This is a genomic window from Edwardsiella hoshinae NBRC 105699 = ATCC 33379 (assembly GCF_000474215.1).
Classification (GTDB): domain Bacteria; phylum Pseudomonadota; class Gammaproteobacteria; order Enterobacterales; family Enterobacteriaceae; genus Edwardsiella; species Edwardsiella hoshinae.
The window spans coordinates 1-42,390 of record NZ_BAUC01000041.1 but is presented as its reverse complement, the minus strand read 5'-3'; the positions used below and the strand labels follow the sequence as shown (position 1 = coordinate 42,390).

Genomic DNA, 42,390 nt, shown 5'->3' with positions numbered 1-42,390 from the left:
TTTCCTGGGACAGATTTGGGACATCTTCTCCCATGATTGAGTCGATTTGGCACGCATGTTCGGTTAAATGGTTAGGCGCTAAATGCGCATAACGTCTCACCATCTCGATAGACTCCCATCCCCCCATCTCCTGTAGAATTGATAACGGAACTCCTGATTGAACCAACCAACTTGCCCAAGTATGTCGTAGGTCATGAAAGCGGAAGTTATCGATCCCCGCTCTTTTTAGAGAGCTATTCCATGCCGAGTTGTCATCAACGCGCATTTTCCTCACCTTTGGCGTCTTGCTCCCATCTGGTCTTGTCGCGGCATTGGTGTGCACAAAAACATACTTGTTGTGGCGCCCCATTTGGGAAAGAAGGACTCTAATCGCCGTTTCATTTAGCGCTACGCCAATAGCTCTCCCTGATTTGCTGTCCTCTGGATTGATCCATGCAACCTTCCTGGACATGTCAATTTGTTGCCACTCCAAGTTGATGATGTTTGATCGACGAAGCCCTGTAGCTAGAGCAAACGTGACAACGGATTTTAGTGGTTCATGGCACTCTTCAATCAAGCGCTTAGCCTCATGGGGTTCAAGCCATCTTACCCGGCGGTTTTTTGGCTGAGGCACTTTAATCAGCGGGGCTTTATCAATCCACTTCCATTCACGTTCTGCTGCGCGCATGATTGATTTCAGCAATGTTAGGTGCGCAGCTTTGGTAGAAACTGACGCAGCCTTTGGTTTGAAAGGGGATGGCTTCTCCCCTTTCTTTTCTGCGGAGGCGGCTGAAATCTTCCAGTTCTCATAATGACGACGGTTTGTCATTTTGTTGACCGCTTTGTAGATCTTAGCTTCATCAATATCTTTGAGGTTGACGCCCTCAAAATGTTGGAGCCAGAAGCCAATCAGGCTCTTATCTGTGTCCAGTGATTTTTTATCGCTCCTCTCCTCAAGCCACCGTAACGCGGCCTCTTCGAACGTAAAGTCAGGCATTTCACCAAGCCGATCAACCCTCCATAATTGAGACTTCAGCTTGTCGTGCAGCTCCTGAGCTTGCCGCTTGTCCGTTGTCCCAAGAGATTCTTTAACTCTTTTCTTGCCTGGTATGCTGATGCTGGCGTACCAGATCTTACCTCTGCGGAAGATGGACATGTTTTCTCCTCTATGTCACCTGCCGCGCTCACCGCTACAGTATGCAGCGGTGAGTTGAGAGCGGCAATACAGGCCTGTCGAGTTGTCAAATACTGTGATTGACGTTTTTCCGGGTTCTTACGGGTCACCATGAGTCGGCCAGATTTGATCCACGCCGTTGCGGTTGGACGAGAGATGCCAAGGAACTCGCACGCTTCCTTTAGTGTTAACGAGTAACTATCCACGGTATTACCTCCAGAGAAGCGCTAACAGAAATGGAAAACAGTGCAATAAAAAGGCTGCCTTAAGCAGCCTTGCGAGAGCGATGTAGTGATCAGGTTTCATGTTCCCTCTCTGGTTAAATATGGATAATTAACATCTGGACTCATGCAAAACCCTCCCAGGGAATCCCATGATCATGACCGGAGCATCGAAGCATGGCCCAGCGACTACGCCCTTATCCATCTGCTTGCGTTTTTGCTTTAGTCTCGCCTGGGTGTGTCGGTTGCTTATCTTGCGGCACTCTATACAAGCCCCATCTACCGTATAGCGGATTGCACCGTGGTTTCGCTTGCAGTTGATACCCATGAAGGTTAAGTGGCCTAGCGCTCTGGCTACCTCTTTGTTTTGCAGCGCCTGTAGTCGTGTCAACATGGGTTTTTCTCCACGAAGATTACGTCACGGCCGTCAGTTCTAAGGTGAGGTGAGCATGGCGCGTCGTCACACCCTTCACAATATTGAAAGTAGCAATCGGTACACATTAGAAAATTGTCATCAATAACCTCAGCCACCAACTCCACCCCATCCTCGGTAACGAGGTTATTCTCGTCGATGATTGTGATCATCACACCCTCCCCAATCCAACATGACCATTACGAACCGTAGCCACATATGAGCTACGACGATTAACGATATCTACCGGGATAACTACGCCACCAAATTTAACTCGATAGATGAATATCTTTTTCTGTACGCCATAGTCTCCGAATGTTTGTTGATGCCTAGACAAAGCGGCCTGTGCGGCCGCTCTCTCTGTGTCTGATTTTGCGTTTCGGATGATGTGCTTCACTACCGCTTAACCTCATGCTGTTGTGCTGCTGGCAACTTGTAAGCAGGGCTTACAGGTTCGGCCTGCTTCTTGGTCGCTCAGCTTCAAACAGCCATGCATCAACAGGATTTAGTGAGTGTTCGATAGGCGAACCGCCTGATTGATACATCAGCGCCTTTGCCCGCAAAAACAAATCATGGACAGAATTTTCGCTTATTGAGTGCTCTGTTGCAGGCACTGGCGGGGCGGCATAGAGCGGAATGTATACGTCTGGATCTTTATCTGCTCCAGGCATCTGTCCTAACTCAAACGAACGACCGGTAAAACGGTTTAAATACGCCACCGGCTCAGCCTCCATCGACGCCAGCGCGATACGTAGCCAGTGAGCTAGGCGTACGTGATCATCAGCACATGGCCCACATAGCGACTTTGCTTTTTCTTCTGCGTGAGCAATGTCAGCCATTAACTGCTCTTTGGTAATCGTGGTCATGGGTTAGTCCTTATCCAGCAGTGGATTCAATAGGGGATGGAAAGGTAATCCTCTCCTCAATATCGGCCCCGACATCACAAACAGCCGTACACCAATCCGAAGACCCCTGGTTGTCTAGGACTTCTGTGACATCATCAATACGACGTAGGTCGTACAGCATGAGAAACCGGTTGCCTGTGGTGTAAAAGCCGATCTTCTTCGGCGACGGACACCTATTTAGGACAGCCTGAAGTTCGTCTATCCATGCTCTTTCTTTCTTGGTCAGCTTAACCATCTCACACCCCCTGATCGAACAATATTCGCGAGTAACCAGCACTGGACGACACCTCCAGCCAGCCATCGCACCGTTCGCCAGTTATGAGGTTTATCACTCTAGAATGCTGGTACTGGGAGCCGCGGATGTCTTCCAGTTCATCCTCTCTGAAGAACATTGGTTTGCCACAGTGAGGGCAGTAGCATCCGTAATCACCGTCAGCTCGACCAATTTTGTTAACGATAAGAATTTCGTTGGTAGCCATCACTCCCCCTTACTTGCGCCAGCACTTTGACGCTGTTCTTTTTTCAATTGGGCAAGGCCGGAAGCTGCTATGCCGTCTGACGTTAATCTGACTCTGTACCACGTCCCTTTCTGCTTTAAGCAATCACTGCAAAAATCGACCAATCCAAGCCTGAATAAAACAGGAAGCGAAGGGCAGTTAATTCTGGAGTTACCGCGTTCTTCTTGTCCGCGCCGGGCATCGTGCTGCATGAAAAACCGCGTCCCAATGCGCATTCTGCGTAAGGTGTACACTTGAGCGTCGGTTAATCTATATTTTTTACACATCAATATCTCCTTACTGCTCAACACGCCGAAATGCGATTACCCACACCCAGGGATTACTACGCCATCCATCACCACCATAGATCTCCCCCCATAGTTGGCTGAATTCGTCTTTGTGCGACATGATTTGCGGATTACTGAGTGTTACCCCCTCAGCTTGCGCATCCTCTTCTGTGATGTCCTGTAGGCGCTCTACGCGGACGTCGGTTATCTCCAGCGTGATACGTGATGCCCAGCGAGGCATGTGGATAGATGGTCTCCACCCATGACGCAGGTTGTCGTCAGCGTCGAAATATTCCGGCTCATGATTACCGTCTGCTCTGTATTCGCAGAATTCTGGATTCTCAAATCTTGAGCTATCTTCCCAATATTCCTGTACCTGATCTTCGTCGAATAAAGGGCCTTGAAATGCCTCGCGCACCCACAGGCGATCACCTACTGCACCGAACGGGCACAATCCGTGTTTAGGCGCATCCATGACGTGAGTGGTTATCCCACTCCGTGTTTTGGTTGGCTTTTTCAACCAAAGGCCATTGTCTGGTATTACGCCTTTCATCGGCCGCCTGGTCATGGTCTTGCGACCGTCGAGGATGGCGCGAATCATCTCGTCGTTGAAAATAATCGGGCGCTCTTTCATGCTTTGGCCTCCAACAGCTTTTGGGCTACAGCAGCGCTGTTATCAACTAGTTGAGTACAGGACACTGACCTGTCATCGTTGACAATGTATTCCCTGTCTTTGTCGAGATATGCCACCTGAACATAGAAATGGTCACCCGGATTAAGATCTAGGTCATTGGCAATGTCTGTGGGGTCTTCATAAGAAGATTCGGTGTTGTCTGCGTCCCAATACAAGGCTTTTGCTTTTAGATTTGCTATTTCCTCCGCCAGCTCTGCCACGCGCTTCTCTAGTGCCTCGTTTTCATCCAGCAGCGCTAGCATGGTGGCGGGGTTAGCTGCGGCGATGAACACGGCATTACGAATATCCTCTAGCCCTGACGTGTCGTAACCAACTACACTAGTCAGCAAGGATGTAGCTATGCCGTCGCGCACAATCAACACATTTCCGCATTCATCCTCTTCCCACGGACCATGAGTTGCATTCATTGCCGCTTTACGCAGTGCCTGTTTGTCTACCTGGCTCATCATCACTCCCTCCATTGCTTATTGATGTAATCAATTGCTTTCTTTGCACCGCCAAACATGATTCTTTGTTTATGCTGAATCTTGTTTGTTGTTGGATAAAAAATAACTTTTCCGTTCGGCGTCTCAAAATGCATAGAGCCAGATGAATCAACTTTATATTTAATTCCAGATGAATTAATTAAATCCTTGTTCTGTTGCAGTCGATCATTTTTATTCTTTTTGTTGCGCTCGCGAATAGCGCTGTAATCTTCACCACAATCACCCATCATCACTCCAAAGGCGGCCATTGCCGCCATGCGTTAATCGTTACTCTTCAACCACAGAGAACTCGGCGCTAATTACCGAGGCGTTTTCTTGATCGATATTGGCTTCGGCTTTCTCGTCGAGAATGACGGCCTTTTGCATTTCGATGCTGACGGGAAGGTATTTGAACAGGCGGCGAATGACCGTTTTCTTTGCCATTTCCTCCCAGTGGGTTTGCCATGGCCCATTGTTTCCGGCCTTGCTTTGCCCGCGAACCTTTTCGATCTGGTTGAACGTCATTACTTCGAACTGCACGCCGCCATCTTTCAGCTTGGCGACTGCGTATACGTGAGTAATGGGGGAGGACTCGTTATCTCCTGGAACGTGCTTTAGCGTTTCATCAAGGCCGTATTCGTAGTGGAATTGATCGCCATCGCGAACGGTGCGGGCTGAAATACTGACGATTTGCCCGGAGCGGCGAGCCAGGTCGATCATGCCGCGATAGCCGATGATAAGCTGGACGTTTGACTGCCCGGACTTAGCCTTGCCATTTCCAAACGGGAGCAGGTAGGCATGCCCCAATGCTCCGCCCGGCTCAAGGCCAAGCTGTGAACACTGAACCACAGCACCGATAAAGCTCTGCATGTCGCAGGTAGCAAGTGCAGGGGTTTTGCGAATCTCCGTGGTGATGATTCGGATCATGCGATCGGGAGCCATGTGGCGGGGAAGCGCCGCAGCAATCTGACCTTTCATGCTTGGCTGGTTGATGAAGTTGATCAGCTTCTGGTCTGGCTTTATCGCTGGCGTTTGCGACTGTGCCTTCTGCAAATCTGCCGTTGCGATCGGAGGCTGTTGGTTATTGGTCATTTCGTAATTCCTTTGCCCAGCGGGGCAGTGATAGGGTTTTAATGCCAGGCCATTCGTTTGAATCCAGGCATTCGCGATAGGTGCGTAGATTTCGCTGATATTCGGCTCGCCCGGCGTCCTTGGCTTGCTGGTCAAGGATGAAGACGTTCACCGGGTATCTGCCGCAGTTGATCGACGTGCTGACAACGAGGAATGCAAAAACAGGCTGTTCGCAAACCTGTCTCTTGTATCCATCGGTGTAGAAGGCGTCCTGAACGTGGTAGCGATAGTCGTAGAATGAGCGGCTAAATTTATCCATGTCTGCCGTCGTCTTGACGTCGATCAGCCAATGGAAGTCGGTGATGATTTTGTCTGGCCTGCACCGGCACAGAACGCCGGTTTCATCGTCCTCCCAATAGATGGAGGATTCACACTGTCCGGATGACTCAAGCATCCACCGCGCGAGAGGATGAGCCATTGCGCTGTCGTACATCATTCGCAGCTTGGCCGCATCTTCTGCCGACAGCGGTTGTATTCCCATAGAGGCGCACTCTGCAATAAACGCCGCCTCTTCCTCCTTTCCCTTGGCGGTGCGTCGATTCACAACAGGCGCCACTGCATATCGTTTATCGAATTCTTCCGGCTCAAGGCACAGGCAGTGAAAGGCGGTGCCGAAGTCTAGCGCCCCTGTTTTTTCTTCATCGACAGGGGCGTTTTTTTGCCAAGGAAGTAGGGCGGGGCACTCGGCGATCAGGTCGAGCTGTGATTTGCTAATCCCGGCGCCGTGGTGGTAATCGTGGTTGGAGATGAACGGGTATATGCCGGGTTGCATCATGCCACCTCGCTATACGGATTCGGATCGTTAATCGCGGTGTCCACCTCGTTGGCTCGTTCCATTTGGGCAATTCGAACGGCCATGTCATAAATCACGTTACTGAAATACTCATCAGCCCAATCTGACTGCGCTACTGCATCCTGCGCTGCCTTATCCCCATTAAGTAGATCAGATGATTTGATTACCGCGAGAAAATCGGTAGCGCGCATGCGTGATGCGATAAATTCAGCGTTGCGAGAGATAATGTCTTCCTCTCCCAGCGCGTTGGCGTAATTTTTTAGGTAGGTATCTAGCATCTTTTCGCTGTTATTCACCGTACCCCTCCATTGGCCTTAGCCATTCCCATAATCACACTCCACAGGACGTTATCTTTTTCTACTAACGCCTTGCGACCTAATGCAGATAGCAATCGCTTCGTGTAAGTGTTCATAGGGGGTTGCCTGGTTGGTTTAAGATGTCGATCAGCTTTTTGATCGCTTTCTTTGCGTTTTCGATAATGTCGGACAGATGTGGTCGTTGAGCAGAACCCATGAAGGTTCCGCCCGCGATGGCATAATTCATCATGGGCTTCTCCGTTTGTTTTTTATGAAAGGCACCGTATGCCCTTTATAAAAAAGGGGGCGAACCCCCAAGTGGTACAAGGCGCTATTGTTTCAGTTAATCTTCACCACCAAACTCAATCATCAACTCACCAATAACATCATCTTCATCAGAGGATGAGCCGGTCGCGTCATTTAACATGTCATAAATTTCTTGGTCAGTAATTCCCAGTTGAGACATTGGAGCTAAAAACTCCATAACAACCTCTGCCGCAGAAACAGTCCCAAGACCATTGACTAACATCGAAGAGATAGAACAACGAATTGCATTAACCATGTCTGACTTGTACGCATGGATTTCACACTCACCAATATCCATATCACCCCCTAGCACTAACATCAGATTGTTTACGATACCCAGCGTAATAAATTGCCACGTCAGGCATGCAGATAGAGCCGGTTTCTTTCGGCTTACGCTTAGGCACCGCGACGGCATTCAGAACCCGGATAGAGCAGCCACCGATGGCCTCTTCCAGCTTGCGACCGGCTGCGGCTTCACTTCCCTTTCGTGCGTTAAACTCGGCCATGCGGCGAGCGTTATAGCGCTGTCGTGCGTTCATGATCATTCCCCTTAGCAGACTTTGGTGATTGGGTGTCCGGTGCTGAACTCCGGATTGCAACGTTCGCAGCTGTTTCTACGTTGCCTTTGTTGTATGTGCCGATTTTCACGGCATCATTGGCTGCCTCAACATGGGTGCGCATCAGCCTGCGCATTCACCCAATCCCAAAGCCTGCTTACGCTTTGGCTCTTCTGTCTTCAGAAGAGAACCTCATTGTTAAAGAGCGGGAGACTGTGTTCCGTCTCGATGGGGTAAATATACCCGTGGGTAATCTCTTTATCAATACCCAAAGGTAAACTTTTTTGGCGTGACTTTGGATTTGTTTGATATCAAAGGATTTTTATTTTTTTGTGGGGCTAGTACTGCGGTTAGGTAGTGGGATTTTGGTCACAAAAAACCGGCGCGTGGCCGGTTGGGGAAAAGGGATTGGCGGGCAAAGAAAAACCGGCGAGGTGGTGGTCAGGTATAATTATTTGATTATTTCTTTTATAAAGACTTCTTTTGGTTGGTATTTTTTATCTGAGGATTTGAGCTGATACGTTATTGTTATATCAGCACGTACAGCAAATTTACCTGCAAAATCTGATGGTTTTACGTTGGGGCCAAGAACCATATTTACTCTTCGATCTATCAATCCAGGGATAACAGCAGCCCAACCTTTCTCTGGATTGTCGAGGTCTAATGCACGGATTTCAACATCCACATCAAAATGATCCTGAGTATATGATTCTGGCGTGAACACAACTTCAGTTGGGGCCTTTTTAATGGTTTCAGCGGGAATGGTCACTGTGCCGCCCCCTGTACCTATGACCATCGTAGCTCCTTCGTCTGCCCTAGCTGGGGCAAGCGTCTTAATGGAACTTTTGGCAAGAGTCTTCTTATTGGTAACCGTACTTTCTATGATTGCCTGAAGGCGATCAGGTGAAATATTAGCCTCACCGGCACCAATATTGATGATCGTATTGTTATTCGCTTCAAAGTGGGAGGTGTTGTTTGGAGCCATAGCCTTAGTTGCTAGAACTAAGCCATATCCAAGCAGACCAACAACAACAGCGCCAACGAGAGCGTTTCTCATTTTCCCATTTCCGAGCTTTGCATGAGCGCTAACAAGAAACTTGTCCATTTCCTCTTGGCTACCAAAGAGGAATTTAATAACAATATCTTCATAGAGGCTTCCTGCTTCTAATCGCGCAACATGCACCGATATATCAAGAATATTAGCCCCTGTCAGCTCCTGCAAAACACCTTCTGATTGTTTTGCGATGGCTTCCCACCCTTGAAGGGAGGTAATCACATCTTTAATGCTTACAGGTTCTTTGGTTGAATAATATATGTTTTCGGTAAAAGTTAAAGATAATTCTTGGGACATCCGAGCCCTCGTCGTTTCTTTCGATTTGCTGTGTTAGGTTAAAGTTGTACGTCTACAGTGTGTTACTCAGCATCACCCAAACATCTCTTCCGGCCACTGTGACATGATCACCTTGCCGACGAACGTACAGCCATCACCGCATGTTAGAAGCGGGAACTGTGGGTTTAGTGGCTGCAAGTAGTTGACTCCGCCATCGCGGATCAGCTTCTTAAAGGTAAATTCGTTGCCGTTTATGCGAGCGATGCAGAAGTCATTCACCTCAACATCCTGGTCAGGATCAACCAAAATCAGTATTCCTTCGGGGAAGCTGGGGCGATTTCCTGCCGGAGCCGTCATAGATGCGCCTTCCACCTCAAGCCAAAACGCGCGGCGACCAGCTTTCTTGGATGTCTCGATCCACGCTTTGGCATCTTTCTCGGTGTATGACTCCGATGTCGTGGTAAACGCACCGGCCTGAACGGTGGTGAATAGGGGGTACTTATTCACGGCAACAGAACGCTTTTCATCGCTAGAGCATCCTGAAATTCCGTCCATCCATCCACGAGGAAGCCCGAAAGCTGACTCGATAACCTCAACCATGTCATCAGCTATGCGCTTTTTCTGCTTTTTCCCCTCAGGGTAAAGCATTCTTGAAACGTACGACGGCTCCCTGCTGATTCTTCTAGCCAAATCAACAGCCTTTCCAGCACACATTTCATCCCTCAGCTTGATCAGCTGAAGTCTTCTTATCTCATATTTATCCATGCTTAAAGTCTACCCTCAAATACCGCAAGGTAAATAACCCACAGGTATTGACGTATTGTTTACCCACGGGTAAACTGCAATCATCAAAACGGGAGATAGACATGAACGAACTTCGAATTTACTTGAACACGCTATCTCAGGTTGAAAAGGCAAATTTCGCCAGTCGTTGCGGGACATCAATTGGATACCTCCGCAAGGCAATCAGCGCAAACCAGACTCTGGGAGCAGAGCTGTCAGTGCTTATTGAAAAAGAGAGCGGTGGGGCTGTAACCCGCCAGCATCTTCATCCTGAGAAATGGGCCAGCATTTGGCCTGAACTAAACGCCGCCTAAGCAACACCGCTCTTTAACATCCTGGTCGCCAACTGAACACAGATGGCAAACACAACAACCATAACGGCTGTACGGCTGTACTTACTTAACAGGAGAATTATTCCAAATGAAAGTTGCAAGTTATAGCAAAGTCGAAGCGCGTGACGTTGACCGTGCCGAGACGGATTTGCTCATCAATCTCTCTACGCTCACTCAGCGACGCCTAGCGAGCATGATCGGGTGTCATGAGTCGAAGATAAGTAGAACAGATTGGCGCTTCATAGCGTCGATTCTGTGCGCTTTTGGGATGGCATCAGACATCAGTCCGATAAGCAGAGCGTTTCAGTATGCGCTGGAGAGTATCACAAAAGAAAAACCCCCGGTGGCAGCCGAGGGCATTAGTAGTGCGGAGTTCTAAACCAAGAAACGGAGTTAATTATGGCAAAACGTCGTAATAAATACCAGAAAAAAGAAGAGATTCGACACCCTGATTCACCTGAGGGGTTAGTGGTTGCAGCAGCAAATAACAGAGCGTTCGCAGAGCGCCTTGTTGGTGTTTTCCGTCTAGCCAAGGCAGGGGTGAAACATGAGCGTCGTTAAGTTGGCTGATTACAGGAATAACTCTGTACAACAACAGGAGGCATCCGGTATGGGGTATGTCTCTATACACCGCCAGTTCATGGATAGCAGGCTCTATAAGGACTCTCAGGCAGTACATCTCTGGCTTCACTTAATCCTCAAGGCAAACCATGAGTCTACTGTCGTCAATACGGATATCGGGCCGATAACTGTTGATCGCGGTCAGATGATAACTGGACGCCCGTCGCTGGTCAGAGAGACATTCATTCCAGACAACAAAGTTCGCAGTTTACTTCGTACTTTTGAGTCGAAAGGCATGCTCAATATTTGCTCGATGGGGAAGAAGTTTAGCCTGTTTACAATCGTTAAATATGACGATTTTCAGGCAAAAAATTGTCCAACGGTTGTCCAACGGTTGTCCAACGCAAACACCAGTAATGACGCGGCTCTCAGCGGAGATTGTCCAACGGTTGTCCAACGGTTGTCCATAAACAATAATATAAATAATATCTCTAATACTGACGTATTAGAGAGTGGCACAGCAGACCAAAAGTCTGACAAGAAAAAACCTTCCGTGAGCTGTCAGGATGTTGTCGACGCTTACCACGAAATCCTTCCTGAAGCGCCAAGAATCCGCGCGCTGAATGACAAGCGTAAAAACCAGATCCGAACTTTCTGGAGAAAAGCCGGAGTGCTAACCCGCCAGCTTGATGGTCATGGGTTCACGATGCAGGACTGGAGAGATTATTTAACCTACGTTGGAGGGAATTGCCGCTGGATGTTCGAAGAGCGGCAAAACCATCAACGCGGCACCGTCTGGCACAAAAAGGGATTTGATTTCCTGCTTAACGATAATACCTACCTGAAAGTTCGTGAGGGTGAGCACGATGACCGATAATTTTTATGCGCCACCGCATAGTATCGAGGCAGAGCAAGCGGTGATTGGTGGATTGCTCCTGGATGATGACGGCAGTGAGCGAGTGCAGAAGGTTCTGTCTTTGCTTAAACCTGATTCGTTTTACAGTCGGCCGCACAAAACTCTTTTCGAAGAAATCACCAGGATGCACCGAGAGCAAAAGCCGGTGGATGTCCTGACGCTTTTCGATGAACTGGAACGCAAATCACTGACGGAATCAGTTGGTGGTTTTGCGTATATCGCTGAGATCGCAAAGAACACGCCAAGCGCAGCAAACATCGTGGCCTATGCCATGCAGGTTCGCGAAACCGCAATGGAGCGCTACGCGATCAACCGCATGACCGAAGCAACGGAATTGCTCTATTCCCGAAACGGAATGACTGCGACGCAGAAGTACGAAGCCATTCAGGCGATTTTCACGCAACTGACTGACCATGCAAAAACAGGATCGCGTCGCGGCCTTCGCGCATTTGGTGAGGTCATGGAAGATTGGGTTAACGACCTTGAGAAGCGATTTGACCCGTCAGGCGAACAGCGAGGAATGAGCACAGGTATCCCATCGCTGGATAGAATGCTGTCACCTAAAGGACTTGTGAAGGGCTCACTTTTCGTCATTGGCGCTCGACCAAAAATGGGGAAGACTACCCTATACAGCCAGATGGCAATCAACTGCGCAGTGCAGGAGAAAAAACCAGCTTTGATGTTCAGCCTTGAAATGCCCGGCGACCAGATACTGGAAAAGCTGGTCGGGCAGAAGTCAGGTGTTAACCCGAATATTTTTTACGTTCCGGCGACAAATGACACCGATGACGGATATCAGGGGGATTACGATGGTGACTTCAGTAAGGCCATAAAAACAGCCAATCGCTTGAGTGAAATCAACATGCTTTACATCGACGACACGCCGGGGTTATCGCTGGCTCAAATCGTCAGTGAAAGCCGTCGTATCAAGCGAGAAAAAGGATGCGTTGGCATGGTATTGGTTGATTACCTGACGCTCATGACCGCTGAAAAGGCAGATCGCAACGACCTGGCTTACGGCATGATCACCAAGGGGCTAAAGAACCTTGCCAAAGAGCTTGATTGCGTCGTCGTGCTCCTGACGCAGCTTAACCGCGCATTGGAAAGCCGAACCAATAAGCGGCCATTACCAAGCGACTCACGAGATACGGGGCAGATTGAACAGGATTGCGACTATTGGGTTGGTATCCACCGGGAAGGCGCTTTTGATGACAGCGTTCCGCCTGGAGAAACCGAGCTAATCCTCCGCCTAAATCGCCATGGAAAAACCGGAACGGTGTACTGCCTTCAGTCAAATGGCGCTATTTATGACACAGACCAACAATCTGCTGAGATGCGCCGTCGTGAGCGAGAGGAACCGAAGTCCAAGAAGAGGGGCGGATTTTAATGATGTCTAAATTTAATCAAAAGGTGATTTATGGGTAATGAAAAATGCAAGGTTAATGGTATTCACCTCACTCCATGTGAAGTTCTCAGTAAAGCAATTGACGGTTCGTCACCTTCTTCGAAGAAAAAAGGTTTATTCCTTCCAATGAGAATCAATGTGAAAACTGGCCAGCCAGGCCATGACATATTGCAGATACACTCTGGTAAATATGTTGGCAATGGCGTTGCTGCAAACTTCTGTCCGTTCTGTGGTGAGAGTATTGTTACGTGGGGTGAAAAATGAAATTGCTGAAAAAGATATCACTATATGTTGCTGCTTTTCTCTCTCCGTGGTTTGTCTTTTATTGTGGCGGCGGTGAGTTTTTCACTTTCCATTCTGGAGTGGCAGCCTCTATTTCCGTGTTCATGGTTATTGTCGCCTTTGTAATCATTTCTATTGAGGAGATGTAAATGAACATGCGAGAAGAGTTTGAGAAGTGGTTTACCGGCGTTGAATCTGGAGACGATGTGAATTGGAAAGAACCCGATTACGCATCGGATGAATGGAACGATTATATTGCTCGGCGTCAATTAGCGAAAGGCGCGTGGGAGGAAGCATGGCAAGCAGCGCAGCCGAAGTGGATTAAGTGTAGTGAGCCTCCCGAGGAAGAATGCAGCGTCCTTCTTTTAGACAGTAACCAAGTCGTATGGACGGGGATTTATTTTCCGGATGATGGTGGTTTTCAGTTAGACCTGGGTGATGATCGCGATGTAACTTTCACCCATTACATGCTGACGCCCAACCCGCCGGAGGAGTGATTATGGCTATTTGGCTCAATGTTACATTTTTCTTCTGGTTCTTCATTTGGCTTATCACTGTCCATAGATATGGAGGTCCATTTAGGAATGCTCCGTCTGCGTTAATTCTGTGGGCAGTAACTGGCGGCGTTCCTGTGCTGATATTTAAACTAGTGGGGTGATAGTGAATGACATATCCAAAGACGGAATAAAACTCACCAAGCTCAACTTCCAATCTGTAGGCCATCAAATCCAGGAACTGCTAAAACATGGTGAATATCGCCTGATACTCAAGCCGTGGAGAAATAAACGCAGCCTGTCCCAAAACGCACTTTTCACATGTGGTGTGGCGAGATAAGCGACTACCTCAAGCGCAGAGGTAAGGGCTTCGCTACGCCTGAATGGGTTAAGAGCGCAATGAAACACACCTATCTCGGATATGAAGACGTCGAGCGGGTTGATGTTGTCAATGGTGAGCGAGTAACCGTCAAAGAACTACGCCGAACGTCCAACCTAGACACCGGCGCAATGAATTATTTCATGAGTCAGGTTGAATCGTGGTCGGCCAATATCGGCTGCCTGTTAACGATACCTGGCGATTCAGAATATAAGCGAATTAAGGAGAAGCAGGATGAATGACTTAATGGCTATGACTGGTGAGATGACTATGGGGACTCGTGAAATTGCTGAGTTGCTTGGGAAGAATCACAGTGACATCAAGCGAAGTGCGGAAAGGCTGAGATGTGCTGGAGTTTTAACCCAGCCATTGGCTGAGTTAAATTTTGAACATCGAGGAAATACATACACCGAATACCGCCTAAACAAACTGGACTCCATCACCCTTGTCGCACAGAACAGCCCGAAGTTTACGGCTGCGCTGGTAAAGCGCTGGGATGAACTTGAGAGAGGAGTCACCCAGCCCGCCATACCACAAACCCTACCCGAAGCGCTGCGACTGGCCGCTGACCTGGCCGAGAAGAAGGCAGAGCTAGAAAACCAACTCGCTATCGCTGCGCCAAAAGTGGATTTCGCTGATCGCGTCTCTGAGGCTGGCGGTGTCCTTATCGGTAACTACGCTAAAGCGGTAGGGATCGGACAGAACAAGCTGTTTGCTTGGCTGCGTGATAACGGCGTCCTTATGGCGGCAGGCGAGCGCAGAAACGTACCTCGCCAGGAGTATTTAGGCCGTGGCTATTTCACCGTTAAGGAAACAGCCGTCAACACCAGCCACGGCGTGACGATCTCGTTCACATCAAAAATAACCGGAAAGGGGCAGCAATGGTTAACCAGGAAGCTTCTGGATCATGGGTTGCTTAAAGCTATTGGAGAGGATGCTGCATGAATACCTACCGAATCACCTGCACCTGGAACGCCTTTCCGTTCGAGATTGATCTTGTATCGAAAAGCCCGCTATCTGCCCGCGATGTCTTTATGCGCTTCGTCGGCATCAGTGGCGCTATCGTCTGCGACCTGGATATCCAAGAGGTGGCCTAATGTTCACATGGTTTCTGCAACAGGGCATGATCTCAGAGGAAGCCGACCGGCTGGTTGACGAATATCAAAAGCGGGGATTCAAGGCGCACAAAAGCCTGAATGTCAATCCGCGTCTGTGGGATGTGGCCGCCAAGCTACCGGAGAGCGAATACCAACCAAAGACTCCGCGGGGCATGATTAACCCATGCTGGAGGTGATATGCAGTTGAGAAAGAGAAAGTGCGCAATATGCCGCGCATGGTTCATGCCAAAAGCTCCCTATGAGCGATGGTGCTGTCCAGAACACGGAGCCCAGCTCGCCATCAAGCTAAGAGAGAAAGAGCGACAGCGAGCGATACAGGCGGCAGAACGACGACGAAAGAGAAAGGAGTTAGAGAGCAGGAAGAAGCACCAGGAACGGAAACGCGCAATACAACCCCTCAGTTACTTCATCAAGAAAGCCCAGCAGTCCTTCAACGAATACATCCGAGAGCGAGATAAAGACCAGCCGTGCATCAGTTGTGGCCGATACCACACCGGTCAATGGCACGCCGGGCACTATCGAACCACCGGTGCTAACCCTGAGCTTAGGTTCGATGAGGATAACTGCCATCGCCAATGCCAACCCTGTAATAACCACCTCTCCGGGAATATCGAAAACTACACGCCAAACCTGATCGCCAAAATCGGCCGGGAGCGATTCGATGCGCTCATGTCACACCATGAGCCCAGGAAGTGGACGCGGGAGGAGTTGGAAGAAATCGCCGCGAAGTATCGGAGAAAGACCAAAGAGCTAAGACAGGAGAATCTATGCGAAGTCTGATCGCCTACATCCTATCGCTGTTCACCCCGATTCACTCCTCAGTAAAACCAACCACCGGCATTCAGTCATGGGATCACACCCCACGCAAGAAGGAGAAGCGGTGATGACACTCTACGAACTGTACGAAATAAATCGCCTCGATGGCGAGATTGAAGAACTGGAGCGAAAGATAATCCGATTGCAGGAGCAGCGCCGGGAAATCATCAATCGCAGCAACGCCAACAAGGAAAAGCCGAATGAACGTGCATGACATGAAGCTATCTGACGAGCAGTACCAATGGATTGACGGCTGGCTGCAACAGTGGGGTGCCTGGTGCTATTCAGGGAGACTGGAAAAGCGAATGACCAGTGTGATCGCAAAGTACATGGAAGCGGCAGACCCTACTCGGGTAATGCCATCGCGCCCGATGTGTAACGACGACGACGGTATGTTGATTTCTCAGGTCGTAGACCGCGTCCTCGCTATCGACAAAAAGGCGCTTGGCATCATTTATAGCTACTACGAGTTCTGTGCTTCTAAACGAGAGATTGCATCTTACCTTTTCGGAACTGCAAAACCTCGCAAGATAATCGTTGGTAGAGGGGGGAATGGTTGGCGTCGGCCATCTTTCCGAACATGTCAGCGAGAGGTCGATCAGATACTTGATGCAGCGCTATGGATGATTTATCGCGAGTTGTATCCTGCCATGAACGTTCGCAAACGTGACGTTAACGTGAAGCAACGTGCAAAATTATGGGATAAAGTCGCTTTTTCTTGTTGACATAATTGGCACATTGGCACACTATAAAAGGGTACGCTGCACTAGTTGTTCGTAAGGGACGCTAAGGCAGCGTTTTGTAGCAAGTTGAACAGGTCTAATGTGATTGGTTATATTAAGCTCGTCAGTTACTCTTGCGAAAAGAAATACAATGCGGTCATCGTATAATGGCTATTACCTCAGCCTTCCAAGCTGATGATGCGGGTTCGATTCCCGCTGGCCGCTCCAATCCATCCGCCACTAGCTCATCAGGTTAGAGTCAATAACTTTGAGGTTGTAGGTGCGGGGTTCGAGTCCTCGGTGGCGGTCCACTTTATTGAGAATTTGAGATAACGCTCACATTCGCATGGGGCAGCATTGGCTTTATTCTCCTACTCTGTTAGAGCCAATTCAATGGCTGCCCCAGCCGAATGTGGTATAGGGAAGCTGGGAATTCTTCAACGCAGTGTGTTGACCCTGGCTGCTCATTTGCTCAGCTTGGGGCAGCTACCACAATTGCTGATGAAAGCTCCGTTGTATGCATAATTGATGATTTTTGCTTTATATAAGTTAATAAAGCATATATAAGACTTAATAAGTATGTATTTATTAGTGATAAGTCTTGGCTAAATTATAATTAGCAGTAATATGATTAGAAATATAATTGTTGATGCTAAGCATTTTAGCCCTATTAAATAACATGATCTCATAACTTGTTTGTAGTGCGAGCTTTGTGTATTTGGTAGATTATTTTAAGATATATATCCATAAAACCCACAGCTAGAATTGCCGGATTGTGTAAATGATCACAACTTGGTATTTTTGCGGGAATTTTTTGTTTTTTTTACTTGTACATAATATACATCCTTGACTACTCTTATTTTGCCGATGGTGGTGTGGGCAAATCTAGAGTGTTGCGTGCCCTTGTTGCTCATTTCTGTGCTGAGTAACGGCCACAATGTTGAGTAACCTATGATCCTATGTTGTTATCGTGTTTTTGGCCCGCTTATAGCGGGCTTTTTTTATATGACTAATTCTGTCTGTTGGCCGCTTTTGCGGCTTTTTTATTGCCCCTGCCCCGTAGGTGGATGTGGAGATCATGCGCATGTATCTACGTACGGCAGATAACACCCTATTGGCGGGTGGGGCCATGTCTTTTTTGTCATCTGTTATCAATTTCTTCTCGCCATCTGAGTGGATGGTAATTGGCATCATCATTGGGATCTTTTTCTCGGTGTTGGGTTACATCACGGGGTTTATTTTCCGTTGTCGCCGAGAGCGGTTGCTGAGGCAGTGGATTGACTACCGACGTAGCCGCGCGGATGAGCTAGTGACACCGGAAGAAGTCGATCGCATGTGGGAGGACTGATTTGGATGGCGAGTAGAGCGAAGGCAGCAGCACTTAGCGCGGCTATGCTGACGCTGATAGCTGGTGGCGCGTCGGCACCTCAGCTGATGGATCAGTTTTTGACTGAGAAAGAGGGAAATCGCCTGGTAGCCTACCGTGACGGCAGCGGCATTTGGTCAATATGCCGGGGAGTGACTCGCACTGATGGCCGACCAGTTGCTAAGGGGATGCGATTAACGGAGCAGCAGTGCCAGAAGTACAACGCCATAGAACGCGATAAGGCGCTGGCGTGGGTTGCACGTAATGTGCATGTTCCACTGACTGAGCCACAGAAGGTCGGTATCGCCTCATTTTGTCCCTACAACATTGGTCCCGGAAAGTGTTTTACGTCTACGTTCTACCGCAAGCTGAATGCTGGCGACCGTCGTGGAGCGTGTAGGGAGATTCGGCGGTGGATTTACGATCGCGGTCGTGATTGCCGTATTCGTGCAAACAACTGCCTGGGACAGGTGACGCGCCGGGATGAAGAGGCTGCGTTGGCGTGTTGGGGGCTTGATCATGAGTAGGCACGACATATCGGCGCTATGTTTTCTGATGGCGGCGGCTGTAGCGGTCAGTGGTCATGATGGGTGGGGCTGGTTGATATTCGCTGGCATCGTTGCTTTGTAGCATTATCATCTAAAAAGTCTGGTTCGCTCCGATGAGCGGATAAAACAAAATCCTGCAAATACACACTTAACATCGTAAAGCCTCGGTTTATACCGGGGCTTTTGTCATATCTGCGTGTCGCAACGCATATCACCAAGAACCTTTCAGGATGAGCCTTGAGGAACCGGCTGGCTGTCGGAGCCTTCTTGGGGCCGTCTTCCTGTGCGAACAAGACTCATCACTAAAAGGTAAAGCCGATATGAACACATCTGCAGCATCATCGTTGAACGTTTGAGCTCCCCAAAATTGGGTAGCGCAAATGTTGACCAGGTCACCCCAAAACGAGGGGAAGCTTCTGTGGGTGGGTGCCTCGGTGCTGGCAATTAATTTGAGGCTGTATCAATAAGCCACTGACGCTTACCGCGTTGGTGGTTTTTTTATATCTGCGCCATGCCCGGCGCATGTAAATCGCAGAGCCTTACAGAAATGAGCCTTGGAGAACCGTCGTTATAGGTGGCGACCTCTCTGCGGGCGGCGTTTCTGGGCAACGAGGCTCATTTCTATAGGAGTACGCTCAATGAACGAACTGACGTTCAAAAACAATACCGTGATTCCATTTGATAATGGTGATGGGAAGATTTGGTTTACCGCTGAGGCATTGGCAGATCTGCTTGGTTATGCGAATTCAAATAAGGTTTCCAATATCTACAATCGTCATAAAGATGAGTTTACAGATAGCATGACAATTGTGACCAAAGTGAGGAAGTGTAATAAAAACAGCATGATAGATTACACTCAGGTTCGATTGTTTTCTCCTCGAGGGGCGCACCTTATTGGCATGATGTCGCGAACCAAGATAGCTAAAGAGCTTCGTATCTGGCTTCTTGATTTGGCCGAAAGAGAGTCTGGTGTTGAGGTTGGGCATTTGAATCTAGAGACATTGCCGCAGCTTGCGGGGCAAAAAATGCTTGATGCGATAGATGTGTTTGACAAAAAGTCTCTCAAATATCGCGGGAAAAAAGGTAGTGGTTTGATGGCGCAGCGTAAGCGTGACATTAAATTGATCAAGAAAGCTACAGAGATTGCCTTGCAATTGACCCAATTATCAATTCCTGATCTAGGAGACTTTCCTGATGGAGAGCCGGCATGAACCCGATCCAATTCATCCACTGTAATGTGAAAAGCGTCCTAGTGAAACAGGGATATGATCCCAATGTCGCCTTAATGGGTGCCGATATGGCCGTAGAGCATTATCGTCGTTGCTCTCAAGCCAGTAAGAAAGGTGCCATATTCGACGACTGCATGCGGGTTGGAAAATCATGGGCGGACATGCAGGGACGGAAGCCAAAAGGTCGCCAGATAGGTTGAAAAGATGAACATTCAAATACCATGGAAGCCACTGGCGCTAATCGCGTTGGTGGCTTTGTCGTATTGGGGGCTGTCGTCCTGGCGGTACGCCGCTGGCCATGCAGATGGAAAGGATGAGGCTGAGCGAGCGTGGCAGGCTAAATGGTCGCAGCGTGATGCCGGGGAAGCCCAGGCGATTACAGACAACGTGATGCTGACGCTCAACATCATGAATCAGGCGGTGGAGGCTAATCGAAATGCAAAGCGCCAGATCGCACTGGAGTCACAGAGAGCCGCGCGAGATATCGCGGTGGCTATTGCGGGCGATGATTGCGCTCGTCGGTCTGTGCCTGCTGTCGCTGCTCAGCGGCTGCGGCAGTACGCGGACAGTATACGTTCCGGCTCCAGCAGTACCACTGAGCACTGAGTTAACTGCCGACACGCCAGTACCGACAGTACCTGATCCGCTGACCTGGGGGGCCAGCTTGGATCTAAATATGCGCCTGCTGTCTGCCTTGGGCCAGTGTAATGCGGATAAAGCGGGGATTCGAAGTATCGAGATGCGCCGTAACGCTTTGCTGGCAGCAGGCAAATAGTCTGGACAAAGAACAGGAATATATTAATGTCCCCACGAATCCCAAAAGCCTGCCGAGTTCGTGGCTGCCGTAATACCACTACTGATCCGTCAGGCTACTGTGAACAGCATAAAGGTGAAGGCTGGAGACAATACAAGTCAGGCCAATCTCGTCATCAGCGCGGCTATGGTTCGAGGTGGGACTCAATTCGAATTCGTGTGCTGAAGCGTGATAAAGGCCTGTGTCAGATGTGTCTGCGCGCCGGTGTGGTGCGTGAAGCGAAAACCGTTGATCACATCATCCCTAAAGCTCATGGTGGCACTGATTCCGACAGTAATCTACAGAGTCTGTGCTGGCCCTGCCATAAGGCGAAGACGGCCCGTGAACGGCTGAAGTAAGAAACAGTCTCTACTGCCAGAGGGGGGCGGGTTAAATCTCTGTGGCCTATGCCTGTCAGGACTGCCCGCCTCATCGAATTTTTATACCCGCGAAAAATGAAATTTAACCAGGAGTGCCGCATATGGCTGGAACGGCGGGGCGTTCCGGGCGTCGCCCCAAGCCAACGGCGCGCAAGGCGCTGGCTGGAAACCCCGGCAAGCGAGCCCTGAACAAAGATGAACCTGTTTTTACGCCCATCAAAGGTGTTGAGCCACCGGAGTGGTTCACAGAAGAAAATCTCCCTCTCGCCACGATCATGTGGCAACTGACAACCAAAGAACTCTGCGGTCAGGGCCTGTTGTGTGTGACTGACCTTGCGGTGCTTGAGCGGTGGTGCGTGGCCTACGAGTTCTGGCGACGTGCCGTAAAAAATATTGCCAGACAGGGCAACACCATCACCGGTGCAATGGGCGGTATGGTCAAAAATCCGGAGCTGACCGCCAAAAAAGAACAGGAGTCCGAGATGAGCAGTACGGGGGCAATGCTCGGACTTGACCCCAGCAGCCGCCAGCGTCTGATTGGCCTGGCGGGGCAGAAGAAAGCCACTAACCCGTTTCTGAAAATCATCGAATCATGAGCCGGAAATCTTACCCCAACGTAAATGCTGCCAATCAGTATGCCCGTGATGTCGTGCGCGGAAAGATTGTGGCCTGCCAGTTTGTGATTCAGGCCTGCCAGCGCCATCTTGATGACCTGATGGCGGAAAAAAGTAAGTCGTTTCGTTACCGCTTCGACAAGGACCTGGCTGAACGGGCCGCCAAATTTATTCAGCTGTTGCCGCACACCAAGGGTGAGTGGGCATTTAAGAGGATGCCCATCACGCTGGAACCGTGGCAGCTCTTTGTGATCTGCTGCGCGTTTGGCTGGGTCAATAAAGGCTCCCGGCTGCGCCGCTTCCGTGAGGTGTATACCGAAATCCCCCGTAAGAACGGCAAATCGGCAATCTCTGCCGGTGTCGCACTGTATTGTTTTGCCTGTGATAACGAGTTCGGTGCGGAAGTGTATTCCGGTGCCACGACGGAGAAACAGGCATGGGAAGTCTTTCGTCCGGCAAGGCTGATGTGTAAACGCACACCCATGCTGACGGAAGCGTTCGGGATTGAGGTTAACGCCTCAAACATGAATCGTCCGGAGGATGGTGCGCGTTTTGAACCGCTGATCGGTAACCCCGGTGATGGTGCATCACCCCACTGTGCGGTGGTGGATGAATATCACGAGCACGCCACAGATGCGCTTTACACCACGATGCTTACCGGGATGGGGGCGCGACGTCAGCCACTGATGTGGGCTATCACTACCGCCGGGTACAACATTGAGGGGCCGTGCTACGACAAACGGCGGGAAGTCATCGAGATGCTCAACGGTTCGGTACCCAACGATGAACTGTTCGGGATCATCTATACCGTTGATGAAGGTGACGACTGGACCGACCCGCAGGTGCTGGAAAAAGCCAATCCAAATATTGGCGTGTCGGTTTATCGCGAATTTTTGTTAAGTCAGCAGCAGCGTGCGAAAAATAACGCCCGTCTGGCAAACGTCTTTAAAACAAAACACCTCAATATCTGGGTGTCGGCGCGTTCAGCGTATTTCAACCTGGTGAGCTGGCAGAGCTGCGAGGATAAATCACTGACCCTTGAGCAGTTCGAGGGGCAGCCGTGCATTCTGGCCTTTGACTTGGCGCGTAAGCTGGATATGAACAGCATGGCGCGACTTTATACCCGCGAGATTGACGGTAAAACGCATTACTACAGTGTGGCCCCGCGTTTCTGGGTACCGTATGACACGGTGTACAGCGTCGAGAAAAATGAAGATCGACGGACAGCCGAACGCTTTCAGAAATGGGTGGAAATGGGCGTTCTGACCGTTACCGATGGTGCGGAGGTGGATTATCGCTACATCCTCGAGGAGGCCAAAGCGGCGAACAAAATCAGCCCGGTCAGTGAGTCACCCATCGACCCCTTCGGGGCGACCGGGTTGTCACATGACCTTGCTGATGAAGACCTGAACCCCATCACTATCATTCAGAACTACACCAACATGTCCGACCCGATGAAAGAGCTGGAAGCGGCAATTGAATCGGGGCGCTTTCATCATGATGGCAATCCCATCATGACCTGGTGTATCGGCAACGTGGTCGGCAAAACCATTCCGGGTAACGATGATGTGGTGAAGCCCGTCAAAGAGCAGGCGGAAAACAAAATTGACGGTGCAGTTGCGCTGATTATGGCGGTTGGCAGAGCCATGCTGTACGAGAAAGAAGACACGCTGTCTGACCACATTGAGTCCTATGGGATCCGCTCGCTTTAACTGAGGTAATTATGATCATGCTGATTCTCGCGCCTCTGGTTGGCGTGCTGGGGGCGCTTTTGCTGGCGTATGGTGCCTGGCTGATTTATCCCCCGGCGGGGTTTGTTGTTGCCGGAGCGTTGTGCCTGTTCTGGTCGTGGCTGGTGGCGCGATATCTCGACCGTACACAGCTGTCTGTTGGTGGAGGTAAATAGTGTTCTTTTCGGGATTATTTCAACGAAAAAGTGACGCACCGGTAACCACGCCAGCAGAGCTGGCGGATGCCATCGGGTTGTCCTACGACACCTATACCGGAAAGCAGATCAGCAGTCAGCGGGCCATGCGACTGACGGCGGTTTTTTCCTGCGTCAGAGTGCTGGCAGAGTCGGTCGGGATGTTGCCCTGCAATCTGTATCACCTGAACGGCAGCCTGAAGCAGAGAGCCACCGGCGAACGTCTGCATAAACTGATCTCCACGCATCCCAATGGCTATATGACGCCGCAGGAGTTCTGGGAGCTGGTGGTCACCTGTCTGTGCCTGAGGGGAAACTTTTACGCCTACAAAGTGAAAGCATTTGGCGAAGTGGCTGAACTGCTGCCCGTCGATCCCGGCTGTGTGGTACCGAAGCTTAACAGTAGCTGGGAACCGGTCTATCAGGTCACATTCCCGGATGGCTCCACGGATGTACTGAGCCAGGAGGATATCTGGCATGTGCGCACGCTGACGCTGGACGGACTGGTGGGGCTGAATCCCATCGCCTATGCCCGCGAGGCAATATCGCTGGCGGCAGCGACCGAAGAGCACGGGGCCAGACTGTTCAGCAATGGCGCGGTGACGTCGGGTGTGTTGCGTACAGAGCAGACGCTTTCGGATCAGGCTTATGAGCGCCTGAAGAAAGATTTTGAGGAGCGTCACACCGGGCTTGGCAATGCTCACCGCCCGATGATCCTTGAGATGGGGCTGGACTGGAAGTCGATGGCGTTGAACGCAGAGGACAGCCAGTTCCTGGAAACCCGCAAGTTTCAGCTTGAAGAAATTTGTCGCCTGTTCCGTGTGCCATTGCACATGGTGCAGAACACCGATCGCGCCACCTTCAACAATATCGAAGAGCTGGGGCTCGGATTTATCAACTATTCACTGGTGCCGTATCTGACCCGAATCGAACAGCGGATCAACACTGGACTGGTACGAAAAAGTAAGCAGGGTCTTTATTACGCCAAATTTAACGCCGGAGCGTTACTGCGCGGGGATATGAAGTCCCGTTTTGAAGCCTACGCCACCGGGATCAACTGGGGAATTTACTCTCCCAATGACTGTCGCGACCTAGAGGATATGAATCCGCGTCCCGGTGGGGATGTCTATCTCACACCGATGAACATGACCACGAAACCCTCCGATGGCAGTAAAGCCGGTAAGCAGAAGGATAACGCCAATGCAGACGAAACAACGTCTTGATGTACCGCTGAGTCTGAAATCTGTTAGTGACTCCGGTGAGTTTGAAGGGTATGGCTCCGTCTTTGGTGTAAAGGACAGCCACGATGATGTGGTGATGTCCGGGGCATTTGCCGCTTCTCTGCGGGCGTGGAGTGACAGAAAAGCGTTACCAGCGCTTCTCTGGCAGCACCGCATGGATGAGCCCATCGGTGTTTATACCGAAATGAAGGAAGACGATGTCGGGCTTTACGTCAGGGGACGGTTGCTCATTGATGATGATCCCCTGGCAAAACGAGCACATGCACACATGAAGGCCGGTTCGTTAACCGGCCTTTCTATTGGGTACGTCCTGAAGGACTGGGAATACGACCGGACGAAAGAAGCCTTTCTGCTGAAAGAAATCGACCTCTGGGAAGTCAGTCTGGTGACGTTTCCGTCTAACGACGAGGCGCGGATCAGCGACGTCAAGAACGCGCTGGCCCGCGGGGAAATCCCCGAACAGAAAAAAATCGAAAGAGTCCTGCGTGATGTCGGACTCTCCCGTACCCAGGCCAAAGCATTCATGGCCGGGGGCTATGGCGCACTGTCTCTGCGCGACGCTGAGGATGTGGGCTCTGCACTGAATGCACTGAAAAATCTGAACTTCTAATCAGGAGAAATACGATGGCGGTTGATATTAAAGATGTGGAACAGGTCGCGCAGGAGCTACAGCAGAAGTTTGACGACTTCAAAGCAAAGAACGACAAGCGCGTAGATGCGATTGAGCAGGAAAAAGGCAAACTTGCCGGACAGGTGGAAACCCTGAACGGGAAACTCAGCGAACTGGAAAATCTCAAAAGCGACCTTGAAAAAGAGCTAATTGAGCTGAAACGTCCGGCATGTGGTGCACAAAATAAACTGGCCACCGAGCATAAAGAGGCGTTTGTGGGCTTCCTGCGTAAAGGCCGTGAAGACGGTCTGCGCGATCTGGAGCGCAAGGCATTACAGGTGGGCACCGATGAAGACGGTGGCTATGCCGTGCCGGAAGCACTGGATCGCAACATTCTCACCCTGCTGAAAGATGAAGTGGTGATGCGCCAGGAAGCCACGGTGATCACCGTTGGCGGTTCCGACTACAAAAAACTGGTGAATCTGGGCGGCACGGCTTCCGGATGGGTTGGCGAGACTGACGCGCGCTCCCAGACTGCCACCTCAAAACTGGGACTGATTGAACCTTTCATGGGGGAAATCTACGGTAACCCGCAGGCCACTCAGAAAATGCTGGATGATGCCTTTTTCAACGTGGAAGTCTGGATCAACAGCGAGCTAGCAACCGAATTTGCCGAACAGGAAGAAATTGCCTTTACCTCTGGCGATGGCACCAAGAAGCCGAAAGGGTTCCTGGCGTATGAATCCACTAATGAAACCGATAAGGTCCGGGCGTTCGGCAAACTTCAGCATATTGTATCCGGCGAAGCTACTGCGGTGACCGCAGACGCCATTATCAAACTTATTTACACGTTGCGTAAGGCACACCGCACTGGCGCGAAGTTCATGATGAACAACAATAGCTTGTTTGCCATCCGTCTGCTGAAAGACAGCGAGGGTAACTATCTGTGGCGTCCGGGGCTGGAACTGGGGCAGCCGTCCTCTCTGGCGGGTTACGGTATCGCTGAAAACGAACAGATGCCGGATATCGCCGCTGATGCGAAAGCCATTGCATTTGGTAACTTCAAACGGGGTTACACCATCGTTGACCGTATCGGTACCCGCATTCTGCGCGACCCGTACACCAATAAACCGTTTGTCGGTTTTTATACCACCAAGCGCACCGGCGGCATGCTGGTCGATTCGCAGGCCATCAAACTGCTGAAGATTGCAGCGGCGTAATCACTCAGGGGCGCGGTTCCGCGCCCCTGTTCTGACGGGTGAAGAATCATGATCCTGAAACAAGATCTGAAATGGTCACCGGACGGTATGCGTATTGAGGTCATTCGGGCCGGTGAGTATGACGACGGGGCGCTTCCTGCCCGGGTGCAAGAGATTGCACTTCAGGCCGGGTTAGCAGAGCGCGGAACCAGTGCAAAAAGCAGTAAAGCGGCAAAAGAGAAAAAAGCCACGACCAGTAAAGAGGGCTGAGTATGCTTCTGACAATGGAAGAGATTAAAGCCCAACTCCGGCTGGATGATGATTTCGATGCTGATGATCGCTATCTGCAACTGCTGGCCTGTGCGGCGCAAAAGCGGACGGAAACGTATCTGAACCGGAAGCTCTATGCACTGGATGAAACCATCCCGGACAGCGATCCAGACGGGCTGCACCTGCCGGATGATATTCGTCTGGGGATGCTGATGCTTATCAGCCATTTTTACGAAAACCGCTCGTCGGTTACGGAAGTTGAGAAACTCGACATGCCGCAGAGTTTTGGCTGGCTTGTCGGCCCGTACAGGTACTTTCCGCAATGAAAATTCGTCAGGCGCAGACCAGCGCAACCTACATTCTGCCGGACCCCGGTGAACTGAATAAACGCGTCCTGATCCGCCAGCGGGTGGATATGCCCACGGATAACTTTGGCGTGGAGCCTCAATACCCGGTTACGTTCTGGACATGGGCGAAGGTTATCCAGACCAGTGCCACCACCTGGCAGGAAACCGCGCAGACCGGAGACGCCATCACCCATTACATCACCATTCGCTACCGCCGAGGGATCACTGCTGATTATGAGGTGGTCTGTGATGACAGTGTGTACCGGGTGAAACGTCAGCGTGATCTGAACGGGGCGCGGCGCTTTCTGCTGCTGGAGTGTACGGAGCTGGGCGAATTTACCCCGAGTCACGGAGGCAACAATGGCGACTTCCTTTTTGCACGTTGATTTTCAGCAGCCCGCGGAGATGCGTTTTAACCGCGCCCGTGTCCGGCGGGCGTTTGTCACGATTGGTCAGCGTCATATGCGTGATGCCCGTCGGCTGGTGATGCGCCGTGCGCGGTCGGCACCGGGTGAAAACCCCGGTTATCAGACCGGACGCCTGGCACGTTCGATTGGTTATATAGTGCCCAGAGCCAGTAAACATCGCCCCGGTTTTATGGCACGTATAGCCCCTAACCAGCGTAATGGTGAGGGAAACCGCCGCATCACCGGTGATTTTTATCCGGCTTTTTTGTTCTATGGCGTGAGGCGAGGGGCAAAGCGTCGTCGCAGCCATCATCGTGGTGCATCCGGTGGCAGCGACTGGCGATTGGCTCCACGTAATAACTTCATGGTGGAAACTCTTGAAAAGAACCGCAGCTGGACACGCTATTTTCTGGCGCGGGAATTGCGTAAATCATTGAAGCCGGAGCGACGATACAGATGAAACTGACTCCTGTTATTGCTGCATTGCGTGCCCGCTGTCCGTATTTTGAAAACCGGGTTGCAGGCGCGGCCCAGTTCAAAAATCTGCCGGAGGTCGGAAAGCTGAAACTCCCGGCGGCATATGTGGTACCGGGGGATGATTCTCCGGGAGAAAACAAAAGTCAGACCGACTACTGGCAGGAGCTGAAAGAGGGTTTCTCCGTGGTTGTCATACTGAGTAACGGGCGTGATGAGCGCGGTCAGTTTGCCTCGTATGATGTGGTGGACGATGTCCGGCAGATGCTCTTTAAGGCCCTGCTGGGCTGGAACCCGGAAGCGTGCGGTAACCCGATTACCTATGACGGCGGCACGCTGCTGGATCTGAATCGTCATGAGCTGATTTATCAGTTCGATTTTTCGGTCATCAGCGAGCTGACTGAAGACGATACCCGCCAGCAGGATGACCTGAACAGTCTGGATGAACTGCGAACACTGGCGATTGATGTTGATTATCTCGATCCCGGTAACGGGTCTGACGGCGATATCGAATATCACACCGAAATAACCCTTCCTTCCTGAGAATCTTCATGTTTGTGAAACCTGTTAAAGGGCGGTCAGTGCCTGACCCTGCCCGCGGTGACCTTTTGCCCACCGAAGGGCGAAATGTTGACGAGAACAACTACTGGCTGCGCCGTGAAGCATCGGGTGATATTCGGCGCGTGAATAAAAAGGTGAACACCGATGACGATAAGCTTTAACACCATTCCGTCGAATACGCTGGTTCCGCTGTTTTATGCGGAAATGGATAACTCGGCGGCGAATACTGCACAGGACAGCGGGGCATCGTTGCTGATTGGTCACGCCAATAACGGTGCAGAGATTGTTGCCAACAGTCTGGTGCTGATGCCGTCGGCAGACTATGCACGCCAGATTTGTGGTGCGGGAAGTCAGCTGGCGCGTATGGTCGAGGCTTATCGCCAGACCGACCCGTTTGGCGAGCTGTATGTGATTGCCGTTCCGGAAGCCACAGGCGCGGCGGCAACGGTTACGCTGACGGTGACCGGAGCAGCAACCGAAACCGGCACGGTGAATGTTTATGTGGGACGTACCCGCGTGCAGGCACCGGTGACCAACGGCGATAACGTCACGACGATTGCCAGCAGTATCAAAGATGCCATCAATGCCGTTCCGACCCTGCCGTTTACGGCCTCATCTTCGGCAGGCGTGGTCACACTGACCGCGCGTCATAAGGGGCTTTGCGGGAATGAAATTCCTGTCAGCCTCAATTACTACGGCTTTGGTGGGGGCGAAGTGCTGCCAGCGGGCGTACAGATTGCCGTGGCGACGGGGAGCGCCGGAACGGGCGCTCCGGTTCTCACCGGTGCGGTGGCTGCAATGGCGGATGAGCCGTTTGATTATATTGGCCTGCCGTTCAACGACACGGCCTCCGTTAACACGCTGGTGACCGAGATGAACGATACCAGCGGTCGCTGGAGCTATGCGCGTCAGCTGTATGGTCATGTGTATACGGCAAAGATCGGCACGCTGTCAGAACTGGTGACCGCAGGTGACCAGTTTAACCAGCAGCACATTACCCTGGCGGGATACGAAAAAGACACTCAGACGCCTGCCGACGAGCTGGCGGCAAGCCGTACCGCCCGCGCAGCGGTGTTTATTCGCAACGATCCGGCACGTCCCACGCAGACCGGTGAACTGGTGGGTATGCTGCCTGCGCCGAAGGGGAAACGGTTCACGATGACCGAGCAACAGACCCTGCTGTCTCATGGCGTGGCAACGGCGTATGTCGAAAGTGGGATACTGCGCATTCAGCGAGATGTCACCACGTACAGGAAAAACGCTTACGGGGTTGCGGATAACAGCTACCTCGACAGCGAGACGCTGCATACCAGTGCGTATGTACTGCGCAAACTGAAATCTGTCATTACCAGTAAGTACGGGCGTCATAAGCTTGCCAGTGACAGTACCCGCTTTGGCCCCGGTCAGGCGATTGTCGCCCCGGCGGTGATCAAAGGGGAACTGCTGGCAACCTACCGTCAGCTTGAGCGTGCGGGGATCGTGGAAAACTACGAACTATTTAAGCAGTACCTGGTTGTGGAGCGTGATGCCAGCGATCCGAACCGCCTGAACACGCTGTTCCCGCCTGACTATGTTAACCAGTTGCGTGTCTTTGCCGTGGTTAACCAGTTCCGTCTTCAGTATTCAGAGGAGTCCGCATAATGGCCCGTATCGGGGGAACCTGTTATTTCAAAATTGACGGTCAGCAGCTATCGCTGACCGGCGGCATTGAGGTGCCAATGAACAGGACGGTCAATGATGACATCATCGGCCTGGACGGTTCAGTAGACCGCAAGGAAACTCACCGTGCGCCTTATGTCAAAGGGACCTTCAAGGTGCCGAAGAATTTTCCGGTGAGCAAAATCACCTCGTCTGATGAGATGACCATCACAGCCGAGCTGGCGAACGGTCAGGTCTATGTGCTGTCGTCTGCCTGGCTGCACGGCGAAGCGAACCATAATGCCGAAGAAGGCACGGTTGATATTGAGTTCCACGGTGAAGAAGGGGATTACCAGTAATGAAAGAGCTTGAGTTAAAGAAACCGATTACTGCTCATGGCGAGACACTCTCCGTACTGGAGTTTGATGAACCCACCGGTAAGGATGTCCGCGAGCTGGGGTATCCCTACCAGATGAATCAGGATGAGTCCGTCAGACTTCTGGCGCATGTGGTGTCGAAATACATCGTGCGGTTGGCGAAAGTGCCGCAAAGCTCTGTCGACCAGATGTCTCCGGCAGACCTGAATGCAGCGGCGTGGCTTGTGGCCGGTTTTTTCCTCCAGGCCTGACGGCTGAATACCTCACTGATCGCTTCTTTGACTGCGCCAGCTACTGGCGCATTAATCCCTTCGAATTGCTGAATATGCCGATCAGTGAAATTCCCTTGCTGGTCAGTCAGGCAAACAGGATAGAGCAGGAGAAACGCACACATGGCTGAATTTGAGCTTAAGGCGTTGATCACCGGTGTCGACAGGCTTTCTCCGGCGCTGTCGAAAATGCAAAAGAAAATCCGGGGATTTAAACACCAGGCGGAAGAAGCGTCACAGGGTGGGCTGGCGCTTGGGGGCGGGCTGGCTGCTGGGTTGACGCTTTCCCTGAAATCTTATGCCGATCAGGAAAACGCCGCCACCGGGCTGAAAGTCGCCATGATGGATGCGAACGGCGAGGTTGGAAAGAGCTTTCAGGACATCAATAAACTGGCTATTGGCTTGGGGAACCAGCTACCCGGTACAACGGCTGATTTCCAGAACATGATGCAGATGCTGGTGCGTCAGGGGATCCCGGCAGAAAACATCCTGGGTGGGGTAGGTAAAGCGACAGCTTATCTTGCGGTACAACTGAAAAAAACACCGGAAGCGGCTGCTGAGTTTGCTGCAAAGATGCAGGATGCTACCGGAACGGCGTCAGAAGACATGATGGGGCTGTTCGACACTATCCAGAAGGCGTTTTATCTGGGCGTTGACGATACCAACATGTTGTCATTTTTCACTAAAACCAGCTCTGTTCTGAAGATGGTGAACAAGGACGGTCTTCAGGCTGCACAGAGCCTTGCCCCCATTAGCGTCATGATGGATCAGATGGGGATGAACGGGGAGTCGGCAGGTAATGCCCTGCGAAAAGTTATCCAGTCCGGATTAAGCGTTAAGAAAATCAGGGACGTCAATAAAGTTATGTCCCGCCAGAAACTCGGGGTACAGCTCGATTTTACTGATGGCAAAGGGAGTTTTGGCGGTCTTGATAACATGTTCAACCAACTGGCAAAGCTGCGAAAACTGACCGACGTTAAGCGAACTGATGTACTTAAGGCAATATTTGGTGATGATGCCGAAACTCTTCAGGTGGTCAATGCCCTGATCGATAAAGGAAAGGATGGCTACGATCAGATCCAGCAAAAGATGAAGAAACAGGCAAGTCTGAATAAACGTGTCCAGGCACAGCTTGGTACGCTGTCAAACCTATGGGAGGCAATGACGGGGACCGCAACTAACGGCCTTGCGGCTATTGGCGGCGCATTTTCTGGTGACGCTAAAAATATCACGCAATGGTTGGGGGAGTTGGGGGAAAATTTCACGAAGTTTGCGGATGAAAATCCTCGTGTTATTCGCGGCGTAGTCGGGCTTGCTGCCGGTCTTACGATTCTGAAACTTGGATTGATGGGTGTGGGCAGTGCCATCAGTATTGTCAGCAGGATTATGTCGATGACGCCGATTGGCATGATTGCGACGGCGATTGCTCTGGCTGCGGGATTAATTATCACTAACTGGGATGTTGTCGGACCTTACTTTAAGAAACTTTGGGAAAACATTGGTCCTTATTTTGAGGCTGGTTGGGAACTTCTTAAGAAGGTTTTTGCCTGGTCGCCGCTGGGGTTAGTGATTAATAATTGGGGGCCAATTGTCCAATGGTTTCAGGACATGTGGGAAAAGTTGCGTCCGATCATCAGTTGGTTTACTGATGATGCTACCTCTGCTGCAACCTCGATGAAGTCATCATCATGGGGTGGAGGTAGTAGTGTTAGTGGCTATGGATACAACCAGTACCAGATCAATCAAGCTCAACAGAAGAAGCCAGAGGGTGAGATTACTGTGAGGTTTGAGGATGCTCCGCCAGGAATGCGCGTCGCTGATAGCCGTTCTACGGGGTTAAATCTTAAGTCCGATGTCGGTGTTACATGGATGAGCCCGGTTGGTCGACGGGCTTGGTGATTTGATCGCGCGGTGCGGTCATGGCATTTGAGCATACTTAAATCGGTTATATTGATGCAAATCACGATACCGAGCATGCACATATTGGCAGATAACAGAACTGGATATAACCTAACAATCACGATTTGATGCTATCAATGGAAGGGGATTTTATGGGGCTGTTAAATGCCATTATGGGCAATGCTGGTGAAATTAACGTACTCGAGGCACAGAGGGAGTTAGGTGTAGTATTGGGTGAGGATGAGAGAGTAGAGCTCGCGTATAAACTTATTCGTGATCAAATTATATTAACAAATATAAGATTGATTTTTATCGATAAGCAGGGTGTTACTGGCAAGAAAGTTGAGTATAGATCAATTCCTTACAAGTCGGTAACGAATTTTTCTATTGAGACAGCTGGTCATCTTGACCTTGATGCTGAAATGAAAATATGGATTTCAGGTATGGCTGACCCGATTAAAAAACAGTTCAGCAAGGGGGCTAATATCTATAATTTGCAGGCTCATTTAGCTAGGAAAATAGCAGGATGAAATTACCCTGTAATTACTTCTTGCATGCCCACTTCGGTGGGCTTTTTTATATCCGGGGTTTATATGACGTGGAAAGACAGGCTTCAGGACGCATCATTTCGAGGGGTGCCGTTTAAGGTTGAAGAAGAAAGTGCTGGAACCGGTCGCCGTGTGGAAACACACGAATACCCGAACCGCGACAAGCCCTATACCGAAGATCTGGGAAAAGTCACTTTCCGCCCGTCCATCACGGCTTATGTGGTGGGCGATGACTGCTTTGACCAGCGCGATCGCCTGATTGACGCGCTGAATAAACCCGGTCCCGGCACGCTGGTCCACCCGACATACGGTGAGCTGAAAGTCTGTGTTGACGGGGAAGTTCGGGTCAGCACATCGAAAAGTGAAGGGCGTATTGTCCGCTTTGACCTGAAGTTTGTCGAAGCAGGAGAACTCTCTTACCCCACATCAGGTGCGGCGACGGCGCAGACGCTGATGTCATCTTGTTCTGCACTGGATGACTGCATCTGTGACAGCTTCAGCGGTTTCAGTATCGATGGCGTGGCGGATTTTGTGCAGAACGACGTCGTCGGTAATGCCAGTACAATGCTTGGGTATGTTTCTGATGCGATGAAAGTGGTGGATTCTGCCGTATCGGATGCCGCCAGGCTGTTGCAGGGGGATATCTCGGTACTTCTGCCGCCGCCATCGTCAGGCAAAAATTTCGTTGAGCAGGTGCAGAAGATGTGGCGTACCGGGAAACGCCTGTATGGCAATGCCAGCGACCTGGTCACCATGATCAAAACGCTTTCCGGTGTCAGCCTCGGCAGCGATCTGCAACCGCGCGGCGTCTGGAAAACGGACAGTAAAACCACCACCACGGCGACGCAGCAGCGTAACGTGGTTGCCAGCACCCTTCGTACGACTGCAATCAGCGAAGCGGCGTATGCCGTTACCCGATTGCCTGCGCCAACAACTTCCTCGGTGATGCAGAATGCCGCAGCGGGGCTGTCAACCACACCCGCGCAGAGCACCGGCTGGCCTTCCGTCACGCATCCGGCACTGAACAATGCACCGGCGGTGAAAAACACGGTTGACCTGCCAACGTGGGAAGAACTGACTGACATTCGCGACACACTGAATAAGGCAATTGATAAGGAGTTGTCCCGTACAACCAGTGATGCGCTGTTTCTGGCACTGCGCCGGGTGAAAGCAGCTCTGAATGCGGATATCAACACGCGCCTTGAACAGTCTGCACGGATCATTCAGCGCACACCGGATGAGGTCTTACCCGCGCTGGTGCTGGCGGCGACCTGGTTTGATAACGCGGCGCGTGATACGGACATTATCCGGCGTAATGCCATTACGCATCCCGGCTTTGTGCCGGCGATCCCTCTAAAGGTGCCGGTGCAATGAACGATAACGTCACGCTACAGGTAAATGGCCGGGAGTGGAGTGGCTGGACATCGGTGCGCATCGGTGCCGGTATTGAACGGCTGGCGCGGGATTTCAGCGTGGAGATCACCCGCCAGTGGCCGGGAGATGAGGGTATCACCATACTTCAGCCGCGCATTAAAAACGGTTCAAAAGTGGAAGTGCTGATTGGTGATGAGCTGGTGATCACCGGCTGGGTGGAGGCGACCCCCGTTCGTTACGATGCCCGTTCGGTCAGCACCGGTATTGCCGGACGTAGTCTGACTGCTGACCTGATTGACTGTGCAGCCGAACCGACACAGTTTAACGGACGATCGCTGGTACAGATTGCGCAGGCGCTTGCTGCGCCTTTCGGCATTGAGGTGGTGAACAGCGGTGCGCCGTCGGGTGTTATTCCTGATGTCCAGCCTGATCACGGTGAAACTGTGATTGAGGTGATCAACAAAATACTCGGTCAGCAGCAGGCGCTGGCTTATGACGACCAGCACGGCAGGCTGGTGATTGGCGGTATTGGTTCAACGCGGGCACATACCGCGCTGGTACTCGGGGAAAACATTCTTTCTTGTGATACGGAGAAGAGTATCCGGGAGCGGTTTTCAGTTTACCAGGTGGCGGGGCAGCGTGCCGGAAACGACGATGATTTCGGTGAGGCCACCACCACCGCGCTGCGGGCCCGCACAGAGGACGCATTTATTGCCCGTTACCGTCCGATGTATATCAGGCAGACAGGGCAGGCTACGGGGGCAGGCTGTATTGCGCGTGCTGACTTTGAAGCCCGACAACGGGCGGCGCGGACGGATGAAACCACCTATGTGGTCCAGGGCTGGCGACAGGGTAACGGAACGCTGTGGCAGCCCAACCAGCGGGTAATTGTCTTTGATCCGGTCTGTGGTTTTGACAATACCGAACTGCTTGTTTCGGAAGTCACGTTTACTCAGGACCAGAACGGCACCATGACGGAAATCCGTGTCGGCCCGCCTGATGCTTATCTGCCTGAACCCGAAGCCCCCGGCGCGCGGAAAAAGAAAAAAGCCAGAGTACAGGAGGACCCGTTCTGATGAGGACGATTGAAGCCATGCAGCGACAACTCCTCGGCTTGATTGGGCGGGCAGTGGTGAAAAGTATCAGTGCCGCCACGAAATGTCAGACCGTGGATGTGTCCCTGATTGCCGGTGAACCCAAAGCTGGGGTTGAACATCTGGAACCCTACGGTTTTACCGCAAGGGCAAACAGCGGTGCGGAAGCGGTGGTGTTGTTTCCGGATGGCGATCGTTCTCATGCAGTGGTTGTTACGGTGTCAGACCGGCGCTACCGCCTGAAAGGGCTGCAAACGGGTGAGGTGGCTATCTATGACGATCAGGGGCAGTCCGTGACGCTGACCCGGGAGGGGATCGTGGTGGACGGTGGAGGTAAAACGATCACGTTTCGCAATTCACCTAAAGCACGTTTTGAAATGGACCTGGAAGTGACAGGGCAGGTGAAAGACCTGTGCGACTCCAGCGGCACCACCATGTCAGCGATGCGGCTTGCCTATAACGGGCATCGTCACAGAGAGAACGGTCAGGGCAGTAACACCGACAAACCTGATAAAGCGATGGAGGCATGATGGAACTGTGGCTGACGGTGAACGGTAAACGCACCAGTGCCAGCGCACCGCTGGATCCGCTGACCCGCGCCGTGGTGATTTCCCTGTTTACCTGGCGGCGGGCGGAGCCTGATGATAACGCCGACGTCCCGATGGGATGGTGGGGGGATACCTGGCCTGCGGTACAGAATGACCGTTACGGCTCCCGACTGTGGCTGCTTCAGCGCAGCAAACTGACCAATCAGCTGGTGCAGACGGTAAGTGGGTATATCCGTGAATGCCTGCAATGGATGATTGATGATGGCGTGGTGTCCCGTATTGATCTGGATATCCGCCGCACCGGGATTAATGAACTGGGTAACAGTATCACACTCTGGCGTCGTGACGGACCGGTAATGATTTCTTTTGATGATCTGTGGAGTGCGATAACGCATGGCGGACAGTGAATTTCAGCGCCCGACGCTGGCAGAAAATATCAGTATGCTCCGTAACGATTTATTCGCCAGGATGGACGTCAGCGACACGCTCCGGCGCATGGATGAAGACGTGCGGGCAAAGGTGTATGCGGCGGCGCTGCATACAGTTTACGGTTACATCGATTATCTGGCAATGAACATGCTGCCTGACCTGTGCGATGAGTCCTGGCTGGCGCGACATGCTGCGATGAAACGGTGTCCGCGCAAGGGGGCCACGGCTGCCAGCGGGTATATGCGCTGGGAAGGTGTCAGCGATGGCCTAAAGGTGACCGCCGGGAGTGTTATTCAGCGCGATGACCTGGTTCAGTACATGGCAACTGCCGATGCAACCAGCTTCGGTGGTGTCCTGCGCGTGCCGATCGCCTGCTCAAATGTAGGCGCGGTCGGTAACGCTGACGATGGTACGGCATTAATCCTGGTCACGCCGGTGAATGGTCTGCCGTCTTCCGGTGTGGCTGACACCCTGATAGGCGGATTTGATACTGAAGATCTGGAAACGTGGCGCGCCCGCGTCATTGAGCGGTATTACTGGACGCCGCAGGGCGGGGCTGACGGGGACTATGTCGTCTGGGCTAAAGAAGTGCCCGGCATTACTCGCGCATGGACATACCGTCACTGGATGGGAACGGGGACTGTCGGTGTGATGATTGCCAGCAGTGACCTGATCAATCCCATTCCGGAAGAATCAACGGAAACGGCGGTAAGACAACACATTGAGCCACTGGCCCCGGTGGCAGGCTCTGATTTGTATGTGTTCAGGCCGGTGGCGCATACGGTGGATTTTCATATCCGCGTGACGCCGGACACACCGGAAATACGAGCCGCCATCACTGCGGAGTTGCGTTCGTTCCTGCTGCGTGATGGTTATCCGCAGGGAGAGCTGAAGGTATCGCGTATCAGTGAGGCGATTTCCGGTGCGAACGGGGAATACAGCCATCAGTTGCTTGCACCGGCTAACAATATCTCCATTGCGAAAAATGAACTGGCGATACTGGGGAGGATTTCATGGACGTGACAAATGATGACTACATCCTTCTGTTGTCAGCATTGTTGCCACCCGGTCCTGCGTGGTCGGTCAGCGATCCGGTGATTGCCGGTGCGGCACCGTCATTAACCCGTGCTCATCAGCGTGCGGATGCCCTGATGCGGGAGCTGGATCCGCGCACCACCACCGAACTGATAAACCGCTGGGAGCGCCTGTGCGGTCTGCCGGATGAATGTATTCCCGCAGGGACACAGACCCTTCGCCAGCGTCAGCAACGGCTGGATGCGAAGGTTAACTTGGCTGGCGGGATTAATGAGAATTTCTATCTCGCTCAGATTGCTGCTTTGGGACGAACTGATGCAACAATCACGCGATACAACAAAAGTACGTTTACCTGTTTATCCCGCTGTACTGATGCAGTAAATACGTACGAATGGCGATATTACTGGCAGGTAAATATGCCATCACATACAGAAACAACATGGATGACATGCAACGATCGATGTGACTCACCGTTACGAGTATGGGGTGATACGGTTGTTGAATGCGTCATGAATAAACTTTGCCCATCACATACCTACGTTATTTTTAAATATCCGGAGTGATTCATGCACCGTATAGATACACCTACCGCACAGAAAGATAAATTCGGGGTGGGAAAGAATGGTTTTACTCGTGGTAATCCTCAGACAGGAACACCATCCACCGATCTGGATGATGATTACTTTGACTCGCTGCAAGAAGAGATCGCTGGTGTTATTGAGGCAGCAGCTATTTCGTTGGATAAAGCGGATCGAGGACAGCTCCTAAAAGCGATGAAGAAGCTTTTTCAATCCGGTGATGAAACGTTGACAGCGTTAGCTAGTCTAGCAACTGGTGAGAACAAGTTACCCTACTTCACAGGTAATAAGACTGCTGGTCAAACAGAGCTTACGCAAGTCGGTCGAGATCTCATAGGTAAAGCCAGTACTGATGCGGTTCTCGAATACCTTGGTTTGCGAGAAACGATCAATCAGGCCGCAGGAGCGCTACAGAAAGCGCAAAACGGTGCTGATATTCCTAATAAATCTAAATTTATTGATAACACTGGCCTGCGTGATACAGTCAACAAAGCTAATAATGCTGTCCCAACGTCAAGGAGGATTAATAACAAGGCACTATCATCCGATATCTCTCTGACTGCATCCGATGTGTCGGCCTTTGCGCTGGGGCGAACAGGGGCTGCGGCTTCTAACGATAAAGCAGTACCGTGGAATGCGCCGAGTGGCATCTATCTGGCTAATATTGGGGGCGCTTCCTGCATGATTCTCCATTTCAATATGGGCACTGGGAGTTGTCCATCGGTACAGTTTAAAATTAATTGTAAAAATGGTGGGGTTGCGTATCGTTCTGCGCGTGATGGCTATGGGTTTGAAAGCGATTGGGTTGAGCTAATGCCAGCCACAAAAACCGTGCAAGACATTCGGTTATCAACTCGCGAACAAGTAAAAGTGTGGAATGGGCCTGGTTATGGTGATCAACCCCCGTATGTAATCACCGGTGTTTTGAATAGCAACCGAGACGAATTCACTGACACTGTATATCGTCGAGCATTGCAAAAACTCATTAATGGCACTTGGTATAACGTAGGCGGTCTATGATGTTACATTTGAAAAATCTAACCAGATATATGCCAGAAACTGACGAGCAAAAAGAAATTGCTGAACAGTTTGAGGCTTTTTTTTGGCATGATGAATTAGGACGAGACTGGTATCAAGCGATAGCACAATTTCAGCCAGATACGTTTAAAGTGAAATATCTCCCCGATGGGGTGATTTGCGCCATTAATAAAGACGCAAGTGCCATTTGCCCCGAAGGGGGAAGTATTGTCGAAATGGAGTCATTACCTGATGGGGCGGATGGTGATGGTGGCTGGCAGTTTATTGATGGGAGTATCGTCCCTCGGACGTACACCACCGGAGAACTGACGATCCAGGCGGAACAGAAGAAGCAGCGCTTGCTGGCCGATGCTGCGAAGGCCATTGCCCCATTGCAGGATGCTGTCGATCTTGGCGAAGCGACACCAGAAGAGGAGGATAGGCTGAAAGCCTGGAAAAAGTTCCGCGTCAACGTCAACCGGATAGACACCAGTCAATTACCTGTAACGTTCCCTCCCATGCCTGAATAACAACTCTCCTGCATCATTACGGGTATAACAATAACCTTATCCAGTAGGACTAACCAAAAAAGCCCCAAGCGTTGGGAGGTGCTTGGGGCTTTGGCGTAGTATGGTTTAGGAATCAGTAAATGCAGCGCGGATGCACACACCTTACTGCGAGACTGATATAATCAGAGATGAATGATGCAAACCATGACTAGGTTCACATTTTTGATTTTTATATCATCTGGATAGCTGTTGTTTATGGTTGAACCATTCTGGTTATCTATACCAATAGGATTGGTATAACATGCTGATTAACAATGCTATTTTTGTTGTGTGGGCATTAGCTTACTTTTTGTCATAATGGAAATGTTGAGTTGAAAATAAAAACAATGCTAATCATGAGTATTTGCAATTAAATATTTCATCTACACTTTCCATGTACGAAAGGTAAAAAGCCTTCCTGTAAAAACTTGTTAGACTTGCCGCTGTTTTACAGCGGCTTTTTTATGTAGCTGACTAGATAAAACCCATTGCTCTTATAATAGAAGGCGAGTGTTGTTATAAATTATCATTTATTGTATGGGAAGCTGCTTACAACTCTTGTGATTTTCCACGCTGTCTACCATAATTAATTTTGTAACATACATGCTTTCATCGTATGTGTTAGATGGCTTATTTCGTTGATATCCGAGATTAATTGCTTTTAGCTCGACATAAACAGGCTTTTGTTTTGTTGAGTTGCTACGCCTCATGACAGCTGATTTGAGGTAGTTCATCTCATCATCTTTACCTTTTAGCCAGTATATTCTGTTGTCATTACATGGTTGAATGACGCTAATTTTATCATCGAAATAATAGATTCCTTTTATATCGTTTTCTTTTATACTTGGTGAGTTTTTGCATCCTGTTAAAGATAACATTAGTAATGCAATGATGTGAATTTTTTTTAAATTTTTCATGTGGCCTTTCCTCTATTGATTGGTGACGCTATGAAATATTATGTATTGTAGTGGATTAATAATCATTGCACTACTATTAATACAAGCGTTAATTAATTTAATGTTATCATTCTAATTTATTGCTTTATTTGGTTATTTTTGATGCTGGCATAACGCGTTTTATATGATGCACCATAACCCCCATTAGTTAGGGTGTGGAGGATGTTAACGCAACTGGTGAGCCACAATAGAGGTTGACAATCATCTATGATGTGGGACTGTCTACGCTGTACAAAAAATTTCCTGCTACCTGCTAATCAAAATGCTTAGGTGGTCATGCATGTGGATGTATGGCCAGCTTCATTTGGGGGCAGATAGTGGGACAGATCTGAGACTACTATCTGTTGGCATGTGTTTCTATGTTTTTACAACTTTTTGCACTTGGGACGGTGTGAGCGCGTCAGGATGCGGTAATTTGTTGTATTTAAATGTTATTCTATAGACTCTTAATCAATTGGTCGACGGTTCGATCCCGTCACGACCCACCAACAATTTCAAGGCGTTACGCTAAATGCGTAGCGCCTTTTTTGTGTGTTGTATCTTTTTTGTGTCTGGCAGTTGAAAAGATTAAGTCCTCACTTCGCACGTTAGATTGATTTATTATTTGCTTGTAGTGGTTTATTATTCATTGTGGTGTCGATTCTCACTCTCCTATTTCTGACTAAACCGTTCAGGACTCGTCGGCGAGAATATGCCAACTCGTCTAGGTATCACTCCTTAGGCTAGCAACCTACGTGACTGAGCTTGGTTCGCAGCAATACCTATTGCCATGGCGACTCCTGGGCAAACGGTATTTTTCTTCACCTAGGCGTGTCACCGCCATCAGCCTTTATCGCTACCTTGGCTTACACGATATCATCGGGTTAGCCGTCGCCCAGTGGAGAGCGGTCGCGGCGCGTTGCCGTCAGCTCGAAAATACAGCATGAGTGCGTTTGGGCTTATGGGTTTCAGGTACTGGGCCTTCTTGAACGGGATTATTTCCACGTGATGATGGCGGTGTCTTAATTTTCCGTCGCCCATATATTGCTAACGATAGAATATCGTCATCAACATCTTAATGTCTCGGCGCGGTATGGCCCAAGAAGGCGGCGGGCGGGGAATATGTGACGAGATATAAAAAAGCCGCAGCTATATTAGCTCCGGCTTTCTCAGCTAGACTCGTTCTATTCTGTCTACTCCGGCTCACGCCATCTTCGTTATCGCAGGAGAACGAGGCGATAAAATTAGTTGAGAGCGACGACGTTTACCGCCGAAGGGCCCTTA

General features: G+C 50.7%; 63 protein-coding genes, 2 tRNA genes and 3 pseudogenes. 50 read left to right on the top strand and 18 right to left on the bottom strand.

Annotation, left to right across the window (positions count from 1 at the left end; all coding sequences use genetic code 11):
- The 15 genes and pseudogenes from EHO01S_RS15595 to EHO01S_RS17705 form a co-directional block, all read right to left on the bottom strand.
- A partial coding sequence (locus tag EHO01S_RS15595; RefSeq protein ID WP_255209548.1) for a site-specific integrase occupies positions 1-1,129 on the bottom strand: 1,129 nt, incomplete at its 3' end.
- Positions 1,012-1,359, bottom strand: coding sequence for a helix-turn-helix domain-containing protein (locus EHO01S_RS19350; RefSeq protein ID WP_071991042.1), 348 nt, complete (start codon positions 1,357-1,359; stop codon positions 1,012-1,014). The genes EHO01S_RS19350 and EHO01S_RS15595, both read right to left, overlap by 118 nt.
- Positions 1,360-1,958: 599 nt before the next feature.
- A complete protein-coding gene (locus EHO01S_RS18985) occupies positions 1,959-2,183 on the bottom strand; it encodes a DUF4060 family protein (protein WP_071991041.1) in 225 nt (74 codons plus the stop codon).
- A 49-nt stretch (positions 2,184-2,232) separates the two neighbouring features.
- On the bottom strand, positions 2,233-2,652 hold the full coding sequence (locus EHO01S_RS17725; protein ID WP_051355228.1) for a hypothetical protein: 420 nt from the start codon (positions 2,650-2,652) through the stop codon (positions 2,233-2,235).
- A 10-nt stretch (positions 2,653-2,662) separates the two neighbouring features.
- Positions 2,663-2,926: a hypothetical protein gene (locus tag EHO01S_RS15575; RefSeq protein WP_024524837.1), complete on the bottom strand. Its 264-nt coding sequence runs from the start codon at positions 2,924-2,926 to the stop codon at positions 2,663-2,665.
- Between the two features lie 243 nt (positions 2,927-3,169).
- Positions 3,170-3,475, bottom strand: coding sequence for a hypothetical protein (locus tag EHO01S_RS17720; RefSeq protein ID WP_024524835.1), 306 nt, complete (start codon positions 3,473-3,475; stop codon positions 3,170-3,172).
- A 10-nt stretch (positions 3,476-3,485) separates the two neighbouring features.
- The gene (locus EHO01S_RS15560) at positions 3,486-4,109 is read right to left on the bottom strand and encodes an ASCH domain-containing protein (RefSeq protein ID WP_024524834.1); all 624 of its coding nucleotides are present in this window, start codon (positions 4,107-4,109) and stop codon (positions 3,486-3,488) included.
- Positions 4,106-4,618, bottom strand: a complete 513-nt coding sequence (locus EHO01S_RS18730) for an ead/Ea22-like family protein (RefSeq protein WP_051355227.1) — start codon at positions 4,616-4,618, stop codon at positions 4,106-4,108. Before EHO01S_RS18730 ends, EHO01S_RS15560 begins: the two co-directional genes overlap by 4 nt.
- Entirely contained in the window at positions 4,618-4,911 is a 294-nt protein-coding gene (locus EHO01S_RS15550) for a hypothetical protein (protein ID WP_051355226.1), read from the bottom strand. Before EHO01S_RS15550 ends, EHO01S_RS18730 begins: the two co-directional genes overlap by 1 nt.
- A 10-nt stretch (positions 4,912-4,921) precedes the next feature.
- Positions 4,922-5,725 (bottom strand): recombination protein RecT, encoded by an 804-nt coding sequence (recT, locus tag EHO01S_RS15545; protein ID WP_024524831.1) that lies wholly within the window; start codon positions 5,723-5,725, stop codon positions 4,922-4,924.
- Positions 5,715-6,536: pseudogene (locus EHO01S_RS15540) on the bottom strand (PD-(D/E)XK nuclease-like domain-containing protein); the annotation flags it as partial. The gene recT and the pseudogene EHO01S_RS15540, both read right to left, overlap by 11 nt.
- A complete protein-coding gene (locus tag EHO01S_RS15535; RefSeq protein ID WP_024524829.1) occupies positions 6,536-6,853 on the bottom strand; it encodes a hypothetical protein in 318 nt (105 codons plus the stop codon). The pseudogene EHO01S_RS15540 and the gene EHO01S_RS15535, both read right to left, overlap by 1 nt.
- 112 nt (positions 6,854-6,965) lie before the next feature.
- Positions 6,966-7,103, bottom strand: coding sequence for a protease FtsH-inhibitory lysogeny factor CIII (locus tag EHO01S_RS18980; protein ID WP_232238217.1), 138 nt, complete (start codon positions 7,101-7,103; stop codon positions 6,966-6,968).
- A gap of 93 nt (positions 7,104-7,196) precedes the next feature.
- Positions 7,197-7,457: a hypothetical protein gene (locus EHO01S_RS17710; protein WP_035370777.1), complete on the bottom strand. Its 261-nt coding sequence runs from the start codon at positions 7,455-7,457 to the stop codon at positions 7,197-7,199.
- Position 7,458: 1 nt separating this feature from the next.
- Positions 7,459-7,698 carry a transcriptional antitermination N peptide gene (locus EHO01S_RS17705; RefSeq protein WP_051355225.1) on the bottom strand — a complete coding sequence of 80 codons (240 nt, stop codon included), beginning with the start codon at positions 7,696-7,698 and terminating at the stop codon, positions 7,459-7,461.
- A gap of 32 nt (positions 7,699-7,730) precedes the next feature.
- On the opposite strand from EHO01S_RS17705, the gene EHO01S_RS18975 reads away from it, so the two are divergent.
- Positions 7,731-7,994: a hypothetical protein gene (locus tag EHO01S_RS18975; protein WP_155964369.1), complete on the top strand. Its 264-nt coding sequence runs from the start codon at positions 7,731-7,733 to the stop codon at positions 7,992-7,994.
- Positions 7,995-8,167: 173 nt separating this feature from the next.
- Here EHO01S_RS18975 and EHO01S_RS15515 read toward each other — a convergent pair whose 3' ends face one another.
- Together EHO01S_RS15515 and EHO01S_RS19215 are read right to left on the bottom strand one after the other, a co-directional pair.
- Positions 8,168-9,067, bottom strand: coding sequence for a hypothetical protein (locus EHO01S_RS15515; protein ID WP_024524827.1), 900 nt, complete (start codon positions 9,065-9,067; stop codon positions 8,168-8,170).
- Between the two features lie 72 nt (positions 9,068-9,139).
- The gene (locus tag EHO01S_RS19215) at positions 9,140-9,811 is read right to left on the bottom strand and encodes a LexA family protein (RefSeq protein ID WP_024524826.1); all 672 of its coding nucleotides are present in this window, start codon (positions 9,809-9,811) and stop codon (positions 9,140-9,142) included.
- A gap of 101 nt (positions 9,812-9,912) precedes the next feature.
- Here EHO01S_RS19215 and EHO01S_RS15505 point away from each other — a divergent pair, with 101 nt between their 5' ends.
- From EHO01S_RS15505 to EHO01S_RS15280, 49 genes and pseudogenes are all read left to right on the top strand, one after another.
- Positions 9,913-10,143: a helix-turn-helix domain-containing protein gene (locus tag EHO01S_RS15505; protein ID WP_024524825.1), complete on the top strand. Its 231-nt coding sequence runs from the start codon at positions 9,913-9,915 to the stop codon at positions 10,141-10,143.
- A gap of 106 nt (positions 10,144-10,249) precedes the next feature.
- On the top strand, positions 10,250-10,540 hold the full coding sequence (locus tag EHO01S_RS15500; protein WP_024524824.1) for a CII family transcriptional regulator: 291 nt from the start codon (positions 10,250-10,252) through the stop codon (positions 10,538-10,540).
- Positions 10,541-10,560: 20 nt separating this feature from the next.
- Positions 10,561-10,722 carry a hypothetical protein gene (locus tag EHO01S_RS19165; RefSeq protein ID WP_170207777.1) on the top strand — a complete coding sequence of 54 codons (162 nt, stop codon included), beginning with the start codon at positions 10,561-10,563 and terminating at the stop codon, positions 10,720-10,722.
- Positions 10,709-11,599, top strand: coding sequence for a hypothetical protein (locus EHO01S_RS15495; RefSeq protein ID WP_024524823.1), 891 nt, complete (start codon positions 10,709-10,711; stop codon positions 11,597-11,599). The genes EHO01S_RS19165 and EHO01S_RS15495 overlap by 14 nt, the downstream gene beginning before the upstream one ends.
- Entirely contained in the window at positions 11,589-13,025 is a 1,437-nt protein-coding gene (locus EHO01S_RS15490) for a DnaB-like helicase C-terminal domain-containing protein (RefSeq protein WP_024524822.1), read from the top strand. The genes EHO01S_RS15495 and EHO01S_RS15490 overlap by 11 nt, the downstream gene beginning before the upstream one ends.
- Before the next feature lie 30 nt (positions 13,026-13,055).
- Complete coding sequence (locus EHO01S_RS18525; RefSeq protein WP_071991040.1) at positions 13,056-13,307, top strand: hypothetical protein; 252 nt, start codon at positions 13,056-13,058, stop codon at positions 13,305-13,307.
- Positions 13,304-13,474 (top strand): hypothetical protein, encoded by a 171-nt coding sequence (locus EHO01S_RS18970; RefSeq protein WP_155964367.1) that lies wholly within the window; start codon positions 13,304-13,306, stop codon positions 13,472-13,474. The genes EHO01S_RS18525 and EHO01S_RS18970 overlap by 4 nt, the downstream gene beginning before the upstream one ends.
- Complete coding sequence (locus tag EHO01S_RS15480) at positions 13,475-13,822, top strand: phiTE_015 family protein (RefSeq protein ID WP_024524821.1); 348 nt, start codon at positions 13,475-13,477, stop codon at positions 13,820-13,822.
- Between the two features lie 163 nt (positions 13,823-13,985).
- Positions 13,986-14,440 (top strand): annotated as a pseudogene (locus EHO01S_RS17695) (recombination protein NinB).
- Positions 14,433-15,143 carry a phage antirepressor KilAC domain-containing protein gene (locus EHO01S_RS15465; RefSeq protein WP_024524820.1) on the top strand — a complete coding sequence of 237 codons (711 nt, stop codon included), beginning with the start codon at positions 14,433-14,435 and terminating at the stop codon, positions 15,141-15,143. Before EHO01S_RS17695 ends, EHO01S_RS15465 begins: the two are co-directional and overlap by 8 nt.
- The gene (locus EHO01S_RS18965) at positions 15,140-15,295 is read left to right on the top strand and encodes a hypothetical protein (protein WP_155964365.1); all 156 of its coding nucleotides are present in this window, start codon (positions 15,140-15,142) and stop codon (positions 15,293-15,295) included. The genes EHO01S_RS15465 and EHO01S_RS18965 overlap by 4 nt, the downstream gene beginning before the upstream one ends.
- Positions 15,295-15,492: a hypothetical protein gene (locus EHO01S_RS15455; RefSeq protein WP_024524819.1), complete on the top strand. Its 198-nt coding sequence runs from the start codon at positions 15,295-15,297 to the stop codon at positions 15,490-15,492. The genes EHO01S_RS18965 and EHO01S_RS15455 overlap by 1 nt, the downstream gene beginning before the upstream one ends.
- Position 15,493: 1 nt before the next feature.
- Positions 15,494-16,096: a recombination protein NinG gene (locus EHO01S_RS15450; RefSeq protein WP_024524818.1), complete on the top strand. Its 603-nt coding sequence runs from the start codon at positions 15,494-15,496 to the stop codon at positions 16,094-16,096.
- A gap of 103 nt (positions 16,097-16,199) precedes the next feature.
- Positions 16,200-16,346, top strand: a complete 147-nt coding sequence (locus tag EHO01S_RS18960; protein ID WP_155964363.1) for a hypothetical protein — start codon at positions 16,200-16,202, stop codon at positions 16,344-16,346.
- Positions 16,333-16,857 carry an antiterminator Q family protein gene (locus EHO01S_RS15440; RefSeq protein ID WP_024524817.1) on the top strand — a complete coding sequence of 175 codons (525 nt, stop codon included), beginning with the start codon at positions 16,333-16,335 and terminating at the stop codon, positions 16,855-16,857. The genes EHO01S_RS18960 and EHO01S_RS15440 overlap by 14 nt, the downstream gene beginning before the upstream one ends.
- 150 nt (positions 16,858-17,007) lie before the next feature.
- A tRNA-Gly gene (locus EHO01S_RS15435) sits at positions 17,008-17,082 on the top strand.
- A gap of 6 nt (positions 17,083-17,088) precedes the next feature.
- A tRNA-OTHER gene (locus EHO01S_RS15430) sits at positions 17,089-17,165 on the top strand.
- 773 nt (positions 17,166-17,938) lie between these two features.
- On the top strand, positions 17,939-18,202 hold the full coding sequence (locus EHO01S_RS15425) for a phage holin (protein ID WP_232238218.1): 264 nt from the start codon (positions 17,939-17,941) through the stop codon (positions 18,200-18,202).
- A gap of 5 nt (positions 18,203-18,207) precedes the next feature.
- Entirely contained in the window at positions 18,208-18,747 is a 540-nt protein-coding gene (locus tag EHO01S_RS15420; protein WP_024524815.1) for a lysozyme, read from the top strand.
- Between the two features lie 659 nt (positions 18,748-19,406).
- Positions 19,407-19,979, top strand: a complete 573-nt coding sequence (locus EHO01S_RS15415; protein ID WP_024524814.1) for a BRO-N domain-containing protein — start codon at positions 19,407-19,409, stop codon at positions 19,977-19,979.
- Entirely contained in the window at positions 19,976-20,197 is a 222-nt protein-coding gene (locus tag EHO01S_RS15410; RefSeq protein ID WP_024524813.1) for a hypothetical protein, read from the top strand. The genes EHO01S_RS15415 and EHO01S_RS15410 overlap by 4 nt, the downstream gene beginning before the upstream one ends.
- A gap of 4 nt (positions 20,198-20,201) precedes the next feature.
- Positions 20,202-20,603: a DUF2570 family protein gene (locus EHO01S_RS19490; protein WP_035370772.1), complete on the top strand. Its 402-nt coding sequence runs from the start codon at positions 20,202-20,204 to the stop codon at positions 20,601-20,603.
- Entirely contained in the window at positions 20,494-20,772 is a 279-nt protein-coding gene (gene lysC, locus EHO01S_RS18520; RefSeq protein ID WP_232238219.1) for an Rz1-like lysis system protein LysC, read from the top strand. The genes EHO01S_RS19490 and lysC overlap by 110 nt, the downstream gene beginning before the upstream one ends.
- Positions 20,773-20,798: 26 nt before the next feature.
- Positions 20,799-21,149: an HNH endonuclease gene (locus EHO01S_RS15395; protein WP_024524810.1), complete on the top strand. Its 351-nt coding sequence runs from the start codon at positions 20,799-20,801 to the stop codon at positions 21,147-21,149.
- A gap of 122 nt (positions 21,150-21,271) precedes the next feature.
- Positions 21,272-21,766, top strand: coding sequence for a phage terminase small subunit P27 family (locus tag EHO01S_RS15390; RefSeq protein ID WP_024524809.1), 495 nt, complete (start codon positions 21,272-21,274; stop codon positions 21,764-21,766).
- Positions 21,763-23,496: a terminase large subunit gene (locus tag EHO01S_RS15385; RefSeq protein WP_024524808.1), complete on the top strand. Its 1,734-nt coding sequence runs from the start codon at positions 21,763-21,765 to the stop codon at positions 23,494-23,496. Before EHO01S_RS15390 ends, EHO01S_RS15385 begins: the two co-directional genes overlap by 4 nt.
- 11 nt (positions 23,497-23,507) lie before the next feature.
- Entirely contained in the window at positions 23,508-23,690 is a 183-nt protein-coding gene (gene ymfR, locus EHO01S_RS15380) for a protein YmfR (protein ID WP_000605604.1), read from the top strand.
- Entirely contained in the window at positions 23,690-24,931 is a 1,242-nt protein-coding gene (locus tag EHO01S_RS15375) for a phage portal protein (RefSeq protein WP_024524807.1), read from the top strand. The genes ymfR and EHO01S_RS15375 overlap by 1 nt, the downstream gene beginning before the upstream one ends.
- Positions 24,909-25,559: an HK97 family phage prohead protease gene (locus EHO01S_RS15370; protein ID WP_001193633.1), complete on the top strand. Its 651-nt coding sequence runs from the start codon at positions 24,909-24,911 to the stop codon at positions 25,557-25,559. The genes EHO01S_RS15375 and EHO01S_RS15370 overlap by 23 nt, the downstream gene beginning before the upstream one ends.
- A gap of 14 nt (positions 25,560-25,573) precedes the next feature.
- Complete coding sequence (locus EHO01S_RS15365) at positions 25,574-26,779, top strand: phage major capsid protein (RefSeq protein ID WP_024524806.1); 1,206 nt, start codon at positions 25,574-25,576, stop codon at positions 26,777-26,779.
- Between the two features lie 48 nt (positions 26,780-26,827).
- Positions 26,828-27,028 (top strand): hypothetical protein, encoded by a 201-nt coding sequence (locus EHO01S_RS15360; RefSeq protein ID WP_024524805.1) that lies wholly within the window; start codon positions 26,828-26,830, stop codon positions 27,026-27,028.
- 2 nt (positions 27,029-27,030) lie between these two features.
- Positions 27,031-27,354, top strand: a complete 324-nt coding sequence (locus EHO01S_RS15355; RefSeq protein WP_024524804.1) for a head-tail connector protein — start codon at positions 27,031-27,033, stop codon at positions 27,352-27,354.
- Positions 27,351-27,761: a phage head closure protein gene (locus EHO01S_RS15350; protein WP_024524803.1), complete on the top strand. Its 411-nt coding sequence runs from the start codon at positions 27,351-27,353 to the stop codon at positions 27,759-27,761. Before EHO01S_RS15355 ends, EHO01S_RS15350 begins: the two co-directional genes overlap by 4 nt.
- Positions 27,736-28,242 (top strand): hypothetical protein, encoded by a 507-nt coding sequence (locus EHO01S_RS15345; protein ID WP_024524802.1) that lies wholly within the window; start codon positions 27,736-27,738, stop codon positions 28,240-28,242. Before EHO01S_RS15350 ends, EHO01S_RS15345 begins: the two co-directional genes overlap by 26 nt.
- Positions 28,239-28,799 (top strand): phage tail terminator protein, encoded by a 561-nt coding sequence (locus EHO01S_RS15340; RefSeq protein WP_024524801.1) that lies wholly within the window; start codon positions 28,239-28,241, stop codon positions 28,797-28,799. The genes EHO01S_RS15345 and EHO01S_RS15340 overlap by 4 nt, the downstream gene beginning before the upstream one ends.
- Positions 28,800-28,807: 8 nt before the next feature.
- The gene (locus tag EHO01S_RS18515; RefSeq protein ID WP_071991038.1) at positions 28,808-28,978 is read left to right on the top strand and encodes a DUF2635 domain-containing protein; all 171 of its coding nucleotides are present in this window, start codon (positions 28,808-28,810) and stop codon (positions 28,976-28,978) included.
- Positions 28,962-30,458, top strand: coding sequence for a phage tail sheath subtilisin-like domain-containing protein (locus tag EHO01S_RS15335; RefSeq protein WP_024524800.1), 1,497 nt, complete (start codon positions 28,962-28,964; stop codon positions 30,456-30,458). Before EHO01S_RS18515 ends, EHO01S_RS15335 begins: the two co-directional genes overlap by 17 nt.
- Positions 30,458-30,814 carry a phage tail tube protein gene (locus EHO01S_RS15330; protein WP_001526906.1) on the top strand — a complete coding sequence of 119 codons (357 nt, stop codon included), beginning with the start codon at positions 30,458-30,460 and terminating at the stop codon, positions 30,812-30,814. Before EHO01S_RS15335 ends, EHO01S_RS15330 begins: the two co-directional genes overlap by 1 nt.
- Complete coding sequence (locus tag EHO01S_RS15325) at positions 30,814-31,083, top strand: phage tail assembly protein (RefSeq protein WP_000661054.1); 270 nt, start codon at positions 30,814-30,816, stop codon at positions 31,081-31,083. The genes EHO01S_RS15330 and EHO01S_RS15325 overlap by 1 nt, the downstream gene beginning before the upstream one ends.
- A gap of 141 nt (positions 31,084-31,224) precedes the next feature.
- Positions 31,225-32,755 (top strand): annotated as a pseudogene (locus tag EHO01S_RS15320) (phage tail tape measure protein); the annotation flags it as partial.
- A gap of 397 nt (positions 32,756-33,152) precedes the next feature.
- A complete protein-coding gene (locus EHO01S_RS15315; RefSeq protein WP_024524798.1) occupies positions 33,153-33,530 on the top strand; it encodes a PH domain-containing protein in 378 nt (125 codons plus the stop codon).
- Between the two features lie 63 nt (positions 33,531-33,593).
- On the top strand, positions 33,594-34,922 hold the full coding sequence (locus EHO01S_RS15310; RefSeq protein WP_024524797.1) for a DNA circularization protein: 1,329 nt from the start codon (positions 33,594-33,596) through the stop codon (positions 34,920-34,922).
- Positions 34,919-35,998 (top strand): phage baseplate assembly protein, encoded by a 1,080-nt coding sequence (locus tag EHO01S_RS15305; RefSeq protein ID WP_024524796.1) that lies wholly within the window; start codon positions 34,919-34,921, stop codon positions 35,996-35,998. The genes EHO01S_RS15310 and EHO01S_RS15305 overlap by 4 nt, the downstream gene beginning before the upstream one ends.
- A complete protein-coding gene (locus tag EHO01S_RS15300; RefSeq protein ID WP_024524795.1) occupies positions 35,998-36,546 on the top strand; it encodes a phage baseplate assembly protein V in 549 nt (182 codons plus the stop codon). The genes EHO01S_RS15305 and EHO01S_RS15300 overlap by 1 nt, the downstream gene beginning before the upstream one ends.
- On the top strand, positions 36,546-36,971 hold the full coding sequence (locus tag EHO01S_RS15295) for a phage GP46 family protein (protein WP_024524794.1): 426 nt from the start codon (positions 36,546-36,548) through the stop codon (positions 36,969-36,971). Before EHO01S_RS15300 ends, EHO01S_RS15295 begins: the two co-directional genes overlap by 1 nt.
- Complete coding sequence (locus EHO01S_RS15290; protein WP_024524793.1) at positions 36,958-38,016, top strand: baseplate J/gp47 family protein; 1,059 nt, start codon at positions 36,958-36,960, stop codon at positions 38,014-38,016. The genes EHO01S_RS15295 and EHO01S_RS15290 overlap by 14 nt, the downstream gene beginning before the upstream one ends.
- Positions 38,007-38,591, top strand: coding sequence for a YmfQ family protein (locus EHO01S_RS18505; RefSeq protein WP_071991037.1), 585 nt, complete (start codon positions 38,007-38,009; stop codon positions 38,589-38,591). The genes EHO01S_RS15290 and EHO01S_RS18505 overlap by 10 nt, the downstream gene beginning before the upstream one ends.
- A 3-nt stretch (positions 38,592-38,594) precedes the next feature.
- Positions 38,595-39,626 (top strand): hypothetical protein, encoded by a 1,032-nt coding sequence (locus tag EHO01S_RS19340; RefSeq protein ID WP_024524792.1) that lies wholly within the window; start codon positions 38,595-38,597, stop codon positions 39,624-39,626.
- Positions 39,623-40,153, top strand: coding sequence for a tail fiber assembly protein (locus tag EHO01S_RS15280; protein ID WP_269668480.1), 531 nt, complete (start codon positions 39,623-39,625; stop codon positions 40,151-40,153). Before EHO01S_RS19340 ends, EHO01S_RS15280 begins: the two co-directional genes overlap by 4 nt.
- Positions 40,154-40,701: 548 nt before the next feature.
- Here EHO01S_RS15280 and EHO01S_RS15275 read toward each other — a convergent pair.
- The gene (locus EHO01S_RS15275) at positions 40,702-41,088 is read right to left on the bottom strand and encodes a hypothetical protein (protein WP_024524790.1); all 387 of its coding nucleotides are present in this window, start codon (positions 41,086-41,088) and stop codon (positions 40,702-40,704) included.
- Positions 41,089-42,390: the final 1,302 nt, after the last annotated feature.

Bases quoted from the DNA above. Each gene is read 5' to 3' on its own strand.
- EHO01S_RS17725 (WP_051355228.1), bottom strand. From the start codon at position 2,652: ATGACCACGATTACCAAAGAGCAGTTAATGGCTGACATTGCTCACGCA.
- EHO01S_RS15575 (WP_024524837.1), bottom strand. From the start codon at position 2,926: ATGGTTAAGCTGACCAAGAAAGAAAGAGCATGGATAGACGAACTTCAG.
- EHO01S_RS17720 (WP_024524835.1), bottom strand. From the start codon at position 3,475: ATGTGTAAAAAATATAGATTAACCGACGCTCAAGTGTACACCTTACGC.
- EHO01S_RS15560 (WP_024524834.1), bottom strand. From the start codon at position 4,109: ATGAAAGAGCGCCCGATTATTTTCAACGACGAGATGATTCGCGCCATC.
- EHO01S_RS18730 (WP_051355227.1), bottom strand. From the start codon at position 4,618: ATGATGAGCCAGGTAGACAAACAGGCACTGCGTAAAGCGGCAATGAAT.
- EHO01S_RS15550 (WP_051355226.1), bottom strand. From the start codon at position 4,911: ATGGCGGCAATGGCCGCCTTTGGAGTGATGATGGGTGATTGTGGTGAA.
- recT (WP_024524831.1), bottom strand. From the start codon at position 5,725: ATGACCAATAACCAACAGCCTCCGATCGCAACGGCAGATTTGCAGAAG.
- EHO01S_RS18980 (WP_232238217.1), bottom strand. From the start codon at position 7,103: ATGATGAATTATGCCATCGCGGGCGGAACCTTCATGGGTTCTGCTCAA.
- EHO01S_RS17710 (WP_035370777.1), bottom strand. From the start codon at position 7,457: ATGGATATTGGTGAGTGTGAAATCCATGCGTACAAGTCAGACATGGTT.
- EHO01S_RS17705 (WP_051355225.1), bottom strand. From the start codon at position 7,698: ATGAACGCACGACAGCGCTATAACGCTCGCCGCATGGCCGAGTTTAAC.
- EHO01S_RS15515 (WP_024524827.1), bottom strand. From the start codon at position 9,067: ATGTCCCAAGAATTATCTTTAACTTTTACCGAAAACATATATTATTCA.
- EHO01S_RS19215 (WP_024524826.1), bottom strand. From the start codon at position 9,811: ATGGATAAATATGAGATAAGAAGACTTCAGCTGATCAAGCTGAGGGAT.
- EHO01S_RS15505 (WP_024524825.1), top strand. From the start codon at position 9,913: ATGAACGAACTTCGAATTTACTTGAACACGCTATCTCAGGTTGAAAAG.
- EHO01S_RS15500 (WP_024524824.1), top strand. From the start codon at position 10,250: ATGAAAGTTGCAAGTTATAGCAAAGTCGAAGCGCGTGACGTTGACCGT.
- EHO01S_RS19165 (WP_170207777.1), top strand. From the start codon at position 10,561: ATGGCAAAACGTCGTAATAAATACCAGAAAAAAGAAGAGATTCGACAC.
- EHO01S_RS15495 (WP_024524823.1), top strand. From the start codon at position 10,709: ATGAGCGTCGTTAAGTTGGCTGATTACAGGAATAACTCTGTACAACAA.
- EHO01S_RS15490 (WP_024524822.1), top strand. From the start codon at position 11,589: ATGACCGATAATTTTTATGCGCCACCGCATAGTATCGAGGCAGAGCAA.
- EHO01S_RS18525 (WP_071991040.1), top strand. From the start codon at position 13,056: ATGGGTAATGAAAAATGCAAGGTTAATGGTATTCACCTCACTCCATGT.
- EHO01S_RS18970 (WP_155964367.1), top strand. From the start codon at position 13,304: ATGAAATTGCTGAAAAAGATATCACTATATGTTGCTGCTTTTCTCTCT.
- EHO01S_RS15480 (WP_024524821.1), top strand. From the start codon at position 13,475: ATGAACATGCGAGAAGAGTTTGAGAAGTGGTTTACCGGCGTTGAATCT.
- EHO01S_RS15465 (WP_024524820.1), top strand. From the start codon at position 14,433: ATGAATGACTTAATGGCTATGACTGGTGAGATGACTATGGGGACTCGT.
- EHO01S_RS18965 (WP_155964365.1), top strand. From the start codon at position 15,140: ATGAATACCTACCGAATCACCTGCACCTGGAACGCCTTTCCGTTCGAG.
- EHO01S_RS15455 (WP_024524819.1), top strand. From the start codon at position 15,295: ATGTTCACATGGTTTCTGCAACAGGGCATGATCTCAGAGGAAGCCGAC.
- EHO01S_RS15450 (WP_024524818.1), top strand. From the start codon at position 15,494: ATGCAGTTGAGAAAGAGAAAGTGCGCAATATGCCGCGCATGGTTCATG.
- EHO01S_RS18960 (WP_155964363.1), top strand. From the start codon at position 16,200: ATGACACTCTACGAACTGTACGAAATAAATCGCCTCGATGGCGAGATT.
- EHO01S_RS15440 (WP_024524817.1), top strand. From the start codon at position 16,333: ATGAACGTGCATGACATGAAGCTATCTGACGAGCAGTACCAATGGATT.
- EHO01S_RS15425 (WP_232238218.1), top strand. From the start codon at position 17,939: ATGTATCTACGTACGGCAGATAACACCCTATTGGCGGGTGGGGCCATG.
- EHO01S_RS15420 (WP_024524815.1), top strand. From the start codon at position 18,208: ATGGCGAGTAGAGCGAAGGCAGCAGCACTTAGCGCGGCTATGCTGACG.
- EHO01S_RS15415 (WP_024524814.1), top strand. From the start codon at position 19,407: ATGAACGAACTGACGTTCAAAAACAATACCGTGATTCCATTTGATAAT.
- EHO01S_RS15410 (WP_024524813.1), top strand. From the start codon at position 19,976: ATGAACCCGATCCAATTCATCCACTGTAATGTGAAAAGCGTCCTAGTG.
- EHO01S_RS19490 (WP_035370772.1), top strand. From the start codon at position 20,202: ATGAACATTCAAATACCATGGAAGCCACTGGCGCTAATCGCGTTGGTG.
- EHO01S_RS15395 (WP_024524810.1), top strand. From the start codon at position 20,799: ATGTCCCCACGAATCCCAAAAGCCTGCCGAGTTCGTGGCTGCCGTAAT.
- EHO01S_RS15390 (WP_024524809.1), top strand. From the start codon at position 21,272: ATGGCTGGAACGGCGGGGCGTTCCGGGCGTCGCCCCAAGCCAACGGCG.
- EHO01S_RS15385 (WP_024524808.1), top strand. From the start codon at position 21,763: ATGAGCCGGAAATCTTACCCCAACGTAAATGCTGCCAATCAGTATGCC.
- ymfR (WP_000605604.1), top strand. From the start codon at position 23,508: ATGATCATGCTGATTCTCGCGCCTCTGGTTGGCGTGCTGGGGGCGCTT.
- EHO01S_RS15370 (WP_001193633.1), top strand. From the start codon at position 24,909: ATGCAGACGAAACAACGTCTTGATGTACCGCTGAGTCTGAAATCTGTT.
- EHO01S_RS15365 (WP_024524806.1), top strand. From the start codon at position 25,574: ATGGCGGTTGATATTAAAGATGTGGAACAGGTCGCGCAGGAGCTACAG.
- EHO01S_RS15360 (WP_024524805.1), top strand. From the start codon at position 26,828: ATGATCCTGAAACAAGATCTGAAATGGTCACCGGACGGTATGCGTATT.
- EHO01S_RS15355 (WP_024524804.1), top strand. From the start codon at position 27,031: ATGCTTCTGACAATGGAAGAGATTAAAGCCCAACTCCGGCTGGATGAT.
- EHO01S_RS15350 (WP_024524803.1), top strand. From the start codon at position 27,351: ATGAAAATTCGTCAGGCGCAGACCAGCGCAACCTACATTCTGCCGGAC.
- EHO01S_RS15345 (WP_024524802.1), top strand. From the start codon at position 27,736: ATGGCGACTTCCTTTTTGCACGTTGATTTTCAGCAGCCCGCGGAGATG.
- EHO01S_RS15340 (WP_024524801.1), top strand. From the start codon at position 28,239: ATGAAACTGACTCCTGTTATTGCTGCATTGCGTGCCCGCTGTCCGTAT.
- EHO01S_RS18515 (WP_071991038.1), top strand. From the start codon at position 28,808: ATGTTTGTGAAACCTGTTAAAGGGCGGTCAGTGCCTGACCCTGCCCGC.
- EHO01S_RS15335 (WP_024524800.1), top strand. From the start codon at position 28,962: ATGACGATAAGCTTTAACACCATTCCGTCGAATACGCTGGTTCCGCTG.
- EHO01S_RS15330 (WP_001526906.1), top strand. From the start codon at position 30,458: ATGGCCCGTATCGGGGGAACCTGTTATTTCAAAATTGACGGTCAGCAG.
- EHO01S_RS15325 (WP_000661054.1), top strand. From the start codon at position 30,814: ATGAAAGAGCTTGAGTTAAAGAAACCGATTACTGCTCATGGCGAGACA.
- EHO01S_RS15315 (WP_024524798.1), top strand. From the start codon at position 33,153: ATGGGGCTGTTAAATGCCATTATGGGCAATGCTGGTGAAATTAACGTA.
- EHO01S_RS15310 (WP_024524797.1), top strand. From the start codon at position 33,594: ATGACGTGGAAAGACAGGCTTCAGGACGCATCATTTCGAGGGGTGCCG.
- EHO01S_RS15305 (WP_024524796.1), top strand. From the start codon at position 34,919: ATGAACGATAACGTCACGCTACAGGTAAATGGCCGGGAGTGGAGTGGC.
- EHO01S_RS15300 (WP_024524795.1), top strand. From the start codon at position 35,998: ATGAGGACGATTGAAGCCATGCAGCGACAACTCCTCGGCTTGATTGGG.
- EHO01S_RS15295 (WP_024524794.1), top strand. From the start codon at position 36,546: ATGGAACTGTGGCTGACGGTGAACGGTAAACGCACCAGTGCCAGCGCA.
- EHO01S_RS15290 (WP_024524793.1), top strand. From the start codon at position 36,958: ATGGCGGACAGTGAATTTCAGCGCCCGACGCTGGCAGAAAATATCAGT.
- EHO01S_RS18505 (WP_071991037.1), top strand. From the start codon at position 38,007: ATGGACGTGACAAATGATGACTACATCCTTCTGTTGTCAGCATTGTTG.
- EHO01S_RS19340 (WP_024524792.1), top strand. From the start codon at position 38,595: ATGCACCGTATAGATACACCTACCGCACAGAAAGATAAATTCGGGGTG.
- EHO01S_RS15280 (WP_269668480.1), top strand. From the start codon at position 39,623: ATGATGTTACATTTGAAAAATCTAACCAGATATATGCCAGAAACTGAC.
- EHO01S_RS15275 (WP_024524790.1), bottom strand. From the start codon at position 41,088: ATGAAAAATTTAAAAAAAATTCACATCATTGCATTACTAATGTTATCT.